Genomic DNA, 54,546 nt, shown 5'->3' on the forward strand with positions numbered 1-54,546 from the left:
GCAGATCCTGCAATGCCTGCTGGCGGGGCAATCCAACAAGGCCATCGCCCGCCGGCTCTGCATCACCGAATCCACGGTGAAGATGCATTTCAAGAACGTGATGCGGAAGATTCAGGCCCAGAACCGCACCCAGGCCGCGGTGTGGGCGATTCAGAACGGCCTGTCGCCCGACCCGCCCTGAACCGCCGCGATGGATGCCAGAAAGGCAGCCGCCGCCCGGCTGCGGGTGCGCTCGCGGTGGGTCAGCGCGTGGAACGGGCGGTCGGGAAAGGGCACCCCCACCCGCACCAGGGTTCCGGCCCCCAGATCCCGTTCCGCCACCATCGCCGACAGCACCGTCGCCCCGCCGCCGGCCACCACCGCGGCCCGCACCGCCTCGTTGGACGGCAGTTCGAACGCCACGCGCAGGGCGGCACGGTCCACCCCGAATCCGTCCAGGGCCGCTTCGAACACCGAGCGCGTGCCCGATCCCGGTTCACGCAACACCCACGGCCCATCGGCCAGAACGCCGGGGGGCAGGGCCTGTTGCCCCGCCCACGGGTGGCCGGGGGGCACCACCAGCGCCATGCGGTCCCAGCCGACCACGGTCTGGGCCAGGGCGGGATCGTCCACCGCCCCTTCCACGAATCCCAGTTCCGCCGCCCCGTCGGCCACGCCGCGGGCCACCTGTGCGGTGTTGCCCACGGCCAGATGCACGTCGATGCCGGGAAAGGCGGAACGGAAGCCCACCAGATGGCGGGGCAGCCAATAGCTGGCGATGGTCTGGCTGGCCTGCACCGCCAGGGTGCCGCGCACCAACCCGCCCATGTCGGCCAGCACCCGTTCCGCCGACGCCGCCCGGGCCAGCACGGCGCGGGCCTCGTCCAGGAACACCCCGCCCGCGGGGGTCAGTTCGATGCGCCGCCCGACCCGGTGGAACAGCGCCACCCCGTGACGGGTCTCCAGCGCGCGGATGGCCGCACTGGCCGCCGACTGGGTGATGTTCAGCGCGTCCGCCGCCCGCGTCATGTGCTCACGCTCGGCCACGGCCACGAAGATGCGAAGCTGTTCCAGGGTCATGGGCGGTGTTTTACACCACCGCCCGCACCAGCACGAGGCTGAAGCCGGCGATGAACAGCCACGCCGCCGCCGCCAGAACCAGCGGACGCAGCCCCTTGGCCTTCAGCGCCCGCAGGTCGGTTTCCAGCCCCAGCGCCCCCAGCGCCACCGTCAGCAGCGCCACCGACGCCGCACCCGCCGCCGCCGTCACCGACGCCGGCAGGGGGAACAGGCTGTTGACCAGCACCAGCGCCGCGAAACCGGCGACGAACCACGGGAACGGCGGGCGCGCCGCCCCCTCCTCACCCGCCATCCCGCCGCCGCCACGGGCCAGCCACAGACCCAGCGCCATCACCACCGGGGCCAGCATCACCACCCGCGCCAGCTTGGCGACGGTGCCGATCTCCCCCGCCTCCACGCCGCGCTGATAGGCGGCGGCCACCACCTGCGCCACCTCGTGCACCGACGCGCCGACCCACAGGCCATAGGCCGCCGGGTCCAGCCCCAGAACCGCCGCCGCCAGCGGCAGCAGCACCATGGCCAGCGTGCCGAACAGGGTGACGCAGGCCACCGCATAGGCCACGTCGGCATCGTCGGCCCGCGTGACCGACCGCACCGCCGCCACCGCCGAGGCCCCGCAGATGGAGGTTCCGGCGGCGATCAGCATCCCCACCCCCTGCCCCACCCCCAAGGCCCGGCCCAGCCACAGGGTAAAGAGGAAGGTGCCGCCCAGTGCGGCCGCCAGCACCAGCACACCCCCGCCGCCGATGGCGCCCACCTGGGCCAGCGTCACCTGCGCCCCCAGCAGCACCACCGCCAGCCGCAGCAAGGTGCGCGCCGCCAGCCCGACACCGGGCCGCAGCCGGTTCGGCATTCCCGCAGCCGCGCGCACCCCTACCCCCAGAACAATGGCGAGAATCATCGGGCTGAGAGCGGCCACCCCCAGGGCGTGGCGGGCGCCGAACGCCCCCGCCGCCACCGTTCCGGCCAGCGCCAGCCCCGGCGCCATGCGCCGTCCTGCCGTAAGCACCGTCTCCATAACCACGCTCTTTCCACAGTTTTGTTTTTGCTGGGAAAGAATGTGAAATTACGACCGATCATTCCAACGGATTGTTTTTATGGTTTCGATCATTTTTGGTGATGAAACGAGCGGTCTGGCATCCCCCTACCCCAGCTTGACGTACCCGCGCTTGACCACCCGTTCGGCGGCATCGAACACGGCGGCCATTTCCTCGTACGCCACCCGGGCCTGGGCCAGTTGCTTGATCGCCGCGGGGTCGGGGTGGCGCTGTTCGGCAACGTGGAGCCCCAGCGCGACGTAATCGGCGCGCAGCTCGGCCACCCGCACCGCGACCTTCAGAAATGTTTTTTCATCGAGATGGGGCAACTGCTTGCCGATCACCTCGCAGTTGGCTTCCATGATGGCCGCTTCCATGGTCTGGAGGAACTGCACCACCCGGCGGCGGGTGCCCTCGTCCATCATCTCCGGCGTCAGCAGGGTTTCGCTGTCCCGCGGCTTCTTCTTTCCAATGATGGTGCCACCACCGACCATAAGCGCCCCCTTCACCCGAATGACGCGAGATTTCACCGCATCCTACCACACACGCGGCGGCCATGCTCCGCCGGCCAAACAAAAAGCCGCCCGGCGTGTCCGCCGGACGGCTTTTTGGCTTCGAAACGGTGGCCCGCCTTACTTCTTGGCCTTCAGCGCCGCCAGACGCTCCGACAGGGACGAGGCCGCCGGCTTGCCCGACGCAGCGGCCATGGCGGCGGCGATGTTGGGGTCTTCCTTTTCCGGGTTGGACGGGGTGAGCAGCTTGGCCTTGGCGCTGGCCGCCTCGGCTTCGGCCAGATCCTTGGCGGAGGCGTCCTGCATGGCCTTCAGGGCCACCGACAGGCTGCTGGTGGCGCCGGTCAGGCCGGCGACGCGGCGGGCGGCCTCGGCCTGGCGTTCGGCCACCTCGCGCTGCTGTTCGGCGCGGGCCATGTCGCGGTGAGCGCGGTCGAGGTCGGAGCGGGCGCGCTTCAGCTTGGCCCCGGCCTCGGCATAGTTCTTTTCCAGCATTTCCAGGAAGCTCAGGGCGTCCTCGGCGTCCTTCACCTCCCGCTCCACCTCGGGCGTCATCTCTTCCAGCAGGCCGACGATGGTCTCCAGGCTCTTTTCCAGCGACGCCTTGCGGGCCGGGTCGGTGGCGGCGTCGAGCTGGGCCTGGAGCTGTTCGGCGGCGGCCATGCGCTGGGCCAGCAGCGCCTTGATGGCGTCGGCTTCCTTCTGCTCCTTGTCATAGGACTGACGGGCCTGCGCGACCTCGCGGCCCAGGGAATCCAGATGCTGTTCCATGGTGCGCAGTTCCGCCTCGGTCGCCGACTGGGGATCCCAGCGGACCAGGGCCTCCATGGCGCCCTGCATGGCCTGATCGGTCTTAACGCCCACCAAGTTGCGGATGAAGGTAAACATGGATGGATTTCCTTATGAACGAAGGATCGGGCGCCGGATCGGCTCGCCGCACAGATGGTGTGAGGGGCACCCCCTGTGAAGGGGGGCCGGGGGGTGAAACGTCAGCCGCGCCGCATCAGCCGGCGATGGCCGCCGCGTTGATCAGGGCAACCGCCACCTGCATGCCCGCCAGCACGGCGGCGGAGGCCACGTTGCCCTCTTCGATCTGGCGGTGCAGGCCGCGGATCAGCAGGGTGGCGGCGGCAAAGGCGATGAGCTGGAGCACCAGCGCCACCGCGCCCCACAGGATGATGTCGATCACCATGGCGTTGGTGGCCAGCGTGGCGGCCAGCGGAATGGCCAGCGCGGCGATGGACGCGCCATAGGTCAGTCCGGCGGCGGCGTTCCCCTCCGCCACCAGCCGCCGTTCGTCGAAGGGGGTGATGCGGCTGTACACCGCCACCCCGATCACCAGCAGGACCAGCGTGACCAGCAGTTGGACCAGCAGCACCGGCAGGCCGGAGCCGAGCGCCTGGACAATGGATTCAAAGGTTGTGGGCATGGCGGCGGACCGTTCGTTCGTCAAACAGGGATGTGGATCAGGACAGCGAAAGCTGCGCGGGGTTCACGTCGATGCCGGCGGCGATGTCCACCCACGCCTGCCCGTTCCGTTCCACCACGCTGACCAGGATGTATTCATAAGGCGGGGCCGGTTCGGCGGCACCCGTGGCCGCACCGTACAGCATGGCGTGGTACTGGGTGGTCTCGGTCCCGCGCAGGGTTTTGCGCTCTTCGGACAGGGGGACCGGCTGCACCCGCCGGTCGCCCGGCATCCAGGTGCGGGCATAGAGCTTGCCGTCCTTGGTCTGGAACTCCGGCCAGCCCACCATGCCCTCCGACGGGTCGAGCCAGAAGGCCCACTCGTCGCCGTCCGCCGGGGCCACCTGGTCGATGGGCACGAAATAGCGGCATTCGTCGGGCACGCTGTTGGCGTCCAGATGGATCTGGAAAAAGCCCCCGCCCGGCAGGTACAGCCGGTACAGCGCGGCGTTGCCGGCGGTCAGCGTTCCCACCGCCTCCACCGACACCAGACCGTTGCCGCCGGTGGCGGGGGCGGTCACCTTGGTCGCTCCCTGGGCCAGGATGAAGGGTGTGGGGTCGATGGTCATGGCCATCCCCACCCGGAACAGCGACGGGCGATAGGGCTGGCCGGACAATTTGGAACCGACGTAATTCCCCAGACTGCCGAGCATGGGTTCGGACTCCTGCGGGTTGGATGCGGGGGATGGGGCGGCGGACGCGGCGCGGGCACGGGCACGGATCCGGCGCAGGATGACGATGGCCGCAACGGCCAGGACGACCAGAACAAGAAACGCCACCCAGCCGGATCCGCCGCTCTTGGCCGGGGCCGTGGCGGGCGCGGTCTGACTGTCGCCCGCCTTCGCCACCTCCGCCGGAATGTCGGCGGGCACGCGGCCCGGCTGGCGGGGGGTGCCGGCCTGTTCGGCCACGCGGGCGTCGAGCAGGGCCAGATTCTCGCGCACCTGCGGGTCGCTCTGGGCCACCCGCTCGGCCTCCGTCCGCCATTGGCGGTAGCCGGGGTCGTCGGCGTTGTCGTGGAAGAAGGCGGCGTGCCCCGGCTGGGTCAGGGTGCTGAGCATGAACCACAGGAACACCCCGTCCCAGATGCCGAACCGCCGCGGCCCGTTCATGGCGTAGGCCGGCGGCGTCCAGCCGTACCCGCGGTAGACGTCGGGGTATGGCCGCGGCGCCGGGGCCGGCTGGGCGCTGGGCGTGCGGGGGGGCGACGGGTAGCGGAACCCTCCGCCCGACGAGGACGATCCCCCGAACCACCCGCCGCCCGACGAGGACGGCGCGGATGAAGACGGAGAGGCCGGGGCCGATGGCGCCGACGGGGCCGGGGCGGTGGGAGGGGGCGTGCGGTAACGGTTCAGCGCGTCCGCCGATCCCTGACGGCTGACGGCGCTGTCGCCCGCCGATGCCGGCGGCGGCGCCACGGTGGCCGAGCCGCTGGGGCGGGCATAGCCGCCGCTGGAGGTGGCGTTCCCCGCCGCCGTGCCCTTGCTGCCGTCCGACCACCCGCCGAACAGCGACCCGATGGACGGGGTGCGCGATGGGGCGGCGGACGAGTCGGACGAACCGGAGGACGAGCCGAAGAAGGACGAGGACGGGCGGCCGTACCCGCCGCTGCCGCTGCCTGTGCTGCTGCCCACCGACGGAGTACGCGAGGACGACGGGCGGGAATAGCCCCCCGACGACCGGCCCGACGACGAAGACCGTGCACGGGCCTCCGCCGGGGCGATGGTTTCGACCGCCAACACCGTGGCGGCGCCGACGGCCGCCAGCCGCAGGACCGGAGCCCCGGCCGCGGGTTGCAGCGCCACCAGGGCCGACAGAAAACCAGCCCGCAACCATTTGCCGATGCGCTTCGGCCTCATCCCGACGTCTCCCCCAAAGCCGTGCGCCATCATATTGGGGGATAATCCAAAAAGCGCAACGGCCACGCAAACGGGGCGGGGCGGGCGGACCCCATCGGCCCCGCCCGCCCCGCCCCCCGTTCCTTATATTATCGGCACCGCATCACAGCGGCAGGCCGAGCCGGCGGTCCAGCGAGAAGCGGTCCCCGCCCTTCAGCGCGATGGCCACCGCGGTCAGCCCCCACATCAGCGGGTATTCATAGCCGCCGCTGGTCCAGAAGAAGCCGTTGCCCAGGTGGACCTGGACCACCGCCACCCCCATCAGGGCCGCCACCGCCAGCGCCGCCGGGCGGGTCAGCAGCCCCAGCACCAGCGCCAGGCCGCCGAAGAATTCCACCAGACCGGCCAGCAGGGCAAAGACGATGCCGGGGTGCAGCCCAAGCTGGGTGGCGAAGAACTCGCCCGTGGCGGTCAGCCCATAGCCGCCGAACAGGCCGAACAGCTTCTGCGCCCCGTGGGGCATCAGCAGCAGCCCCGCGGTCACCCGCACCAGCGGATCGCTGAACACGGACAGGCGGTCGATCACGGCAACACGGTCACGCAGGCCGGTGGAGGAGAGGGCGGAGAAGGACATGGCGGTGTTCCTTGGTCTCGGGTTCGGTCTGGAAGTCGGTGGCGGCCGGTGCCGCCGTTGAAAGAACCATACCCGTTCTCTTTCCCCCGATAATCAGCCGCGTTTTCACATGATTGTTCCTTTTCATGAAACAATACCAGGGATGCCGCCCGGCAAACCCTGCCCGCCTGCTTTTGCCGGGGGGGCGGTCCTTGCCCACGGCAAAAAGCACCCGCCCCGTGGCACGGGGGCGGGTGCTTTTTGCCCGTCGGTATTTTTGAACAGGCCCCTTTTTACCAGGGCATGATGATGTCGAAGAGCTGCTGGCCGTAGCGCGGCTGCTGCACGTCGGTGATCTGGCCGCGGCCGCCGTAGGAGATGCGGGCCTCGGCGATCTTTTCATAGGTCACGGTGTTCTGGGCCGTGATGTCCTCGGGCCGGACCACGCCGGTGATCTGCAGGTCGCGCAGCTCGTAATTCACCCGCACCTCCTGCCGGCCCTGGATGACCAGATTGCCGTTGGGGAGCACCTGGGTCACCAGGGCCGCGACCTTCAGGTTGATCTGTTCCTTGCGGTTGACGCCGCCGTTGCCGGTGTTGCTGGTGGAGCTGGTGGCGCTGATCAGATTGGCGCCCGTGGCCTCTTCGGGGAGGATCTTGTTCAGCCCCGCCGCCCCTTCCAGCCCGAAGAAGCCGGGGATGCCGGCGTTTTCGGAGTTGTTGCGCGACCGCGTGGTGGTGTTGTTGATCTGGGCCTTGTCGTCGATGGTGATCGAGACGGTCATGATGTCGCCCACCTTGGCGGCCCGCTGGTCCTTGAAGAACGCCTTGGCCCCCGTCCGCCACAGGGAGTTGGGGTTGCGTTCCGCCGGCACCGGGGTCGGCATGGGCAGGCTGACCGGCTGGTAGTTGGGGTTGGCCTGCGGATCCTGGATGCGGGTCATTTCCGGGGCGCTGCCGATGTCGGACATGCGCGACAGGGCGTTGCAGGCCGGCAGGCCGGCGGCCACGGCGCCCAGCAGCGCCAGACGCAGGACCAGACGGGATGCGGGGGTGCGGGAAGCGGCGGTACCAGTCATGGCGGCGGTGCCCTGATGAGCGGGGATACGGCGGGTGATGGCGGTCATGGGAGCTTTCTCCTCACTGCGTCAGGGCCGGTGTCACGGGCTTTGCCACGGACACGTGATTGGGGCCGGCCACGGTGGCCTCGATGATGCGGTTCGATTGGGTGTTGACGACGCGGATCACGTCGCCGCGCCCGCCGTCCTGCAGGGCCTTGCCCTGGGCGGTGAGCTGGATGGCGTTGGACACCAGGCTGATGGTGACCAGGGCGCCCTTGTCCACCACCCGCGGGGTCTGCACGTCGCGCAGGCGGACCGGCTGGCCCACCGCGATGCCGCGGCGGGGCACCATGCCCACAAGCTGCACTTCGCTGTTGGCGGTGTCGGCGCCGGTCTGGTCGGCGCGCACGTCGGTCATGATGATGTCGTCGGGGCCGATGGTGTCGCCGGGGGCCACGCGGCGGGACAGGACCGGCACCTGCATCACCCCCCACGCCCGGCCCGACACCGGCACCCGCACCGCCGGGCTGGAGCCGGGCACCACGAATTCGGCGGCGAAACGGCCCGACACGGGGGCGAAGAACAGGTTTTCCACCTTCAGCCCCTGCACGCCCTCGCCCCAGGCGCGCACTTCCAGCGCGCGGTTGTCGAATTCCACATGCACCTGCCCGGTGCCGATCTGGGGTTCCAGCGCCCGGGCCATGGCGGCCTCGGCGTGCGCCCCGCCATAGACCACCATGTCGGCGGCGGCGGGGGCGGCCAGCGCCGGGGCCGCGGTAAACGCGCCAACCGGGGCCAGGAACAGCGCAGCGCCGAAAGCCAGGGAGGACATGAAACGGGACATGGCGGATACTCCAGAGACGATGAAAGGTAATCAGGAAGACCGGGGCGCCGTTACCGGAGCTGGGTGGCCGCCTGCATCATTTCGTCGGTGGTCTTGATGACCTTGGAATTCATTTCATAGGCACGCTGGGCGGAAATCAGGGTGGTGATTTCCTGCACGATGTTGACGTTGGAGGTTTCCAGCGCCCCCTGGACCAGCCGCCCGAAACCGGGAGCGCCGGGGTTGCCGCCCACCGCTTCGCCCGATGCCGTGCTTTGCAGGAACAGGTTGTCGCCGATGGCTTCCAGGCCGGCGGCGTTGGCGAAGGTCGAAAGCTGGATCTGGCCGACGTTCTGCTGCGCCACCTGCCCGTCCAGCTTCACCAGCACCTCGCCCGAGGAGTTGATGGCCACGTCGGTGGCTTCCGCCGGCACGGTGATGGCGGGCTGAAGCTGGTAACCGTCGGCGGTGACGATGATGCCCTCGGGCGACAGCTTGAAGTTGCCCGCACGGGTGTAGGCGGTCTCGCCGCTGGGCAGCAGCACCTGGAAATAGCCCGAGCCGTTGACGGCCACGTCCAGCTTGTTGTCGGTGACGGTCAGGTTGCCCTGTTCCAGGATGCGGCCCACGGCGGCCACGCGCACGCCCGCCCCCACCTGCACGCCGGTGGGAACCACCGTGCCGGCGTCGGACGAGGTGGAGCCGATGCGGCGGAAGTTCTGGTACAGCAGATCCTGGAATTCCGCGCGCTGCTTCTTGAAGCCCGTGGTCGTCGCGTTGGCGATGTTGTTGGAGATGGTTTCGACGTTGAGCTGCTGGGCCAGCATTCCGGTGGCGCCGATGGCGAGGCTGCGCATGGTCTTGGTTCCCTTCCTACCCGGAGTTGACGACGACGGACGGTCAGACCGCGCGGCCCATGCGCTGGATCATGGTGCGGATGCGTTCGTGTTCGGTGTCGATCATCTTCTGGGCCTGTCCGTATTGCCGCATCACCTCGATCATGGAGGTCATTTCCACGACCGGCTTGACGTTGGAATTCTCAAGCATTCCCTGTGCCACTTTGGTGTCGGGGCCGATGGGCTTGGGTTCCTCGTCGGTGACGTACAGGCCGCCGCCGGCCTCGGTCATCAACTGTTCCTTGTCGAAACGCACCAGATTGAGCCGGGCCACGTCGCCCAGCTCGGTGCGCACGGTGCCGTCGCCGCGGACCTCGATGTTCCTCACCCCCGCGGGGATGGTGATCGGCTGGCCGTTGTCGCCCAGCACCGGCAGGCCGTTGACGTCCACAAGCTGCCGGGTCTCGTTCATCGAGAAGTTGCCGTTGCGGGTGTAGCGGCGCCCGCTCATGGTATCGACGGTGAAATAGCCGGGGCCGGTCAGGCCCAGATCCAGCGGGTTGTTGGTGGACGCCAGCATGCCCGGCGTCAGATCCCGCACCACCGCCCGGTCCTGGACGAAGCTGGCCTGCTCGTGCATCCCGGGCCGTTCCAGGAATTCGGTGAACAGCATGCGCTGCTGCTTGAAGCCGGTGGTGTTCATGTTGGCGATGTTGTTGGCGATGGTGTCCATCTGCCGGCGCAGCGCGGATTGACGGGACAGGGAGATGTAGATCGAATTTTCCATCGTACGGCCTCTTCGTCCTGCTCTTCGTCCATGGTGTGCGCCGGGGTGGCGCCGGTGGAAAAGGCATTGCACAGGGCGTGCCAAATGCCGGGCGGCATCGGAAACCACCGGAACATGGGCAGGACGGGGCGGCCACCCCCACGAGACCGGGGGGTGTCGGCAGCTTTTGCCGGGCAAGGGCCGCCCTGGGGCGGGATCGGCACCGGAAAGCCGGGCCGATCTTGCCGGGTATGGCGCGGCAGCACGGGGGCGTTCCCGCCCCCGGCTGTCACCGGGTGCGGGCCTTGAGGCCCGGAAACGGGCGGCCGCGGGCAAACCGCCGGACAGCCCGGGGCCGGCAGCGGTTTTCCAGCGGTGCCCGGTTCAAGAACCGTGCCGGAAAAGGTGGCGATCGGGGGCATAAGGCTTTATTAACTATCATCTGGGTACGGTGGCCACCGTCGGTCCAAAGCCGGCCGCCGTGATGGGCATGACGGGTGCGAGGACGGGTTTTTCATGACAGCCGAAGCAGAAGGCGACGTTGGCGAGGGCCTCCCGCGGAAGAAATTCAGCGGCAAGAAGCTGGTGCTGTTCGTCGTCCTGCCGCTGGTGCTGCTGATCGGGGCCGGGGCCGGGCTTTATTTCTCCGGCATCCTCAATTCGCTGCTCGGCCACAAGGAGGAGGAGGAGGCGCCGCCCCCCAGCGAGCAGCCCCCGCCCGAGGAGCACGCCGGCCCGCCGATCTTCTACGACCTGCCCGACATGCTGGTGAACCTGAACGCCGCCGGCAAGCGCCCGGCGTTCCTGAAGATCCGCATTTCGATCCAGGTGGCCAAGCAGGAGGACATCCCGTCCATCGAGCACGTGCTGCCGCGCATCGTCGATAATTTTCAGGTTTACCTGCGCGAGCTGCGGCTGGAAGATCTGAGGGGATCGGCCGGCATGTACCGGCTGCGCCAGGAGCTGCTGCTGCGGATTTCCGCCGCCGCGTTCCCGGTCAAGGTCAAGGACGTTCTGTTCCGCGAGATGCTGGTTCAGTAACGGGGACGCGCCATGAGCAACACCGAGGAGCTGAGCGAGGACGAACGTCTTGCCGCGGAATGGGCCGCACTGGCCGAGGAAGGGGCCGGCGGCGACATGGGCGACATGGGCGGGGGCGGCGACGGCGGCTCCACCCGCGTTCTGAACCAGGACGAAATCGACAGCCTGCTGGGCTTCGACCAGGGCGGGGCCGGCGACAGCGACAATTCCGGCATCATAGCACTGGTCAATTCGGCGCTCGTCAACTACGAACGCCTGCCGATGCTGGAGGTGGTCTTCGACCGCCTCGTCCGCATGATGTCCACGTCCCTGCGCAACTTCACCTCGGACAACGTGGAAGTCTCGCTGGACCAGATCTCCTCGGTGCGTTTCGGCGACTACCTCAACTCGATCCCCCTGCCCGCCATGCTGTCGGTGTTCAAGGCGGAGGAATGGGACAACTACGGCCTGATGGTCGTGGATTCGGCGCTGATCTATTCCATCGTGGACGTGCTGCTGGGCGGGCGGCGCGGCACGGCGGCCATGCGCATCGAGGGGCGGCCCTACACCACCATCGAACGCAATCTGGTCGAACGCATGGTGCACGTGGTGCTGTCGGACCTGTCGGCGGCGTTCGACCCGCTGTCGCCCGTCACGTTCCGTTTCGACCGGCTGGAAACCAACCCGCGTTTCGCCACCATCGCCCGGCCCGCCAACGCCGCCGTGCTGGTCAAGCTGCGCATCGACATGGAGGACCGCGGCGGGCGCCTGGAGCTGATGATCCCGTACGCGACGCTGGAGCCGGTGCGCGAGCTGCTGCTCCAGATGTTCATGGGTGAAAAGTTCGGCCGCGACTCGATCTGGGAAACCCACCTCGCCTCGGAATTGCTGGTCACCGACGTGGACATATCGGCGGTGCTGGACGAGGTGACGATGACGCTGCACGATGTGCTGAACTGGCGTGTCGGCACCCGCATCCTGTTGAACGCCACGCCCGACGGTGCCATCGAGCTTCGCTGCGGCGACGTGTCGATGTTCCAGGGACGGATGGGGCGCAAGGGCGGCCACATCGCCGTCAAGATCGAAAAGGAACTGCCCAAGCAGGAGGTTATGCGGCTATGAGTCCGACGCTGACTTTGGCGCTCGACCTTCTGATGGTGATCCTGCTGGTCGCCACCATCGTCTACGCCATCATCCTCAACCGCCAGATCGTCCGCCTGCGCGAAAGCCGGGGCGAGATGATCGAGCTGGTCAAGGGCCTGAACGAGGCCATGGCCAAGGCCGACGCCAGCGTGCGCGGGCTGAAGCGCACCGCCAGCGAAAGCGGGGAATCGCTCCAGCGCACCATCGACAAGGCCGCCGGCCTGCGCGACGAATTGCAGTTCATGATCGAGGCCGCCAACACCCTGGCCGACCGGCTGAGCGGCCAGACCGATGCCGTCCGCGCCGTGTCGCGCAGCGCCGGCGAGCCCGGCCTGGGCGACCGCGGCGGGCTCGACCGCGGCGGGCTGGGTGAGCGGGGACTGGGTGAGCGGGGACTGGGCGACCGCGGTCTGGGTGACCGGAGCAGCCTGGGCGAGCGGGGGCTGGGCGAGCGGGGGCTGGGCGAGCGGGGGGGCAGCAACGGCCTGAGCACCCCGCGGTCCGTGCGTCCGTCCGGCGGCGGTGGCCTGGGCGGCGGCAGCGGCCTGGGAGGCGGCGGCACCGGCGGTGGGGGTTTGGGCGGCGGCGGCCTGGGCGGCGGCCCGCGCCCGGCGGCCATGGCGGCCCTGCGCCCCCTGCTGGACGAGGATGCGCACGGCGACGACGACGCCCTGCCCCCCCTGGTCCGGCGGACCACGGGCGGTGGCACCGAGTCGGGCTATGGCGGCGGCGAACGGGTGCGCGAGGGGGAGGAAAACCTGTCCCGCGCCGAACGCGAACTGCTGCGCGCCATCGAAAACCGGCGCTGAGACCGGATCGGAAGACGGGGAAAACGGCGACTCGGGGCACTGCGGGGCCACACTGTTGCCGTTTCGATACACCCCTAATGCCATGCATTTGAGTTAATCGGTTCTTTATGGTTCGCACGCACACTGACCGTACAGTGAGCGTCCGACCCGCGCTATCGAGGCACCCGCCATGACCTATCCCGGCACGACCAACCAGGGATCGCCCAATCCGGGACAGCCGGCGGCCACCCGCTCCACCTCGGCCAAGACCACGGCGCGCGCCGCCGGTCCGGTGACCGCCTCCCTGCCCGCTCCCCGCGCGGCGGCCCCGGCGGCGGCGCCCAAGCGTGCGGCCCCCAAGAACACCGCCAAGGAACGGGCACCCAAGAAGGAAAAGGCGCCGTCGGTGCCGCTGGGCGAGCGGCTGAAGGGCTGGTTCAACGCCCTGCGCCCGCGGGTTCTGCCGATCATGATCTTCATGGCGGTGCTGATGCTGGGGTTGCGGGTGGGCGACCTGTGGCGGCTGGTGATGCGCGATTCCCAGATGCCGGAATTCCCCACCAGCATGGCCCAATCACCCCAGAAGCCCGGCGAGGACAAAGCCGCCGCCGGGGCCAACGGCGCCAACAAGGGCGGCGCCACGGCGCCGAAGGCCGAGGCCGCCCGCGGCGAGCAGGCCCCCGCCGCCGAACGCACCGCGGGTCAGGCGGTGCCGGCCTACAACACCGCCTCCCTGGGGCCGTCGGGTGAGCGGACCGGCCCCACCGACCCGGAAATCCTTCAGCACTACGCCGAGCGCCGCGCCGAACTGGACCGCCGCGCGCGCGAGATCGACCAGCGTCAGGCGCTGCTGGAAGCGGCGGAAAAGCGCATCGACCAGAAGCTGCAGGAGCTGGACAAGGTCCGGTCCGACATCCAGAAGCTGCTGAAGACCGGCGACGAACAGCAGTCGGCCCAGGTGGAAAGCCTGGTGAAGATCTATGAGACCATGAAGCCGAAGGAAGCGGCCCGCATCTTCGAGGAAATGGACATGCCGATCCTGCTGAGCGTGATCCAGAAGATGAAGGAAACCAAAACCGCCCCGATCCTGGCGGCCATGGAGCCGGTGAAGGCCAAGGAAGTCACCGCCGCCCTGATGGAACGCAAGACCCTGCCGCAAGCGCCGCAGTAAACCGGACAGCCCCTCGCCCCACCGGGGGGAGGGGGAATACCCCCCTACACCGCCAGATAGGCCCGCCGCGTTTCCCCATCGGCCATCAGATCCGCCATCGGCCCGATGTGCCGCACATTCCCCGTTGCGATCACCACGGCGCGGTCGGCCACCAGCCCGGCAAAGGGCAGGCTCTGTTCGCACAGCAGCACCGCCAGCCCCTCGCGCTTCACGGTGGCGATGGCCTCCGCCATCATCTCCACGATGCGGGGGGCCAGCCCCTCCGACGGTTCATCCAGCAGGATCAGGCGCGGGTTGCCCATCAGGGTGCGGGCGATGGTCAGCATCTGCTGCTCGCCGCCGCTCATGCGCCCGCCGGGGCGGTGGCGCATCTCGGCCAGATTGGGGAACAGGTCGAACAGCCGCTCGGCGGTCCAGGCCGGCGCGTCCGCCCGCGGCGGGCGGCGCCCCACCTCCAGGTTTTCCAGCACGGTCAGACCGGCGAAGACACGCCGGTCTTCGGGCACATACCCCAGCCCCAGCCGGGCGATGCGGTGGGGGGGCAGGCGTGACGTATCCTGGCCGGCAAAGGTCACGCGCCCGCGGCGGTTCTCCACCAAACCCATGATGGCGCGCAGCGTCGTGGATTTGCCCGCACCGTTGCGGCCCATCAGCGCCACCACCTCCCCCGCCGCCACCGACAGGGAGACGCCGTGCAGGATGTGGGCACGGCCGTAGAAGGCGTGGAGATCCTCCACCGTCAGCAACGGCTCGGTGCTCATGGCTTACCTCCGCCGAACAGGGCACCGGAGCCGAGATAGACCGCCTGCACCTGGGGATCGGCACGCACGGCGGCGGGGGAGCCCTCGGCGATCAGCGCGCCCTGGTGCATGACGATGATGCGGTGGGCGTGGGCGAACACCGCGTCCATGTCGTGCTCGGTGAACAGCACCGCCACCCCCTGCTCCCGCGCCACGCCGGCGGTCAGGTGCATCAGCGCCTCCCGCTCCGCCGGGGCCATGCCGGCGGCGGGTTCGTCCATCAGCAGCAGTTTCGGCCCGTTGGCCAGCGCCAGCGCCAGTTCCAGCCGCTTGAGGTCGCCATAGGCCAGCACCGCCGCCGGGCGATCGGCTTGGCCCCCCATGCCCACCCGCGCCAGCAGGTCCATCGCCTCGTCCCGGTACAGCCGGGCCGCCGGGCGCCACCAGCCCAGCAGGCGGCGGTGATGGGACAGCAGCGCCGTCTGCACGTTCTCCGCCACCGTCATGCCGGCAAAGGTGGCGGTGATCTGAAAGGTGCGCCCCACCCCCAGCCGCCACACCGCCCGCGGCGGCAGCCCGGCGATCTCGCGGCCCAGGAGCCGCACCGACCCGGCGTCGGGCCGCACCTGCCCGTTCAGCATGTTGAAGCAGGTGGATTTCCCCGCCCCGTTCGGGCCGATCAGCGCCAGCATCTCCCCGGCGGCCAGCGTGAAGGACACGCCGCGCACCGCCTGCACCCCGCCGTACGCCTTGGCCAGCCCGGACACCGCCAGCACGGTCATGACTCGTGGCTCCGGCCGAAACGGCGGGTCAGGGCGCCGACGATGCCCTGGGGGAAGGCCAGCACCAGCACGATGATGATGCCCCCCAGCACCGCGCGCCAATAGGGAACGTGACGCAGCATCTCCGTCTCCAGCCCGTGGAACACCACCGCTCCCACCAGCGGCCCGGCCAGCGTCTGCACCCCGCCCAGCAGCACCATCACCAGCCCGTCCACCGAGGTCGGGATGTCGAGGTGGGTGGGAAACACGCTGCCCTTGGCAAAGGCGTCCAGGCCGCCGGCCAGCCCGGCGAAGGCCCCGGCGGCGGTGAAGGCCACCCACTGGTTCCGCCGCACGTCGATGCCCAGCGCCTCCGCCCGCAGCGGGGAATCGCGCCCGGCCCTGAGCGCCCAGCCGAACGGCGCGAACACCACCCGCCGCAGCGCCACCACCCCGGCCACCACCAGCACCAGCGTCAGTTCGTAATAGGCCCAGCGCGCCGCGAACGGTCCCGACGGCCATACCCCCAAAACGCCGTTGTCGCCGCCGGTAACCGCCGTCCACTGGAACGCCACCGACCACAGGATCTGCGCGAAGGCCAGCGTCAGCATGGCCAGATATACCCCCGACAGCCGGACGCAGAACCACCCGGCCACCAGCGCCCCCGCGGCGGCCAGCAGCGGCGCCGCCGGCAGACCGGCGCCCAGCCCCAGCCCGGCGTGCCTGACCACCAGGGCGGCGGCATAGGCCCCCAGCCCGAACCACGCCGCGTGCCCGAACGACACCATGCCCCCCGGCCCCATCAGCAGGTGCAGGCTGGCCGCGAACAGCACCAGGATCAGGGTTTCGGTCAGCACCACCAGCGCGTAATCCCCGGCCACCAGCGGCACGCACGCCAGCGCGGCCACGGCCCCCACGGCCATCCACCCGGCCCATGGGGGTGCGGGGCGCAGCACCGGTCCGGCCTCCCCCCCGCGCGCCTCCACCGGCGGGCGGCCCAGCAGGCCATAGGGGCGCAGCACCAGCACCACCGCCATCACCAGGAACACCAGAACCAGCGTGATTTCCGGGAAGATCAGGATGCCGAACGCCTGCAGCTGCCCGATCAGAAGCGCGGCGAGAAAGGCGCCGCCCACACTGCCCAAGCCGCCGACCACGACCACGACGAAGGCGTCCACCACCATGGTCATGTCCATGTGCAGGTTGACCGAGCCGCGGGGGATCTGCAGCGCCCCCCCCAGCCCGGCCAGCAGGCAGCCCAGGAACAGCACGGCGGTGAACAGGTGCGACGGGTTCACGCCCAGCGCCGCGGTCATTTCGCGGTCCTCGGTCGCCGCGCGCACCAGCACGCCCAAACGGGTCTTGTGGAACAGCAGCCACAGGCCGGCGAACACCACCGGCCCCAGCGCCATCAGGAACAGGTCGTAGAGCGGCACCGGCTGTCCCCACAGCCGCACCCGCCCGGTCAGCCCCGGTGCCCGCGGCCCCAGCAGGTCTTCCGGCCCCCAAAGCGCCAGCACCGCATCCTGCACCACCAGCACCACGCCGAAGGTGGCCAGCAACTGGAACAGTTCCGGCGAGCGGTAGAGCCGGCGCAGCAGCCCCCGCTCCATCACCGCCCCCAAGGCACCCGCGGCCACCGCCCCGGCGGCGATGCCGCCCCAGAAGCCGGCGGCACTTTCCACCGTCAGCGCCACCCAGCACGCCACATAGGCCCCGATCATGTAAAAGGAGCCGTGGGCGAAGTTCACGATGCGGGTGACGCCGAAGATGATCGACAGGCCCGACGCCACCAGAAACAGCGACGACGCCTGGGCCAGCCCGCTCAGGAACTGGGACAGGAGGAAGCCCACCCCTCCGGCCCCTTATTCCGCCGGGCGGAGCGTGGCGGCCTCGGCCTCCGGCGGCAGGAAGGCGGCGCCGTCGGCGTAGCGCCAATCGACCATGGTGCCGACCCCGTTCTTGACCGCCGTGGTGCCGACGAAGGCGCCCATGGTCGATTGATGGTCGGCGGCGCGGTAGGAGATGATCCCGAACGGGCTTTCGACGCTCAGGCCCTTCATGGCGTCCAGCAGGGCCGGCGTATCGGTCGATCCGGCCTTGGCGATGGCGGCGGCGATGGTCTTCACGGCGGTGTAGCCCACCACCGAGCCCAGCCGGGGGAAGTCGTTGTATTTGTTCCGGTAGGCGGTGAGGAAGCCCACATGCTCCGCCGTCTTCACCTGATCCCACGGATAGCCGGTGACGATCCAGCCTTCCGGCGCCTCGTCCTTCAGCGGCACCAGATATTCCGGCTCCCCGGTCAGCAGGCTGACCACGGCGCGCCCGTCGAACAGGCCGCGGGTGGTGCCCTCGCGCACGAACTTCGCCAGATCGGGGCCGAAGGTGACGTTGAAGATGGCGTCGGGCTTGGCGGCGGCCAGCGCCTGCACCGTCGCGCCGGCGTCGATCTTGCCCTGGGCCGGCCATTGCTCGGCGACGAATTCCACGTCGGGGCGCTTGGCCTTGAGCTTTTCCTTGAAGGCGGCGACGGCGGCCTGCCCGTATTCGTAATTGGGGGCGACGGTGGCCCAGCGGCGGGCTGACAGCCTGGCCGCATCCTCCACCAGCATCCCCGCCTGCATCGCCGTGCCGGGGCGCAGGCGGAAGGTGTAGGGGTTGCCCTTGGCCCAGATGATGGCGTCGGTCAGCGGCTCGGCGGCCAGGAACAGCACCTTGTTGCGCGCGGCCACATCGGCCACCGCCAGCCCGATGTGGGAGAAGTAGGTGCCGGTGAGCAGCGCCACCTTTTCATTGGCGATCAGCTCGTTGGCGGTGCGCACCGCGTCTTCGGGCTTGCCGCCGTCATCGCGGGAGACCACCTCCAGCATCCGCCCGCCCAGCAGGCCGCCGGCGGCGTTGATCTCCGCCACCGCCAGCTCCCAGCCCTGACGGTAGGGGATGGTGAAGGCCGGCAGGCCGGTGTAGCTGTTGATCTCGCCGATGCGGATGGGGTCGGCGGCCAGCGCCGGCGCGGCGGCGGCCAGCGTGACGGCCAGCGCCGCGCGGAACCCCTGGATCGACAGGCGGGACAGAATCGACATGACGGACAGATCCCCCAATGCAGGCCGGCAAACGCTTCGGCATCTCATGGGGGGAATTCTGATACCCGCCACCGAACGCGGGCGCAACAGATGGTCCGTGATGCGCCCAAGAAAAAAGCCCCGGCTTCGTCCGGGGCTTCTTCATCAATCGTCGCGCTGGGTGCGTTCCATCCGCTCGTGCCGTTCCTGGGCTTCCAGGGACAGGGTGGCGATGGGGCGGGCGTCGAGGCGGCGGACGCCGATCGGCTCCCCCGTTTCCTCGCAATAGCCGTAGACGCCATCGGCGATTCGCTGCAGCGCCTCGTCGATCTTGGCGATCAGCTTGCGCTCGCGGTCGCGGGTGCGCAGTTCCAGCGCCCGGTCGGTTTCCGCCGACGCGCGGTCGGCGATGTCCGGTTCCAGAATGCCGCCTTCGGACAGGCTTTGCAGGGTCTCGTTGGACTCGGCGAGGAGATCGGCACGCCACCGCAGCAGCTTTTGCCGGAAATACTCCCGCATCACCGGGTTCATGAACTCCTCGTCTTCCGACGGCTGGTAGTCTTTGGGCAGAAGCGACGACATCCGAGGAAATCCCGATCTTTAGGGGTCTTCGTAGCGGGGCGGAGTATAGGTATCCCAAAGCGTCGCCGCAACCCTGCGCGTCATGCTGCGGTGCCGAACAAGCCCTTGGCGGCAGACGGGAATCGGCGCTCCGGCCCGGTTCAGACGTTCTGCTGCAGCTTGGCCAGTTCCACCTGCGCGCGCAGGTCGATCTCGTCGAGCACCTCCGCCAGCTTGGGATCGTCCACCTGAACCTTGCGGGAGTTGACCACGCGGGCCAACTCGACCAGCTTTTGCGACGGCAGCGTCCCGGCCAGCAGGCCGTGCTGGATCTCCTCCAGCTTGTCGAGCATTTCCTTGGCGCGCATCTTGCCGCGCGAGGCCCGCGCGGTGGCGTCGTCCACCTCCTGCGCGGCGAGCACACTGGCGACATGGGCGACTCCGCCCAGCGGCGCCGTGGCGCCCGGCCCCTGGACCGAGGAGCCGTCACCGCTGAGCTGCTTGGCAAAACCGCTGCCGGCCGTGCCATCCGTCTTGCCGGTGCGGCGGACCGAACCGCCGCCGCGTACAGAACCGGAGCCTTCTACTTTCATGGCCTGACCAACCGTATGATGCCAAAGGAAACGCGGACGCGCCCCGGATTGCGCCGGATTTTTCTTAGATGGCGCGAGTTTACCATCCGGTCAAGGTTTGCCGCAATCGGGCAAAAATTGCCGGGCCGCCGGGGTCTCGTGCTTCGGCGATGGCGGATCGGGGGCGGGTTTCCATGGCTTCGGCCGATGGCACGCCCCCTGCATGGCCGAACCCCGGACCGCCAGAACGGCGGCCGGACATCTTCCACCGAAAGATGACGCCATGCTGTCGAAAACGACCCGCCGCCCCTTCGCCTTCCGTTCCGGCATCCGCCGTGCGTGCGCGCTGGCCCTGGCCGCCCTGCTGCTGGTTCCCGCCACCCTGCCGGCGCCCGCCCTGGCCGCATCCGCCCGTATCAAGGACGTGGTGGAGGTGGAAGGGGTGCGGGCCAACATGCTGATCGGCTATGGGCTGGTGGTGGGTCTGAACGGCACGGGCGACAGCCTCAACAACTCCCCCTTCACCGAGCAGAGCCTGACCGGCATGCTGGAGCGGATGGGGGTGAACATCCGCGGCGCCAACCTGCGCACCAAGAACGTGGCGGCGGTGATGGTCACCGCCACCCTGCCCGCCTATGCCGCCCAGGGCACCCACATCGACGTGACCGTCGGCGCCATGGGCGACGCCAAGAGCCTGCTGGGCGGCACGCTGCTGGTGACCCCGCTGCTGGGCGCGGATGGGGAGGTCTATGCGGTGGCCCAGGGCCCCATCGCCGTGTCGGGCTTCGCCGCGTCGGGCCAGGGCGCCAGCGTCACCCGCGGCGTGCCCACCGCCGGGCGGATCGCGTCGGGTGCGGTGGTGGAACGGGAGATCCAGTTCTCCCTGGCCGAGCTGCCGGTGATCCGCCTGTCGCTCCGCAACCCCGACTTCACCACCGCCCAGCGGGTGGCGGCGGCCATCAACACCCAGCTTCGCGGGCAACTGGCCCAGGCCACCGACCCGTCGTCGGTGCTGCTGCGGGTGCCGGACGGGCGGCGGGGCGACGTGGTGCGGCTGATGACCGAGATCGAACAGCTTCGCATCACCCCCGACCAGATCGCCCGCGTGGTGGTGGACGAGAAATCCGGCGTGATCGTGATGGGCGAGAACGTGCGCATCAGCACCGTCGCCATCGCCCAGGGCAACCTGACCATCCGCATCACCGAAACCCCGCAGGTCAGCCAGCCCGGCCCGTTCAGCGACGGCCAGACCGCCGTGGTGCCGCGCACCGACATCCAGGTGGACGATCAGTCCAACAACCGGCTGGCCGTGATGCCGTCGGGCGTGACGCTCCAGGAGTTGGTACAAAGTTTGAATGCGCTGGGAGTAGGCCCGCGCGACATGATCGCCATTCTGCAATCGATCAAGGCCGCCGGGGCGCTGCAAGCGGATATCGAGGTGATCTGATGGATACGGCCCTCTCTTATACCAGCAGCCTTCCCGCACCCCGTCTTCCGGCGGATGTGGAGCGGTTGCGGGCGTCGTCCGGCGGCTCCTTCCGGGCGGGCCTGGCCGACAGCTTCGCCGCCGCGTCGGCCGGGGCCAAGGTCATCGCACCGCTGGACGAGAGCAAGATCGACCCGGCAAAACGTGCCCAGCTGCGCAAATCCGCCGAGGAGTTCGAGACCCAGTTCATCGGCCAGATGTTCTCCCCCATGTTCGACACCGTGGATGTGGACGAGACCTTCGGCGGCGGCCAGGGCGAAGAGATGTTCCGGTCGTTCCTGACCACCGAATACGCCAAACAAACCCAGAAGCGCGGCGGCTTCGGCCTTGCCGACAGCGTTTACCGCGAGTTGCTGCGCGCCCAGGAGGCCAGCCATGGACAAGGTTGATATCCGCTCCACCCCCGGCAAGCCCAAGGCCACCCCCGCGAACCTGCCCAAGAACGCCCAGGAACGGGCCGCCGCCCTGACCGGGCTGATGGACCGCCTGTCCGAGCACCTGGACACGGAAGCCGCCGCCGTCGTCGCCCGCCGCCCCGCCGCGGAACTGGCCGAGCTGGCCCGCTCCAAGCAGCCCATGATCCTGGTGTGCGAGGAGCTGTCGCGCATCCTGCGGGTGGACCGCGACGGCATGGCGGCCCTGCCTGCCGAGATCAAGGCCGGGCTGAGGGAAGCGACGCGCCGCCTGACCATCGCCACCGCCGAGAACGCCGCCACGCTTCAGCGCATGTCGGGGGCGCAGCAGGTTCTGGTCAACACGCTGGTGGACGCCACCAACCGCTACCGCCGCACCCAGCCCGGCGTCGCCTACCAGCAGGCGGTCCCCCGGCCCAACGGCCCCACCACCGTGTTCGCCACCCCCAAGCACGGCCCGGCCACGGCGGCGACCCTGAACACCCGGCTGTAAGCCGCCCCCTTGTCCATGCCGAAACGAAAAAGGCCGCGCCGGTGGGTGCGGCCTTTTTCGTCCCGGCAAGAACCGCCGCCACCCGGCCAAATTTGCCGCCGGACGGGGCACGGGCGGCGGCGCGTACGGAGTCGGCGGCGGAAATCCTGCACCGGAAACTGGCCCGGCTTTTGCTTTATTCTTTCCGTGCGGCCCCCGGCCGGCACGGCAGGCTGTTCTGAAGGGATGCGATCCATGGAAATCCAGTCCTCAACCCAGGGCTTTTCGTTCGACACCCTCGGGTCCGCCGGCGGCCAGTCGGGGACCAAGGACGACATGTTCGCCCAGATGATCGCGCGCATGATGGACACCTCCTCCGCCAAGCGGCAGGAGAACACCCAGCAGGCCGACAGCCGCCGCGCCGCCCGCTCCGCCAGCCAGGACGACCAGGACGCCCGCGCCGCCGACAGGAGCCGGGCCGCCAAGACCTCCGCGGAGAAGACCGCCGCCGACAAGGCGGAGGCCGGCAAGGCCAACGCGGAACGGGCCAGCGCCGAACGGGCCGCCGACAAGGCCGACGCCCGCACCCGCCTGACCGGGCGGTCCGACGCCATCCCGGCCCAGCCGGCGGACACCCCCGCCCCGGCCCCCCGCACCGCCGAGACCGAACGCCCGGTCCCGGCCCGCACCGATGCCGGAAAACCGGCCCCGGACAAACCCGCCGCCAAGCCGGCCACCAAGGCCGACAGCGGCAAGCCAGCCGACAAGCCCAGCGCCGGTGAGGATGCGGCAGCCCCCAAGGCCGCCGCCCCCACCGACGAGACGACCCCCGACGACACCGCCGCCGACCCGGCCCTGGATGGAGAGATCCTGACCGGCGCGGCGGCGGATGACGACGCATCCAAGACCGTGGTGATCGAGGCGCAGGTCACCATCGTCGAGACCACGGTGGAGGTGATCACCCCCACCCAGCACTTTGCCATGACCATGGCCCAGGGCACCGGCACGCTGTCGGTGTCCGCCGATGACGGCGGCCAGGCCACCGACGCCGACGCCATGACGGCCAAGGCCGCCGACCCGGCCGCCGCCCAGACGGCCGCCGCCGGCACCCTGCCCGCCGGTGCCCGGCCCATGGCCGCCCCCCTGGACGGCAAGGCCCCGCACCTGCCCGCCGATGCCAAACCCCAGGATGCCGCGGCCAAGACCGACGCCCCCTCCCCGGACACCCCCGGCCTGATTCCCGCCGACGCCCTGCCCACCGACGATTCGGTGGAACTGCCGGAAAGCATCGCCGGCCTGTTCCAGAACGCGGGCCAGGGCAGCGGCGCGGTGAAGGATGCGGCGGCCAAGGGCCAGGGCGGGGCCGGCGGCAACCCCCACGGCCAGCAGCCGCAGCAGCAGCCCTTCGCCGACCCCGCGGCGCTCAATCCGCAGGGCACCGCCACGGCCCAGGCCACGGCGTCCGCCACCAGGACGGCGTTCGAAGCGGTGGCCGCCACCGTGGGGGCCGACACCGCCCAGCCGCTGGCCGCCACCCGTGACGCCGCCGCCGCCGATCCGACGCAGGCGGTGATGGCCCCCATCGACGGCGTGAAGACCACCGCCGCCGCCGAGGGCATCCGCCCCGCCGCCGCCATGCACCCGTCGCGCGGCACCGCCGCCATGCCCCAGGGCGTGCCCGACCAGATCAGCGTGAACATCCAGAAGGCGGTGAAGGACGGAAAGGATCATTTCTCCATCCGCCTGAACCCCGAGGATCTGGGCCGCATCGACATCCGCCTGGAAATCGCCCAGGACGGCCGGCTGCAGGCCAACATCTCGGTGGAAAAGGCCCAGACCCTGGAACTGCTCCAGCGTGACCAGCGCAGCCTGGAAAGCGCGCTGAACGGCGCCGGGCTGAAGGCCGACAGCGACAGCCTGAACTTCAGCCTGCACAGCGACGGCAAGCCGTTCGCCGACGAAAACAACCCACAGGACGGCGGACGCCGGGGCCGCGGGCGCGGGAGCGCGGATCCCGACGAACAGGCCGAACAGGACGCCGCCATCATCCACACCCTGACCCTGGGGCCCGGCCGCTTCGACGTCCGCGTCTGACGCGCCGCCCCACCGCCCTGTAAAGCCCGAGGATCCCGGCCATGACCACCGTCAACACCAACAACTACGGCGCCTCGACGCCGACGACGACCAAGAACAACAGCAACAAGACGGACGATACCAAGACCACGGACAACAAAACCACGTCGGGCAAGGACACCTCCTCGGCACTGTCCAACCTCAGCCAGAACTACACCAGCTTCCTGAAGATGCTGACCACGCAGCTTCAGAACCAGGATCCCACCAAGCCGATGGATGCGAACGAGATGACCTCTCAGCTCGTTCAGTATTCGATGGTGGAACAGAGCATCTCGACCAACAGCAAGCTCGACAAGCTGCTGACCCTGCAGCAGCAGAGCACGGCGTCCACCAACCTCGCCTATCTGGGCCGCACGGTCATCTACAAGGGGGACGAGTTCAACTACAACCCCGAGGGCCAGATCCCCAGCCTGTCCTACAACCTGGAAACCTCGGCCAAGAGCGTCGAGGTGAAGATCATCGACTCCAACAACAAGACCGTCCGCACCCTGAAGGGTGAGACCACCGCCGGCGTGGACCATGTGGTGACCTGGGACGGCAAGGACGATTCCGGCAATCAGGTGTCCGCCGGCAACTACACCATCAACGTCGTTCCCACCGGCCAGACCACCGACGAGTACATCAAGCGCACCACCTACACCTACGGCACCGTGTCGGGCGTGCAGTACAACACCAACGGCGAGATGGAAGTGGTCGCCAACGGTCTCGCCATCCCGGTGTCGGAGCTGAAGTCGGTCCATTGAGGACAAGGCATCATTGATATCCGCCAAGATAGCCGAAGCCCTTTCCCGGCGGCCCCCTAGCCGTCCGGGGAAGGGCATACCCATTATTTTAGTGGTAAAATATTAACCCTATCGGTTAGGTATTTTTTAAACTGCTTGGCGTAATGTCCCATCCGCAATGTCTGGAACAGCAGTGGCGGATGGAGCGTCCCCGCATGTCATCTCGCGATTTTGACCACAGCGACGATGGCTCCGTTGGAGCATCGGGCATAGGACCGGGCGGCCGCCCCATGACGGAACTGGATCTGCCTCCCCCCGATACCAAACGGTGGGTGATGCGCAGAAAGGCCGAGGTGGTGGCCGGCGTCCGGTCCGGGCTGATCAGTCTGGAAGAGGCATGCCGCCGCTACACCCTGTCGGTCGAGGAATTCCTGTCGTGGCAGCGGCTGATCGACAGCCACGGCGTGCGGGGCCTGCGCGCCACCCGCCTGCAGGACTACCGCAACGACGCGGCCCCGGTGCGGGTGCGCGGCCCCGTGATGAGCGGCCCGGCGGAATAATCCCCCTTTACGGAGCGGGTGGCGCGGCGTGGAGCAGATAGGCCAGCGCCCCCACCGCCAGCCCCAGCATGATCACCAACCCATAGGTCAGCCACGGCAGCCGGACCCGCTCGCCCCCCCGGCGCCCGTGCGCGCCCGCCGGCCCGCCGCGGACGGTGCGTGACGCGTGCCCGGCGGCACCCTTTTCCGGCTGGGGGGATGGCGTCTTTCCCGCCCCCGCCACCCGCGGCGTATGCCCCGCCTGCCGCGGGTCGTGAAGCTGAAGGAGCTTCCAGTTGAATTCCGTGCCCGGCGCGTCGGAATCGGGATTGTAGTCGAGCTGTATCAGCCGGAAGAACGCCTTGGGGTTCACCGACACCATCAGCCGGAACCGGGCCTCGGCCTGGGGCAGCGCATCGCCGACCTCCAGCGTTGACCAGCCCTTGCCGCGCGCTTTCTGGATGGCGTAGCGGGGTTGCTGGGGGTGGCTGTCGGCGGGCATGGTCGGGATTCGGGGGGTGGGTTGCGGGCGGGCCGCACTCTATCATGGCGTCCCCCGCCGTCCATGCTATCGTGCGCGCCGCCCGCTTATCCTGGATAAGGACCACCGCCCGTGCGCGTTCAGGCTGTTTTCGCCCATCCCCGGCCCGACAGCTACGCCGCCGCGGTTCACCGGACCGCCGTGGCGGCCCTGCGCCGGGCCGGGCACGAAGTGCGGGAAACCGATCTCTACGCCGAAGACTTCGATCCCCGCATGACCGCGGCGGAGCACGCCACCTTCAAGGAGCCGGTCTACGACGGGTCGGCGGTGGCCGAGCTGACGGCGCGGCTGCAATGGTCCGAAGGGCTGGTGCTGACCTATCCCCACTGGTGGTTCAACATGCCGGCAGTGATGAAGGGATGGTTCGACCGGGTGTGGGCGCCGGGGGTGGCCTATCGCCACGACCCGGCGGGGGGCAGCATCCAGCCGCTGCTGACGGGCTTGCGCAAGGTCACGGTGCTGACCAGCTTCGGCGCGCCGTGGTGGGTGGTGGAACTGGCCATGCGCAACCCGGCCCGCCGGATCGTCCGGCTGGGGCTGGTGTGGGCCTGCGCGCCGCAGGCCCGTTTCGACTATCTGGCCCATTACGACATGGACCGTTCCACCCCCCGCAGCCGGGCGCGCCATCTGGAACGGGTGGACAAGCGGCTCGGCGGGTTCTGAGCCCCGCCGTCACACCGCGACCGCGTTGCGCCGCACGGTATCGGCGTACCAATAATAGCTGGCCTTGGGCCGGCGGGCCAAGGTTTCGCGGTCCACCGCCACCAGCCCGAAATGACGGGCGTAGCCCTCCGCCCATTCGAAATTGTCCAGCAGGGTCCAGGCGAAGAAGCCCTTGAGGTTGGCCCCCTGGGCGATGGCCTGATGGGCGGCGGCCAGATGGGCGCGCAGGAAGGCGATGCGCTCCCCGTCCTCCACCTTCCCTTCCGGTCCGACCCAATCGTAATAGTCGGCGCCGTTCTCGGTGACGTAGACCGGCGGGTTGCCGTAGCGGTCGCGCAGTTCCAGCAACTGTTCCAGCAGCCCGTCGGGTTCCACCGGCCATCCCATGCCGGTGCGCCTGGTTCCCTCCGGCGGGCCGTCGAAACCGGTGCCGAACAGGCCGTCGGTGGTCAGCCGCTGATAAAGCCGGCTGTAATAGTTGAGGCCGAGGAAATCCACCGGCTGGCGGATGGTTTCCATATCCCCCGCCTTGGTCAGGGGGGCGAAGTCCGCCTCCAGCGGTTCGGGGTAGCGGCCCAGGAACAGCGGGTCGGTGCAGGACCGGTTCCACACCGCATCCCACAGCACCGCCGCCGGGCGGTTGGCCTCCAGCCCGCCCGCGGCCTTGATCGGCTGCACGGTCAGCACGGTGCCGAGCGACCAGTCCGTGCGCCCCGTCTGGCGGAGCGCGGCCAGCGCCTGACCCTGGGCGCGGTTCTGGTTGTGGATGGCGGCGAAGTAATTGGCGGTGCCCCGAAGCCCCGGCGCATGGTCACCCGTGCCGTGGCCGAAGATGGCGACCACCGACGGCTCGTTCAGCATGGCCCAGCGCTTCACCCGGTCGCCCAGCCGCCCGGCCACGGCCAGGGCGTAATCGGTGAACCACCCGGCGCTGTCGCGGTTGGTCCAGCCGCCGCGGTCCTGCAGCGCCTGGGGCAGATCCCAGTGGTAGAGGCAGGCCCACGGCTCGATCCCCCGCGCCAGCAGCGCATCCGTCAGCCGGTCGTAGAAATCCAGCCCCTTCGCGTTCACGGCCCCTGTGCCCGTGGGCATCACCCGCGGCCACGCGATGGAAAAACGATAGGCGTTCAGTCCCATCCCCGCCATCAGGCCCACATCCTCCAGATAGCGGTGATAGTGGTCGCAGGCGACGTCGCCGTTCTCCCCCGTCACGATGCGGCCCGGCGTGTGGCTGAAGGTGTCCCAGACCGACGGCCCGCGCCCGTCCGCCGTCACCGCCCCTTCCACCTGATAGGCGGAGGTGGACACGCCCCAGACGAAGCCGGGGGGAAAGGCCAGGGCCTGTCCGCCCGCCTGCGCCAGGGCCGGGGCGGCGGTGCGGCCGCCGGCCAGCGGCCCCGCTCCCAGAGCAGCCCCGAGCGTGGCCAGGGAGGCTTTCAGCAACGAACGGCGGTGCATCATGCGATCCTTACCTCTGTGCGGCGCCACCGGCCCATGGGCTGGCCGGGGTGTCTTGCGGTGCCCGCTTATGTGGCACGCTTTGCCCGCCGGTAACAGGGGGTGGTTGACAGAAGCCCCGATATAGGATATTTATCCTATTTATCACGCCCCTTCCCATGCCCGCGTTTCCCGCCCGGAACGCGGGCTTTTCTTTTTGCGGAGCCAGCGCCCATGTCCACCCTGATGCCGCGGGACGACAACGACCACGCCATTCCCGCCCTGCGCCTGAAACCCGGCGGCGCCCACACGCTGCCCCTGGATGCCGCGCCGCAGACCGCGGCACTCGACGCGGCCACCCGCGTGATCGGCGTCTATGCCACCGCCCCCGCCCGCATCCGCACCGGCCCGGCGGGCACCACGGCGGCGGCCGGCGACCATTACCTGCCGGCGGGCGTCTATCTTTACCTGTCGCTGGGCGACGGACGGAAGGGGCGGCACACCCACCTGTCGGCCCTGTCCGCCGGCACGGACGCCGGCACCCTGCACCTGTCGGAGATGGAGTGACGGGGATGCTGCCGTCCCTGGGCCGCGGCCTGATGCCGGCGATGGCCGCCGGCCTGATGCTGCTGACGGGGGATGGGCTGCTGACCGAAAGCGGCCATCGGATCGTCACCCAAGCGAACGCCCCCCTGATCCCGGAAACCACCCCCGCCACGCCGGCGCCGGAGGCCGCGGATCTGGGCCTGCTGGCCGAAGACGGGCGGCTTCTGCTCACCGAACGCCCCGTGCCGGTCCTTCTGGCGGCGGAAGCCGGCCTGGACATGGCCTGCGAAGACCTCACCCTTTTGATTCTGGAGACAGCATGACCTCGGTAAAGATCAGCGAACTGCCCGCGGCGGCGGACCTGACCGGCGCGGAACTGGTGCCGGCGGTGCAGAGCGGCACCACGGTGCGCACCGCCGTATCCTCTCTCCGCGCCGGGCTGGCGGCGGCGGACCTGTCGAACGTGACCGCCGCCACCTTCGCCGCCCGCGCCCAGTCCGCCGGCATCACTCCGGTCCCCCCCACCCCGCTGTCCACCGCGCTGCCGGCGGCGCTGGGCACCGCGGCGGCGGGCACGGCGGCGGACGCGGCGCGCGGCGATCATGTGCACCCCCTGCCCACCCCGGCCACACTGGGGGCTGCGGCGGCAACCCACGCCCATGCGGTGACCGACACGGCCGGGCTGCAGGCGGCGCTGGACGCCAAGCTGGCGCAGGGCCGGCACACGCTGTGGCTGCCCGCCGCCGCCTTCCTGCCCCGCACCACCAGCGGGGCGGGCTGGGGTATGGCCGAGACATCCACCGCCCGCATCGTCCGCCGTACGCTGGATTTCGATCCCGCCACCCAGGAGCATGCCCAGACCACCGTCGCCATGCCCAAGAGCTGGGACCGCGGCACGGTTGCCTTTCAGGTTCTGTGGCTGGCCGCCGCCGGGTTGGGCGGGGTGGTCTGGGGAATGCAGGCGATGGCGGTGGGCGATGGCGATGCGCTGGACGCCGCGTTCGGCACCGCGGTCACCGTCACCGACGCCGTGAACGCCGCCAACGCCGTGAACGCCGCGGCGGAAAGCGGGGCGCTGACCGTGGCGGGGCCGCCGCTGGCGGGGGATCTGGTGGTGTTCCAGCTTTACCGCGCGGCATCCGACGCCGCCGACACGCTGGCAACCGACGCGCTGTTGCTGGGGGTGCGGCTGTTCATCACCCTGTCGGCCGCCACCGACGCATAAGGACTGCCTCCATGCTGATCCTGAACGCCCTGACCGGATTTGGTGCCACCGCCCCCACCGGCACCGATCCTTATTTCACCAGCACCGTCCTGCTGATCCAGCCGTCCGTCACCGACACGGTCATCGCCGACCTGTCGCCGGCCCGCCGCACGGTCACGGTGAACGGCGCTCCCAGCCTGTCATCCTCGGCGCCGTGGAGCGGCGGACGCTCCATCGCGTTCGACGGAAATAACTGGCTGTCCTGTGCAGATTCCGACGATTTTCACATGCCGGGTGATTATGTGATCGAGTCGGTCTTTCTGCCCAGTTCCCTGCCCAGCTACCTGCCGATCGTGACCCAGGATGCCGCCGGTTCCGATCTGGGGTTCAGCATCTATACCTACCCCGAAGACGGGCATCGGCTCTATTACACGCAATATCATTCCTCCGGCTTCAACCGGGTGACCACCACGACGCCGGCGGCGGTCGGCACATGGATGCACCTGACCATCGTCAAAAGCGGTTCGCTGCTCAGCATCTACTGCAACGGTACCAGGGAAGCCGAAATCACCACTGCCAGCGCCATGAGAAACGGGGCCGGCGTGGTGCTGATTGGCGCCTCCACCTCCGGCGGAACCTATCGGTTCTACGGGGCCATCGCCGGCATCCGCATCACCAAGGGCACCAGCCGCGGTCTGAGCGGGGCCACCATTCCGGTGCCGGCCGCCCCCTGGCCCACCACGGCATGACGGAAGTGCCGAAGCTCCCCTGCCCGCGTGGCATCCGGGGCAATCCCCTGTCCCCGTCACCGCTGGCGCGCTATATTCCCCTCGATGAATGGAATTCTCCTCGTTCTTCTGGGGGTGGCGCTGCTGGCGGTGCTGGGCTCCCTTCTGGCCGGCGTGTTCGTCATGGCCCGCGGCGGGGAGACGGACCGGCACTGGTCAAACCGGCTGATGCGCCTGCGCGTGGGTTTGCAGGGGCTGGCGCTGGTGCTCTTTCTTCTGGCTTTGATGACGCAGGCATGACGGAATGGTGACTCTCACCCGCATCTACACCCGCGGCGGCGACCGGGGTGAAACCTCGTTGGGCAACGGTGCACGGGTGCCCAAGCACCATCTGCGGGTCGAAGCCTACGGCACGGTGGACGAGGCCAACGCCGCCGTCGGGCTGGCCCGCCTGCACACGTCCGGCGACCCCGAGTCGGACGCCATGCTCGCGCGCATCCAGAACGACCTGTTCGATCTGGGCGCCGATCTGTGCACGCCGGAGCAGGCGGACCCGCCCTACCCCCCCCTGCGCATCACCGACGGGCAGGTGGACCGGCTGGAAGCGGAAATCGACGCCATGAACGCCGGGCTTTCGCCGCTGAAATCCTTCATCCTGCCCGGCGGCACCCCGGCGGCGGCGCATCTTCACATGGCGCGCACCGTGGTCCGGCGGGCCGAGCGGCTGATGACCCATCTGGCGGAGCACGAGGCGGTCACCCCCGCCGCCATCCGCTACGCCAACCGCCTGTCCGACCATCTGTTCGTGCTGGGGCGGCGGCTGAACGGCAACGGGGCCGGCGATGTCCTGTGGGTTCCCGGCGGAACGCGCCGATGAAAACCGATCGGGAAATGATTTTTTTATACGGAACCGTATGGAATCGGCTTGGGCGGCGTTGACACGTACCGCACGGCAACCTATCGTCCCCTCGCTGCAAAGCCACCGTTTTTGCGCCCCATAAGGGGCCGCTGGACGCCACTGCAAGAGACGGATGATGAAGATCCTCGTTCCCGTGAAGCGCGTGGTCGATTACAACGTCAAGGTCCGCGTGAAGGCGGACGGGTCGGGCGTTGAAACGGCCAACGTGAAGATGTCGATGAACCCCTTCGACGAAATCGCCGTCGAAGAGGCGGTTCGCCTGAAGGAAGCCGGCACGGCCACCGAGGTGATCGCGGTGTCGGTCGGCCCGGCCCAGGCCCAGGAAACGCTGCGCACGGCGCTGGCCATGGGTGCGGACCGCGCGGTTCTGGTGCAGACCGATGCGGAGACCCAGCCGCTGGCCGTGGCGAAGGTGCTGAAGGCGCTGGTGGACCGGGAAGGTCCGGCGCTGGTGGTTTTGGGCAAGCAGGCGATCGACGACGATTGCAACCAGACGGGCCAGATGCTGGCCGCGCTGCTGGGCTGGCCGCAGGGGACGTTCGCGTCGAAGGTGACGGTGGCGGACGGTGCGGTCACCGTGGTCCGGGAGATCGACGGCGGTCTGGAGACGGTGAACCTGACGCTGCCGGCGGTGGTGACCGCCGACCTGCGCCTGAACGAGCCGCGCTACGCCAGCCTTCCCAACATCATGAAGGCGAAGAAGAAGCCGCTGGAAACCGTCACGCCCGACGCGCTCGGCGTCGATGTGGCGCCGCGGCTGACGACGCTGAAGGTGGCCGAGCCGCCCAAGCGCAAGGCCGGGGTGAAGGTGGCCGACGTGGCCGCCCTGGTGGACAAGCTGAAGAACGACGCCCGCGTTCTGTGATTTGAGGTGATCGGACCATGACCATTCTCGTTGTTGCGGAACACGACGGCGCCTCGCTGAAGCCGGCGACGCTGAACGCGGTGTCCGCCGCCGCCAAGATCGGTGGCGACATCCATGTGCTGGTGGCCGGCCAGGGCGTCGGCCCGGCGGCGGCCGCCGCCGCCACGGTGGCCGGCGTCGCCAAGGTGCTGAAGGCGGACTCCGCCGACCTCGCCCACCAGCTCCCCGAAGCGGTGGCCCCGCTGGTGGTGGCTCTGGCCTCCGGCTATGGCCACATCCTGGCCCCGGCGACCTCGGCGGGCAAGAACCTGCTCCCCCGCGTGGCGGCCCTGCTGGACGTGGCGGCGGTGTCGGACATCACCGCGGTGGTGTCGGACGATACCTTCGAGCGCCCGGTCTACGCCGGCAACGCCATTGCCACCGTGCGCTCGGCGGACGCGGTGAAGGTGATCACCGTGCGCACCACCGCCTTCGACCCCGTGGCCGCCGAGGGCGGTTCGGCGGCGGTCGAGGACGTGGCCTCGCCCGGGGCCGCGGCCACCGCCCGCTTCGTCGGCCAGGAACTCACCAAGTCCGAACGCCCCGAACTGACCCAGGCCCGCATCGTCGTGTCCGGCGGGCGCGGCATGCAGTCGGGCGACAATTTCAAGCTCCTCGAAGCCCTGGCCGACAAGCTCGGCGCCGCCGTCGGCGCCTCCCGCGCCGCGGTGGACGCCGGCTTCGTGCCCAACGATTACCAGGTCGGACAAACCGGCAAGATCGTGGCGCCCGAGCTGTACATCGCCGTCGGCATCTCCGGTGCCATCCAGCACCTCGCCGGCATGAAGGACAGCAAGGTCATCGTCGCGATCAACAAGGACGAGGAAGCGCCCATCTTCCAGGTGGCCGATTACGGTCTCGTCGCCGACCTCTTCAAGGCGGTGCCGGAGCTGACGGAAGCCCTTGGCTGAAGTGCGAGAGTAACGCCCCCTTAAACTTTCCGATCCACGGGGAAGCTCCATGCCGACGATCAAGAAGATTGGTGTGATTGGTGCGGGCCAGATGGGCAGCGGTATCGCCCATGTCTGTGCCCTGTCCGGCTATGACGTCATCATTTCGGACATCAAGGAAGACGTTCTTCAAAAAGCCCTGGCGGGCATCGCCCGCAACATGGATCGCCAGATCCAGAAAGGGAAATTGAGCGAAGACGCCAAGCAGGCCGCCCTGGCCCGCATTTCCACCGGGACCGATCTCTCCGTCTTCGCCGATGCCGATCTGGTCATCGAAGCCGCGACCGAGAACGAAGCGCTCAAACGCGACATTCTCAAGAAGCTGGTTCCGAACCTGAAGGCGGATGCCCTGATCGCGACCAACACGTCGTCGATCTCCATCACCCGCCTGGCCGCCAGCACCGACCGCCCGTCCAAGTTCCTGGGCATGCACTTCATGAATCCGGTGCCGGTCATGCAGTTGGTCGAACTCATCCGCGGCATCGCCACGGACGAGGAAACCTTCAGCACCATCAAGGAGCTGACGGCGGCCATCGGCAAGACCGCGGCGGTGTCGGAAGACTTCCCCGCCTTCATCGTCAACCGCATCCTGCTGCCGATGATCAACGAGGCCGTCTATACCCTGTACGAGGGCGTGGGCGGGGTCGAGGCCATCGACACGGCGCTCAAGCTGGGTGCCAACCACCCGATGGGGCCGCTGGAGCTGGCCGACTTCATCGGGCTGGACACCTGTCTGGCCGTGATGCAGGTGCTGTACGAGGGTCTGGCCGATTCCAAGTACCGCCCCTGCCCGCTGCTGGTGAAGTACGTCGAGGCCGGCTGGATCGGCCGCAAGGTGGGCCGGGGCTTCTACGACTATTCCAAGAACCCGCCGGTCCCGACCCGCTGACCGGCGCCTGTTTCGTCCCTGCGAGATACCCCCACCGGTTTCAACACGGGTGGGGGTATTTTGTTGTCTCAGAACGCCCAGCACGGGATCTTCCGATGCCTTGGATCGTCGCTTTTGTTTTCGGCGTCTTTCTGGTTTCGACCTATATCCAACAGCAGAATGCGGGCAAGACGCTTGAGGACACAGCCTATTGCCGGATGACGGCATCCGAAATCGCCAACCCGGCCGAGAAAGCCATGGCCATGGCCGATTGCCAGAAGGCTCTCGGCGCCAAGCGGCAGCAGGTCAAAAGCCACCCCTGAGCGCCCGTCCTTATGGTCACCCGCCCGTCCTGACCAGCCCTGCCGGGGGCTGAGGGGCCGCCCCGTCCGCCGCCCCGGCCATCGTGCGCAGGAAGGCCGTCATTTCCGGCGAGTCCCACTCCACCCCGCCTTCCAGCCGCGCCGCCTCCCGCCCCTCGGGGTCGATCAGCAGAGTGGTGGGCAGGCCGCGGGGGCCGAGCGCGGTCATGCTCTCCCCCTTGGGGTCGAGATAGACGCCGAGTTTTGCGATTCCCAGCTTGGCATAGAACGGCACCACCGCCGCCCCGCCGCCGCGGTCGGTGGACAGGGCCACCACCTGGAACCGGTCGCCGCCCAACGCGCCCTGCAGCCGGTCCAGCGACGGCATTTCCTTCACGCACGGGCCGCACCACGTGGCCCACAGGTTCAGCAGAACCACCTTCCCCTTGAACTCCGCCATGGTGCGGGGGCGCCCCTCGCCGTCGGTGAAGGTGAAGGCGGGCAAGGGTTTGGGCGGCACCGTGGGGCGGAAACGGTCCACGCCCGCCCCTTGCGCCGCGGCGGCCTGATGGCCCGTGGGGGCGCCGGTCCCGTCCAGCCATGCGCCGGCCCACACCCAGACGGCAGCCACGGCGCTCACACAAAAGATTGCAGCCACGACCAATCTGCGGATACTCATTTGACCTCGCCTTTCCCGTGCCACAAAAGCCGTGACCGTCGTTCCATGAGCGCCGACCAGACCCCGACGACCCAGCCCGCCAGCAGCCAGATGTGGGGGGGCCGCTTCGCCCGCGGCCCTGCCGCCATCATGGAGAAGATCAACGTCTCCATCGGCTTTGACAAGCGCCTTGCCGATCAGGACATCGCCGGATCGAAGGCCCACGCCGCCATGCTGGCCGCCCAGGGCATCATCACCGCCGACGACGCTCTGGCCATCCGCGATGGCCTGGACCGCGTGAAGCAGGAGATCGACGCCGGCACCTTCCAGTTCAAGACCGAGCTGGAGGACATCCACATGAACGTGGAGGCCCGCCTGACCGAGCTGGTGGGCGATCCCGCCAAGCGGCTGCACACCGCCCGCTCGCGCAACGATCAGGTGGCCACCGATTTCCGCCTGTGGGTGCGCGACGCCGCCGACCGCATGGACGCCGGGCTGACGGCGCTGCAGGCAGCCCTGATCACCCTGGCCGAAGCCCACACCGACACCGTGATGCCGGGCTTCACCCACCTTCAGGCGGCCCAGCCGGTGACCTTCGGCCACCACCTGCTGGCCTATGTGGAGATGTTCGGGCGCGACCGCGGGCGGTTCCGCGATGCCCGCGCCCGGATGAACGAATGCCCGCTGGGGTCCGCCGCCCTGGCCGGCACGCCGTTCCCCATCGACCGCCACGCCACGGCGGCGGCCCTGGGCTTCGACCGCCCGACGGCCAATTCGCTGGACGCGGTGTCCGACCGCGACTTCGCGCTGGAATATCTGGCCGCGGCGGCGATCTGCGCCACCCACCTGTCGCGCTTCGCCGAAGAGATCGTGCTGTGGTGTTCGGACCAGTTCCGCTTCATCCGGCTGTCGGATGCCTTCACCACCGGCAGCTCGATCATGCCGCAGAAGAAGAACCCCGACGCCGCCGAGCTGGTGCGCGCCAAGTCGGGCCGCGTCATCGGCGCGCTGTCCGGTCTTCTGGTGGTGATGAAGGGTCTGCCGCTGGCCTATTCCAAGGACATGCAGGAAGACAAGGAGCCGGTGTTCGAAACCGACGACACCCTGGCCCTGTGCGTGGCGGCCATGGAGGGCATGGTGCGCGACATGACGCCGAACCCGGCGTCCATGCGCGCGGCGGCGGAGCGCGGGTTCCTGACCGCCACCGATCTGGCCGACTGGCTGGTGCGGGTGCTGAAGATGCCGTTCCGCGATGCGCACCACGTGACGGGCCGGGCGGTGAAGGCGGCGGAGGAGCGCGGCACCGGCCTGTCGGACCTGCCGCTCGACGTGCTCCAGGCCATCGAGCCGCGCATCACCGCCGACATCTTCGGCGTGCTGACCGTGGAATCGTCGGTGGCCAGCCGGCTGAGCTTCGGCGGCACGGCACCGGAGCGGGTGCGCGGCGCGGTCCAGGCAGCGAAGGAACGGTTCCTGTGACGATCATCTCCCACCTGACCCACCGCCGCACCATCAGTCTGGCCACGGGCGTTCTTCTGATCGCCTTCGTGCTGGCGCTGGGCGGCTGCGGGAAGAAGCCGCGGACGGTGGACCCGCCCCAGGGCAGCGAGGCCGACCGCTTCCCCCAGACCTACCCCAACCCGGCCACCGACCCCGCGCCGGGGAAGACCGGATCAGGACTGTCGTTCCCATGACCGTGTTCGCATACCGCAACGGCATCCTCCACGCCGAGGATGCCGCCCTGACCGCCATCGCCGACGCGGTGGGCACGCCGTTCTACTGCTACTCCACCGCAGCGCTGCGGGCCAACTGGGCCGCCTTCGCCGGGGCCTTCGCCGGCCAGGACGTGGGCGTGTGCTACGCGGTCAAGGCCAACTCCAACCTGGCCGTCATCCGCACCTTCGCCGAGCAGGGGGCCGGTGCCGACGTGGTGTCGGAGGGGGAAATGCGCCGGGCGCTGGCCGCCGGCGTGCCGCCCGAACGCATCGTGTTCTCCGGTGTGGGCAAGACCCGGGACGAGATGCGCGCGGCGCTCAGCGCCGGCATCTTCCAGTTGAACGTGGAATCCATCCCCGAACTGGAAGCGCTGAGCGAGGTCGCGTCGGGCATGGGGGTGACCGCGGACATCGCGTTCCGCGTCAACCCCGACGTGGACGCCAAGACCCACGCCAAGATCGCCACCGGCAAGAAAGAGAACAAGTTCGGCATCGACTATGACCACGCCCGCGATGTCTACGCGCGGGCGGCGGCGCTGCCGGGTGTGCGCCCGGTGGCGATCGCGGTCCACATCGGGTCGCAGCTGACCGATCTGGCGCCGTTCCGCGCCGCGTTCCTGCGGGTGGCCGACCTGCTGCACGTTCTGCGCACCGACGGGCACGACATCCGCCGGCTGGACCTGGGCGGGGGTCTCGGCATCCGCTACAAGGACGAGGCGCTGCCGTCGCCCGCCGACTATGCCGCCATGGTCACGTCCATCACCGGCAACCTGGGCTGCCATGTGACGCTGGAGCCGGGGCGCACGCTGGTGGGCAATGCCGGGGTGCTGGTGGCCCGCACCATCTATGTGAAGCAGGGGCTGCACCGCCAGTTCCTGATCGTCGATGCGGCGATGAACGACCTGATCCGCCCGGCGCTCTATGATTCCTACCACGGCATCCGCCCGGTGGTGGAGGCGGCATCCGACGCCACCACCGTGCCCATGGACGTGGTGGGGCCGGTGTGCGAAAGCGGCGACACCTTTGCCCTTCAGCGCCCGCTGCCGCCCATGGCGGCGGGGGATCTGGTGGCGTTCGATTCCGCCGGGGCCTATGGCGCCGTCATGTCGTCCGGCTACAACACCCGCCCCCTGATCCCGGAGGTGATGGTCAACGGCGCCGATTTCGCCGTCATCCGCCCCCGCCCGCGGATCGAGGACATCCTGGCCGCCGAACGGATGCCCGGCTGGCTGTGACACCGTGCCCCTGTGAGAAGCCGGTGAGAAGGGCGGTTCCCCGCGGAACCGCCCTTCAATTCTTAGGGAAGCTATGGTTTCCTGAGTGGTAATACCCAAAAACGCGAAGGGAGCCGAACACCATGGAATGGAACGAGGCCTACGCCATCGGGCCGGGTCCGGTGGATCAGGATCACCAGAAACTGTTCCATCTGTTCAACCAGTTTTCCGACGCCCTGGCCACGGGCGACGGCATCGGCGGCGCCCGCCGTTTCCTGGACGAGCTGATGGACTATTCCCGGTATCATTTCCAGCGGGAAGAGGCGCTGATGCGCGGGCTGGATTACCCGGATTACGCCAAGCACAAGCGCATGCACGACGGCTTCGCCGATTTCGTGCGCAAGACCGCCGAAAGCATGGGGGAGACGCCGGATGACGCCGCCTTCCTGCAGAACTATGTAGAGATGTGGCTCTGCGGCCATATTTTGGTCATGGACAAGTGGTTCGGTGAATGGCTGGCCGCCCGCGGGCAGGCCGGCACCGACACGGGCGCCACAGCCTGATCCGCACCGGCTCCCCCGCCGCCGGTCCGGTGGTCGATCAAGTCTGACGCGCGGATGGGAGACGTGGTCATGACGAAGACGCCAGCCCCCCCCACCCCGCCTGCCGAACCGCGCGGCGCGCTGGCCCGCGCCCGCGCGGCGCTGGTGTGGGAGGCGCTGTGGCCCGGCCTGTGGGCCGCGGCGGCGGTCGGCGTGCTGTTCACCGCCGCCGCCCTGTCCGACGTGTTGCCGCGGCTGCCCGGCTGGCTGCATCTGGCCGTGCTGATCCTGTTCGCCGTGGGTTTCGTGGCGGCCCTGGCGCTGGGGCTGCGCCGGGTGCGGCTGCCGGGCCGGGACGAGGCCCGCCGCCGGCTGGAGCGCGACAGCGGCCTGCCCCACCGCCCGCTCAACACCCTGCGCGACCGGCCCAGCGGCGGCGACCCCATGGCCGCCGCCCTGTGGGCGCTGCACCAGGAACGGGTGCGCGCCCGCGTCACCCGCCTGCGCGTGGCCCTGCCCCACCCCAACGTGGCGGCGCGCGACCCGCTGGGGCTGCGCATGGCCGCCTTGCTGCTGCTGTTCGCCGCCGGGGCCGGCACCTGGGGCGGTTGGGAACCGAGGCTGCGGGCCGCGGTGTCGCCACGGCTGGACGGCGGGGCGGTGATCCGCGCCGCGGTGCTGGACCTGTGGATCACCCCGCCGGCCTACACCGGGCAGGCGCCGGTGTTCCTGAAGCCCGACACCCCCGGCCCGGTGACGGTGCCGGCCGGGTCCAAGCTGCTCGCACGGGTCGCCGGGGGGCTGGGCACCCCGTCCCTGACCATCGACGGGGCGGCGGACGGCGGCAGCCGGCCCTTTGCCGCCGTGGACGGCGACACCCACCAGATCGAACGGGAACTGGCCGCCGGCACCCGCCTGACGGTCACCCAGGGCGGGCGCACGCTGGGAAGCTGGCCGCTGGCCGTGGTGCCCGACGCGGCCCCCATCATCGCCTTCGTCACCCCGCCCGCGGCCACCGAACGGGGCATGATGCGGGTGGAGTTCGCCGCCCGCGACGATCACGGGCTGGCCAAGGCCGGCGTTCTGGTGACGCTGCAGGACCGTGCCGGCGAACCGGCGGTGGAACTGCCCCTGCCGCTGGGCGGATCGGCGCCCAAGGAGGCCCACGCGGCCAGCACCCACGACCTGACCGCCCACCCGTGGGCCGGGCTGCCGGTGTGGGTGCAGTTGGTGGCGACCGACGGGGCGGGCCAGATCGGCCTGTCCGACACCATGGATTTCGTCTTGCCCGAGCGGGAATTCCGTCATCCCGTGGCCCGCGCCATCATCGAGCAGCGCCGCATCCTGACCCGCAGCCCCGCCACCCAGCGGGAGCCGGTGGCCAACGCCCTGTCGGAGATCTCGGCCACCCCCGGCACCTACAACGGCGACATCGTGGTGTTCCTGTCCCTGCGGGCGGCGGTGGCGCGGCTGGTGTTCGACGACACGGCGGACGCCATCCCGGCGTTGCAGACGCTGTTGTGGGAAATCGCGGTGCGCATCGAGGACGGCGGGCTGTCGCTGGCCCAGCGCGACGTGCGCGATGCCCAGAACCGGCTGGCCGAGGCGCTGGACCGCAACGCGTCCGATGCCGAGCTGCGGCAGTTGATGGACGAGTTGCAGCAGGCCATGGACCGGCTGATGCAGGCCATGGAACAGAACCTGCGCCAGGCGCTGGAGCGCGGCGAAAAGATCCCCGAGGTGCCGCCGGAACTGGCGCAGCAGATGATGGATGCCGGCGACCTGCAGCGCATGATGGACCAGATGCGGTCCCTGGCCGAGACCGGGGCGCGGGACGCGGCGCGGCAGATGCTGTCCCAGCTTCAGCAGATGATGGAGTCCATGCAGATGGGCGCCATGCAGCCGCCATCGGGCCAGAACGAGGCGCTGAACGCCATGCGCCAGCTTCAGGATCTGGCCAAGCAGCAGCAGGGCCTGCTGGACCAGACCTTCCGCCAGTCGCAGGAGGGGATGGACGGCGGCGCCAACCCGTCGGCGTCGGGCATGCCCGCACCGGGCGGCCAGAGCCAGGGCGGCCAATCCCCCCGCACCCGCGGTGCCGGGCGCCAGGGCAACAGCGCCAGCCCCCTGATGCAGAAGCAGGCCGAACAGCAGGAACAGCTCCGCCGCCAGTTGGGCGAGGTGATGCGCCAGTTGGGCGAGCAGGCGGGCGACATCCCCGCCCCCCTTGGCCGCGCCGAACGCGCCATGCGCGATGCCCGCGAGGCGCTGCAGCGCGGCCAGCCCGGCGGCGCCGTGCAGCCCCAGACCGAGGCCATGGACAACATTCAGCAGGGGCTTCAGACGCTGGCCGAGCAGATGATGCAGCAGATGATGGCGTCCCCCGGCATGGGGATGGCCCGCCAGCCGATGAACCGCATGGGCCAGGGCCGCGACCCGCTGGGCCGCCGCTCCAACAGCATGGGCCAGGGCCTGGGCGAGGATGTGAAGGTGCCGACCGAGGCCGAGGTCCAGCGCGCCCGCGAGATCCTGGACGAGTTGCGCCGCCGCTCCGGCCAGTTCAGCCGCCCGCAGCCGGAACGCGAGTACATCGACCGGCTGTTGCGGCCGTTTTAAGACGTTCCTTTGCGGAATGCCGGCACGGATGCTTGAACCCGTCCGCGCGCGGCGTCACTTATCCCAGACGCACACCCGCACGAGACGAGAGACGACCCCGATGGACCACGGCAGCCCCCGCGCGATTCTGCTGAAGGATTACACCCCGCCCGCCTACCGCATCGACACGGTGGACCTGCGCTTCGATCTGCGGGACGACGCGGCGGAAGTGCGGGCGGTTCTGGTCATGCACCGCAACCCGGACCATCCCGGCGGTCCCCAGCCGCTGGTGCTGGACGGGCAGCGGATGGAGTTGGTGTCGGTGGCCCTGGACGGCACTCCGCTGGGGCCGGACGCCTATGTGCTGACCGCCAACGACCTGACCATCGCCCAGGTGCCGGACCGCTTCACCCTGGAAACCGTGGTGCGGATCAAGCCGCAGGAGAACACGGCGCTGGAGGGGCTCTACATGTCCTCCGGCACCTACTGCACCCAGTGCGAGGCGGAGGGGTTCCGCCGCATCACCTATTTCATCGACCGTCCCGACGTGATGGCCCGCTACACCACCACCATCGAGGCCGACGCCCAGCGCTTCCCCGTGCTGCTGTCCAACGGCAATCTGGTGGACCGGGGCACAGCGGACAGCGGGCGCCACTGGGCGCGGTGGGAGGATCCCTTCCCCAAGCCCTGCTATCTGTTCGCGCTGGTGGCCGGGGCGCTGGTGTGCGTGGAGGACAGCTTCCGCACCGCCTCGGGCCGTGACGTTGCACTGAAGATCTATGTGGAGCCGGGGAACGAGGACAAGGTGGGGCACGCCATGACCTCGCTCAAGAAATCCATGGCGTGGGACGAGGCGGTGTTTGGTCTGGAATACGACCTGGACATCTTCAACATCGTCGCCGTCGGCGATTTCAACATGGGGGCGATGGAAAACAAGTCGCTCAACGTCTTCAACACCAAATACGTGCTGGCGAAGCCGGAAACCGCCACCGACGGTGATTTCCTCGGCATCGAATCGGTGGTGGCGCACGAGTATTTCCACAACTGGACCGGCAACCGCGTCACCTGCCGCGACTGGTTCCAGCTTTCCCTGAAGGAAGGGTTGACCGTCTTCCGCGACCAGGAATTCAGCGCCGACATGAATTCCCGCGGCGTGAAGCGCATCGGCGACGTGCAGGGGCTGCGCACCGTGCAGTTCACCGAGGACGCGGGCGCCATGGCCCACCCGGTGCGCCCGGATTCGTACGTGGAGATCAACAACTTCTACACCCCCACCGTCTACAGCAAGGGGGCCGAGGTCATCCGCATGATGCACACCCTTCTGGGCAAGGAGGGGTTCCGCCGCGGCATGGATCTGTATTTCCAGCGCCACGACGGGCAGGCGGTGACCTGCGACGATTTCGCCGCCGCCATGGCCGACGCCGGTGGCATCGACCTGACCCGGTTCAAGCTGTGGTATTCCCAGGCCGGCACGCCGGTTGTGGACGCAACCGGCAGTTATGATGCCGCCGCCGGCACCTACCGCCTGACCCTGCGCCAGACGGTGCCGCCCACCCCGCGCCAGCCCACCAAGGAGCCGATGGTGATCCCGGTGGTGACAGCGCTGCTGGGGCCGGACGGCGCCGCCCTGCCCCTGCGGCTGGAGGGCGAGGCTGAGGCCGCGGGCACCGAGCGGGTGCTGGTGCTGGACCGGGCGGAGCAGGTCTTCACCTTCACCGGCATCACGGCCCGCCCGGTGCCGTCGCTGCTGCGCGGCTTCTCCGCCCCCGTCACCCTGCGCACCGACCTGACCAGCGCCGACCTGACGTTCCTGATGGCTCACGACAGCGACCCGTTCAACCGGTGGGAGGCGGGCCAGACGCTGGCGACGCAACTGCTGCTGCGGCTGGTGGAGGATGTGCAGGCGGGCCGCCCGCTGTCGCTGCCGCAGAGCTTCATCGACGCGGTGGCGGCGGTGCTGGCCGATGCGCCCAGCGACCCGGCGTTCGGGGCGCAGGCGCTGGTGCTGCCCAGCGAATCCTATCTCGGCACCCGCATGGCGGTGATCGACCCCGACGCCATCCACACCGCCCGCGAGTTCGCCCGGCGGACGCTGGCCCGCGCGCTGAAGAACCGCTGGCTCGCCACCTACCGCGCCCACAGCGTGGATGACGGGGCGTTCTCGGTGGACGCCGCCGCCATCGGGCGGCGGGCGCTGAAGAACATCTGCCTGGCTTACCTGATGGCCGACCCGGACGACGGGGAGGCGCTGGGGCTGTGTCTGGGGCAGTTCCACGGCGCCCGCGCCATGACCGACGTGATCGCCGCGCTGCAGTTCCTGGCCGCCAGCCCGGCGCCCGAGCGGGCCGACGCCATCGCCGCCTTTTACGAGCGGTGGAAGGACGAGCCGCTGGTGGTGGACAAGTGGTTCATGGTCCAGGCCACCGCCCCCCGCGGGGACGCGCTGGCGGTGGTGCGCGGGCTGCTGGACCACCCGGCCTTTTCCATCCGCAACCCCAACAAGGTCTATGCCCTGATCGGCGCGTTCCCCGGCGGCAACCCGGTGGCGTTCCACGACCGCGGCGGGGCGGGCTATGCCTTCCTGGCCGACCAGATCCTGCGCATCGACCCGATGAACCCGCAGGTGGCGGCCCGGCTGATGGGGCCGTTCTCGCGGCTGAAGCGGTACGACGCCGAACGTCAGGCGCAGATGATCGCCCAGCTCGAACGCATCATCGCCACCCCCGGCCTGTCCCCCGACGTGTTCGAGGTGGCGTCCAAGAGCCTGGAAGCCGCCCAGAAGGGCTGACCCCGAAACAAGACGGGCCGGAGGGTTTCCCCTCCGGCCCGGTCACCGGACAACCTTGCGGTTGCCGAGGCTCACTTGTTCGACGCGAGGAAGGCGATGAGGTCGGCGACCTTGGCTTCGTCCTTCAGACCGGCAAAGGCCATGGTGCCGCCGGGAACGACCGCCTTGGGGTTGATGATGTAGGCCTTCAGGTTGTCTTCGGTCCAGGCATAGCCGGCGGCCTGCTTTTCCATCATCGGCTTGGAATACTTGAAGCCGTCGATCGTGCCGGCGGTGCGGCCGACGACGCCGAACAGCGACGGGCCGACCTTGTTCTTGCCCTGCTCAACGGTGTGGCAGGCGGCGCAAACCTTGAAGACTTCCTTGCCGGCCGCGGCATCGCCAGCCTGCGCACCCATGGCGGTCAGGGCCAGGCCGGCGACGATGGTGGCGCCCATCAGCAGCTTCTTGCTCATCGATCCATTTCCCCTTTTGGAATCTTGCATTATTGCGGACAGCCGACCCGAAAGAAGCCGGCTCGAACGAGGCGCAGAATACACAGTTTCAACGCCCCGCCAACCCCAACAAACGCACGACGGGGGTTTTCTCATCCCATCGTTTAATGCCCGAACGTCAAAATTCCCGCCAACACCGCGACGACCGCCAACGCCACCCACGGCACATAGAACCCGCCGCGTCCACGGGTCGCAGGGATGGGAATGGGCACTTCGGGCGGGGCCGGGATACCCGGCACCGGCATGATCGGAACGGTGGTGTTTGGCGGCACCGACTCGGACCCTGCAGCTTCCGCGGGCGGCGGCGGCAGGGCCACGGCGTTGGACAGCCGGGCGAAGAAATCGTCGGCCATCTTGCGCGCCGCGGCATCAACCAGCCGCGATCCGATCTGGGCCAGCTTGCCGCCCACCTGGGCGTGCGCCTCGTAATGCAGCACCGTTCCCGTGGCGTCGGGGACCAGGGTGACACGCGCGCCCCCCTTGCCGAAGCCGGCGGCCCCGCCGGTGCCCTCCCCGGTGATGGTCATGGCGTTGGGTGGGTCGATGTCGGACAGGGTGACCTTGCCGGAAAACTTGGCGCTCACCGGCCCGACCTTGGCCACCACGCGGGTGGTGTAATCGGTGTCCGACAGCCGCACCACCTCGTCGCAGCCGGGGATGCACTGGCGCAGGATCTCGGGGTCGTTCAGCGCCGCCCACACCCGGTCCCGCGGTGCGTCCACCCGATGGCTCCCGGTCATGTCCATGGTCTTCCCCTCCCTCGTGTTCGTGCGTTCGGGCCGGCCGGCACAGCCGGCGTTAGGGAGAAAGTGCGTTCCCGGTCCCGCCGTTGCCAGCATCCCCAACCATTTTCCGGCTCTTGCCGTTCCGTTCCCGGCCCGGCATGCTGATGGCCGGACACGCAGGACGGATGCCCCCATGACCATGGCCACCCCCGCCCCCAACTGGTTCGACCGCGGCGGGGCCGCCTATGCCCTCCACCGCCCCGATTACCCCGACGCGCTGGCGGATGCCCTGGCGGAACGGGCACCGCGGCGGGATTGCGCCCTGGACGTGGGGTGCGGGTCGGGGCAGTTCGCCCGGCTGCTGGCGAACCGCTTCGCCCATGTGACCGCGCTCGACCCCAGCGCCGACCAGTTGGCCCACGCCACGCCCCACCCCCGCATCCGCTATGTCCAGGCCCCGGCGGAACGGCTGGAGGTGGCGGACGGCAGCGCCGCCCTGGTCGCCGCGGCCCAGGCCGCCCATTGGTTCGACCTGCCGGCCTTTTACGCCGAGGTGCGCCGGGTGGCGGCACCGGGGGCGGTGGTGGCCCTGGTCAGCTATGGCGTGCTGCGGCTGGATGGTGGCGAGGGGGAGGCAGACGCCCGCTTCCGCCGCTTCTACGCCGGCGAGATCGGCCCCTATTGGCCGCCGGAACGCCGGCTGGTGGACGAGGGCTATGCCTCCATCCCCTTCCCCTTCGCCGAAATCCCGCTGCCGCCGCTGGTCATCCGCCGGGATTGGACCCTGACGGAGCTGTTGGGCTACATCGGCACATGGTCGGCCACCCGCCGCGCCCGCGAGGCCGGGGCCGGCGCGCTGCTGGACCGCTTCGCCGCCGATATGGCGGCCCTGTGGGGCGATCCGGCCACGGCCCGGCCCGTCACCTGGCCGGTCAACGGGCGCATCGGGACGGTGTGATCCGTCACTCGGGCCTGATGGTCACCGTGGCGGTCATGCCCAGACGCAGGCGGGCCGCTTGCGCGTCGGTCAGGGGCGGAAGGTCGATGCGGATGGGAAAGCTGGCAACCCCGCCGGCCCCGTTCTCGCTGGATGCCTGCCGGGCGATCCAGGCCACCGTGCCCGTCACCGGACCGCCGGCGAAGGCATCGCCGCCGACCTCCGCCCCCTGGCCGATGCGCAGGGCGCCCACGTCCATCTCGTCCACCCGCGCGGCGATGGAAACGGTGGCGGTGTCGGCGATCACCGCCATGATCTGGTTCGCGGCCAAGGTCGCCCCCGCCTCTATGGCCGTGGGGGCGGAGGCTCCGGCGGCCACCCCACCCCCGCCCCCCGGCGGCGGTTTCAGCACCAGCCCGCCCACGGGCGCGGTGACGGTGGCACGGGCAAGCTGGCCCTTCAATTCATCCAGGCGGGCGGCCGCGTTGGCGTGCTCCAGCGCGGCGACCCGGCGGGCATCGGGACCGCCGCGGGCGATGACGGCGGCCAGATCCTCCCGCCCTGCGGCCAGGGCGGCGGCCTGCACCTCGGCCTGGCGGCGCAGATCCTCGTATTCCTGCCGCGGAATGATGCCCTGGTCCAACAGGGGCTTGGCGTCGGCCAGCCGGCGGCGGGCCTGGGCCGCGTCCTGTTCCGCCGCCACGGCCTGACGGCGGGCGCGCAACACCTCGGGCCCGGTGTCCCAGCCGTTGAGTTCGTTCACCCGCTGGGTGGCCTTCAGCAGCGCGCTTTCCGCTTCGCGCATCCGCATGTCCAACTCCAGCCGGTCCATCACCGCCAGCACGGCGCCGGCGGCCACGGGGGCGCCATAGTCGAAGCGCCGCTCCCGCACCACCCCGGCAAAGGGGGCGATGACGTTGACCGTGCGCCCCGGTTCAATCACCCCGATCACCGACAGCGGCACCGCCGCCGGTGCGGCCGGGGACGGTTCCGCGGTCGGGGCCGCCGCGGCGGGCGCCTCGCCACCCCCCGCCATTCCACCGGACCGGGCCGGCAACCAGCCGGCAGCGGCCCATCCCGCCGCCACCCCGGCCACCACCAGCGCGCCCAGCGCCCAGCGCCCCGCCCCGCCCCACCGGGACCGGGGCGTCAGCAGCACCACCCCGCCGCCATCGGAGCGCGCCGGGTCCAGCGGCAGAACGGTGGCCGTGACCGTCACGGCGCGCCCACGGCGGCGCACGCGCAGGGTGCGGGTGCTCAGAGCAGGACCACGGGCCAGACCGGCCAGAGCCTCCCCCAACAGTCCTTCCCCGCCCAACCGCTCCAGCGGCTCGCCCACCCCATGGCCGGGGCGCAGCCCCAGCAGCGCCCGCGCGGCGCCGTTGACCGCCGTGACCGTGCCGCCATCGTCAAACCCAACCGCCGCCACGGCCAACGCCGCCAGCCCGTCCACCGGCCGGCTCCCCACACCCGTCATCCCCGCCCCCGTGTCACCGGGGACCACAGTGACGGCATTCACGCGGAGATGTCCACAGCCCGCGCATCCTTGGCAACGGTGGCGAAATCCTTCCGAGCACCACTGTCCGGCAGGGTTGCCGTGGCGGCGGACGACAGGCTGACGATCGACGCCGGGGCCAATGAAACCGCGCCACCTCCCGACGGAGACACCGTGCCAGCCGGCTTCGCACCCGCGCTGCGGGGGGCCGCCGTCACGGTGGGAAGGGTGCTGCCGATGACCGTCATGCCGGAACTCCCATAGCCTTGGCTGCCGTCAGGCGGTGATGTCCACGGCGCGGGCGCTGCCGCCCTTGTCCTTCGCCTTCAACCCGGCCTTCAATTGCTCGGACAATTGAACCGCCTGCTTGTATTCCGGCGTATCCTCAAGCTGGTTCGCCGGGTTGCCTCCGCGCCTCAGGTTCTCGAGACCGCCTTTAATCAGCTTCACCAAAGGGCTGTCGCTCTCGACATTCTCAGGCTCCGTGCCCTCCTGGCGAGAGAAAAGATCATAGTTGAGTTCAAGATTTGCCCGCTGATTGGCCCAGGTCATACTGGTTTTTTCCTCGTCACTCACCGTGTCGAGGAACTGAATGCCGGCTTTCTGCATGGCGGCAGTGGGCTTTCCGGGCGCATTTACGTCAACGCCCATTGCCTTGTAACGTTGAGCATCCATAACGTTCTGGGCGCCAACCTGCTCCGCTTCATTGAACTGGCCGCCCTCATTGCTGGCAATGGCATAAAGCGAACGGCGATCCATGCCACCAAGCATCGTTTGCCAGTCCGAGAAGCTCGTATAGATATCTCCCGCCTTCCCACTGGCTTTGTAATCGGCATCCAGCGCCGCCCGCGCATCCTTAGCGACCGTGGAAAAATCCTTCTTCCCCCCCATAGATGGTTGAACCGATGGTGCGGAGGAAGTTTCGCTGGTAGGCACCGCTCCTGATGACATCCCTTTCCCACCTGTCGACTTCACAGTGGTGTGCGTCGAAAAAGAAGATAAAGTGATGGATACAGCAGAACTAATGCTTACCATATCACATACTCCGTTTCTTGTGCTATTTGCACAAATTATAATATTTATGTAAAGAGCGGATTAATTCTCAAAATCCGCTCTTACATGCACAATGCCAAATTATTATGGAGCAATTTTCAAGGTAACGCTCCAGTTACCATCTGTCGTCACAGATGTAATCGTGCTGGTGCACGTGACACCCGAGGAACTTTTCGTTGTCGTAATCGTGGGATAGTTCCAAGGGCCAGTCAAAGAACTGCGGGTACGAGAAAGCACCCAATTGCAATAACGGGAATTGTCTGAACGAGTATACCGAACAGAACATCCATTAGAAGTTGAGTAAGGGCTATAAATAGAGGAATACCCGATACCCCCTCCCCCCAGACTCCCCAAGGTCGTGGTTCCCTGGCACCCTGACGGCGAAGAGAAATTTGTCAGAACGGTCGTGCCGTTGTTCACGGTCACAGTCACGGCGCTCTGCGCCGACGCCGTGCCGGCGAAACCGAACAGGGCACCGGCGCATAAAATGCCAAGAAGCTTCGTATTCATAACGATTGATACTCCGTCTCTGGAGGAAAATGATTGTTATCGAACGGTGGGAAGAGACAGCACCCTTGACGGACTCATCACCGCCGCAAGGAACGATGCCGAAACAAGACGGTGCCTCATGATTCCATCTCTCCCGGATGGGGGAACGGGGTCCGCCGTTCCATCCTTCGTCGTCCGTGGCCTGGCCGCTGGTTTTTCGATGCGCATACTTGGGCATACACCTAAGAATGCGATCTAATTATTTGTACGCGGCATAGTTGATAATGGCCCAGCCACGGCAAAAAAGCAAACGCCTGCGTGCAAAAGACCCGTGACAATTCGTGCTATAGGTTGGTTACTCGCCCCGCAGCGACGCGATGGGATCGAGACGGGAGGCGGACACCGCCGGATAGAGGCCGGACAGCAGCCCCACGGCAACCGACATGCCAAGCCCCAGCGGAACGGCAACCGCCGGCAGCGCCACGTCCCACCCGGCGGTGCGGGCATAGACGGCGGCGGCGGCCACGCCCACGGCGGTGCCGATGCCGCCGCCGGTCAGCGACAGAGCGGCCGATTCCACCAGCACCATGGCGCGGATATCGCGCGGGCGGGCACCCAGCGCCAGGCGCAGGCCGATTTCGCGGCGGCGCTCCACCACGTTCATCAGCATGACGTTCATCACCCCCACCCCGCCGACGATCAGCGAGATGCCGCCGATGGCCGACAGCAGGGCGGTGTAGACGGTCATCTGCTCCGCCTGGGCGGCGATGAGTTGGCGGGCGGTCTGGGTGTGGACCGGGCGCGGGCGTGGGGAGGCGGCGAAATGGGCGGCGACGGCGGCAACGGCGGCGGAATCCTCCGCCCCCGGCGCCTTGCGCAGGATGATGGTGGCGATCTCCCCATCCGTGCCCAGCCCTGCGGCCAGCCGCTTCATGCCCGGCTGGGGGATCAGCACGGCGCCGTTCAGATCCACCGGCAGCAGCGGGTTGGGCACCACCGGGGCCAGGATGCCGACCACCGTGTAGCGGTAACGGCCCAGCGCCACCGTGCCCCCCGGTGCGGTGCCCAGCAGCCGGGCGGCCTCCGCCCCCAGCACCGCGACGGTCAGGGCGGCGTCGGCGGCCCCCAGCGGGCGCCCGGCGGCGGCGGTCAGGCGGGCCAGCCGGAACATGTCGGGGGTCACCCCGGCGATGGGCAGCATCAGCCGGGTGCCGGCGCGGGGGATCTCCACCCCCGCCACCGCCAGCGGGGCGGCGTCGGTGATGGACGGCAGGCGGGCCAGCGCCGCCACATCCTCCGCCGTCAGGGCGAACACCGCGCCGGAGGGGGCGAAATCCTTGCGCACCGCCAGGATGTCGATGCCCATGGCCATGAACTGCCGCACCGATTGCTGCTGGGCGTTGTGGCCGATGGCGATCATGGCGATGACGGCGGCGGTGCCGATGACGATGCCCAGCAGCGCCAGCAGCGACCGTTGCCCCGCCGCCCGCAGGTTGCGGAAGGCGTCGGCCACCAGTTCGCGCCACACGCCGGGCGCCCAGCGCCCCCACCCGCTCATTCGCCGCCCCCTCCCCCGGCTCCTGCCCCGTCCGGCGGCAGCAGCCGCCCGTCCTGCATGACCAGCCGGCGGGGGCAGCGGGCGGCGATGGCCGGGTCGTGGGTGACCATGACGATGGTCAGCCCGGTTTCGGCGTTCAGCGCAAAGAACAGGTCGATGATGGTGCGGGCGGTGGCGCTGTCCAGATTGCCGGTGGGTTCGTCGGCCAGCAGCAGCGCCGGCCCGCCGACGATGGCGCGGGCCACCGCCACCCGCTGGCGCTGGCCGCCCGACAGGGCGTCGGGCCGGTGGTGCAGCCGCCCGCCCAGCCCCACCCGCTCCAGCGCCGCTGCCGCCCGGTCGCGGCAGGCGGCGGGCGACAGGCCGCGGTAGAGGAAGGGCAGCGCCACATTGTCCAGCGCGCTCAGCCGCGGCAGCAGGTGGAACGCCTGGAACACGAAACCCAGACGCCGGTTGCGCAGATGGGCCAGACGGTCGGGGTGGGCCGCCCCCACATCCTCCCCATCCAGCAGGATGCGCCCGGCATCGGGGCGGTCCAGCAGCCCGATCAGGGTCAGCAGCGTGGATTTGCCGGAGCCGGAGGCGCCGGTCACCGCGCACACCTCCCCCCGCGCCACGGTGAACGACACCCCGCGCAGCACCGGCACCCGCGCCGCGCCGTCACCCAGGCTCTTGTTAACGCCGTCCAGGGACAGGATGGGGGCGGTCATGGCGGGGCGCCGGGATCGTCCCGGGTGATCGACGCCGCCGGCTCCCCCGCCGGCCGGGCATAGGCCGGCAGCGGCAGGTCCGGGCCGGCGGGCGGCGCCATGACCGGAGCCGGCAGCGGGTCGGGGATGATGTCCGCCGGGGCGGCACACCCCGCCGCCGCCAGCACGGCCAGGGCGGTGCCGAGCAGCCGGCGGGCCGCTGCGGGCCTCATGGCCGCCCCTCCGGCACCGCCGCGTCGTCGTTCAATTGAATGCCCCAGGTGTCGAGGGTGGCGCCCGCGGTCTGGTCCAGGGCGATCAGCGCGTCGAGATAGGCCACCAGCGCCGTCAGCTCTCCGTTCTCCGCCGCGCGCAACTGGTCCTGGAAGGTCACCACCTGGAAATTGCTGGACCGACCGGCGCGCAGCTTGACGGTTTCGCTGTCCAGCGTCTTCTGCGCCAGTTCGCGCACCTGCCGGCTCAGCGTGTACTGCCGCCACGCGGTGTCCAGGGTGCGGGCGGCGTCGCGCACCTGCTGGTCCACCTGGGTGCGCAGTTGCTCCAACTGCACCTCGCTCTGGCGCAGGCCGACGGCGGCCTGCACCTCCTGCTGCCTGATGGCGGGGTTGTTGAGGGGGATGCTGAGCTGAAGGCCGGCGCGCAGGTCGGTCTTGGTGTCCGGCAACGCCGTGGTGGCCCCCCACGCGGTGCGCCCCGCCCCCGGCGCGTTGACGCCCACCACCAGCGACAGATCCCACAGTTGCTGATTGCGCGCCACGTCCAGCCCGATGCGGGCACTGTCGATGGCGACCATCTGCGCCAGATAGTCGGGGCGGTTTTCGAAGGCCAGCGCCCGCACGGTCTCCACCTCCACCCGCACGGGCCGGGCGGTCAGGGTGTCGGCGGGAACGATGCGGGTGTGCAGGTCCAGCGCCAGCAGGCTGAGCAGGGCCAGACGCGCGGAATCGAAGGCGTTTTCCGCCTGCAGCACCCCCAGCTCCTGCACCGACACGCTGGATTGCGCCTGGGCCAGGTCGATGTCGGCCATGCGCCCGGCGGCGATCAGGGCGCGGTTGGTCGCCTCAAGCTCGCGGGCACGCTTCAGGGCGGCCTTGGCCAGCACGATCTGCTGGCGGGCCTGGATGAAGCGGTGATAGGCCCCGGCGATGGCGGTCACGGTGTCGGCCACCGCCGCCTTCAGCCGAAGCTGGTTGTAGCGTTCGCGCAGCCGCGCCTCGCGCACCGGGGCCAGGGTGACGTCGGGGCCGGCGCCGCGCAGCAGCGGCTGGATCACCGTCAGCGACAGCGACGATTGCCCGGTCAGGCTGTTGCCCCCCTTCTGCCGCCGCCCGGTCTGCACCGCATCCCACGCGAAGCTGATGGAGGTGCCGAGCGGTGTCAGCATCTGCACCACCGGCGTCACGGTGGCGTCCGCCGTGCGCGCGGCCCCGGTGCGGTCGGCGGTGATGCCGGCAATCAGCACGCCCTTGGGCGACAGCAGGGATTCCGCCACCGTCAGGTCGTATTTGTCGAGCACCCGCTGGAGGTAGGCGCTCTTGACCGCCCGGTTGCGGCGCAGGCCGAGATAGACCGCCTCCGGCAACGTCAGGCGGATCTCCGGCCCGGCGGGAGGCACCGGCGCCGTGGCCCCCGCCGGCTGGGCATAGCGCGGCAGCGGCCCCACCTGCCCCGCCGCCGGGACGGCCACGAGCAGCACGGCGGCGAACCACGCCGCCGCCCCGAACGGGGGTGTGCCCCCGGCCCTCGATCGTCCCCACATGCGCGTTCCGGCCACCCATACGGCCCAGGAGGCATTGTCCGGGGGGACGATGCAACCCTGCGGCGGTTCTGCCGCCAATGCAGCCCAACCGGCAGGCGTGTGTCAAACCGAAAGTGGCCGCACCGCCAAAGCCGCGTCAGGCCGCCGGCTCCGGCACGCCGGCGGCGGGCGCATAGGCCGTGCCGTACAGCACCAGCGTGGTCTGGCCCGTGACGGAAACCGGGCCGGACGGGCCGGTCTGGGTGGTTTCGTAAAAGACCGAGGCGCCATGGCCCGTGGGCACGCCGCCGGGCACCGATGCCGCGGTGATGGTCAGGGTGCCGCCGCCGGTGACCGTCAGCGACCCCGGCCCACAGATGTTCACCGGCACCGTGGCATCCTGCCCGCCGGTGTCGATGGTCAGGCCGGACGTCACGCCATTGTCCATGGTGCCCTGAATCACCAGCCCGGTCAGGCCGGTCAACTGATCCGTGTTCAGAACCGTGCCCGCCTTGACGATCATCACGGTGTCGATCACCGACCAGACGGCCCCGCCGGCCTTTTTCTCGGCATTGCCGGGATCTTGGGAGCCGTAGAAGGCCAGCGTCAGTGTCTGCTCGGTGACGAGGGCACACTGGAAGCCGTAGAAGCCCGTTGCCCGGATCTGGCTTCCCGGCATCACCCCCATCGACTGGGGCGACGGCGCCGGGGTGTCGTAGAACGGCGCGAAGCTTTCCAGCGTGCCGCCGGCCCCGTTGACGATGTAGGTGGTCGGGTCGGTCCTGCCCCCCACCATCTGCAGCCTTTCATAGCTGTGGACGTGCCCGGCCAGCACCAGATCGACGGTTTGCCCGGCCTTGGCCGCCACCTGATCCACAAGCTGGAAATAGGCTGTCGGCCCATGGTCCTGCGACGACGAATACGGCGGCTGGTGCATGAACACGATGTTCCACACCGCCGTGGAGGCTTTCAGCGCGTTCTGAAACCACATGATTTGCGGCGCGTCCAGGTTGCCGGAAGAACTCGCCGTGGTGGACAGCGTTCCCAGCAGCACCTCGTTCTTATCGTTGCTGAGCGCGAAAAGCTGGACGAGGGGGGTATCGGCAGCGGGCACGGTGCCCTGGGACACGGAGTAATAACGGATGCAGGGGCCATCCTTGTCCACCGGACTCAATGGC

59 protein-coding genes (2 of these 59 running past the window's edge) are annotated in these 54,546 nt (G+C 69.3%); 29 read left to right on the plus strand and 30 right to left on the minus strand.

Features of this window, described 5'->3' with window-relative positions; all coding sequences use genetic code 11:
* Nucleotides 1–181, plus strand: partial view of a LuxR C-terminal-related transcriptional regulator gene (locus M2352_RS13530; RefSeq protein ID WP_264665000.1) — the 3' portion only. It extends 473 nt beyond the left edge of the window; 181 of the gene's 654 nt are visible here — the last part of the coding sequence; its start codon lies off the left edge, out of view; its stop codon occupies nucleotides 179–181.
* On the opposite strand, the gene M2352_RS13535 is transcribed toward M2352_RS13530, so the two are convergent.
* The 11 genes from M2352_RS13535 to flgF all read right to left on the minus strand — a co-directional run bounded on the left by M2352_RS13535 (nucleotide 151) and on the right by flgF (nucleotide 10,033).
* The gene (locus M2352_RS13535) at nucleotides 151–1,059 is read right to left on the minus strand and encodes a LysR family transcriptional regulator (protein WP_264665001.1); all 909 of its coding nucleotides are present in this window, start codon (nucleotides 1,057–1,059) and stop codon (nucleotides 151–153) included. The two genes, M2352_RS13530 and M2352_RS13535, sit on opposite strands and share 31 nt — an antisense overlap.
* Before the next feature lie 10 nt (nucleotides 1,060–1,069).
* Entirely contained in the window at nucleotides 1,070–2,077 is a 1,008-nt protein-coding gene (locus tag M2352_RS13540; RefSeq protein ID WP_264665002.1) for a YeiH family protein, read from the minus strand.
* Between the two features lie 126 nt (nucleotides 2,078–2,203).
* On the minus strand, nucleotides 2,204–2,590 hold the full coding sequence (locus M2352_RS13545; RefSeq protein WP_264665003.1) for a hypothetical protein: 387 nt from the start codon (nucleotides 2,588–2,590) through the stop codon (nucleotides 2,204–2,206).
* 138 nt (nucleotides 2,591–2,728) lie between these two features.
* Nucleotides 2,729–3,496, minus strand: coding sequence for a hypothetical protein (locus M2352_RS13550; RefSeq protein WP_264665004.1), 768 nt, complete (start codon nucleotides 3,494–3,496; stop codon nucleotides 2,729–2,731).
* Nucleotides 3,497–3,611: 115 nt separating this feature from the next.
* Nucleotides 3,612–4,037: a DUF350 domain-containing protein gene (locus M2352_RS13555; RefSeq protein ID WP_264665005.1), complete on the minus strand. Its 426-nt coding sequence runs from the start codon at nucleotides 4,035–4,037 to the stop codon at nucleotides 3,612–3,614.
* Nucleotides 4,038–4,074: 37 nt separating this feature from the next.
* Nucleotides 4,075–5,934, minus strand: a complete 1,860-nt coding sequence (locus tag M2352_RS13560) for a YjfK family protein (RefSeq protein ID WP_264665006.1) — start codon at nucleotides 5,932–5,934, stop codon at nucleotides 4,075–4,077.
* A gap of 142 nt (nucleotides 5,935–6,076) precedes the next feature.
* A complete protein-coding gene (locus M2352_RS13565) occupies nucleotides 6,077–6,547 on the minus strand; it encodes a DoxX family protein (RefSeq protein WP_264665007.1) in 471 nt (156 codons plus the stop codon).
* A gap of 272 nt (nucleotides 6,548–6,819) precedes the next feature.
* Complete coding sequence (gene flgH / locus M2352_RS13570; RefSeq protein ID WP_264665366.1) at nucleotides 6,820–7,605, minus strand: flagellar basal body L-ring protein FlgH; 786 nt, start codon at nucleotides 7,603–7,605, stop codon at nucleotides 6,820–6,822.
* A gap of 61 nt (nucleotides 7,606–7,666) precedes the next feature.
* Complete coding sequence (flgA, locus tag M2352_RS13575; RefSeq protein WP_264665008.1) at nucleotides 7,667–8,431, minus strand: flagellar basal body P-ring formation chaperone FlgA; 765 nt, start codon at nucleotides 8,429–8,431, stop codon at nucleotides 7,667–7,669.
* A 50-nt stretch (nucleotides 8,432–8,481) separates the two neighbouring features.
* A complete protein-coding gene (flgG, locus tag M2352_RS13580) occupies nucleotides 8,482–9,267 on the minus strand; it encodes a flagellar basal-body rod protein FlgG (RefSeq protein WP_264665009.1) in 786 nt (261 codons plus the stop codon).
* Between the two features lie 43 nt (nucleotides 9,268–9,310).
* Entirely contained in the window at nucleotides 9,311–10,033 is a 723-nt protein-coding gene (gene flgF, locus M2352_RS13585) for a flagellar basal-body rod protein FlgF (RefSeq protein ID WP_264665010.1), read from the minus strand.
* Between the two features lie 495 nt (nucleotides 10,034–10,528).
* Between flgF and M2352_RS13590 the strand changes: the two genes are divergently transcribed.
* The 4 genes from M2352_RS13590 (at nucleotide 10,529) to M2352_RS13605 (ending at nucleotide 14,134) form a co-directional block, all read left to right on the plus strand.
* Entirely contained in the window at nucleotides 10,529–11,053 is a 525-nt protein-coding gene (locus M2352_RS13590; protein ID WP_264665011.1) for a flagellar basal body-associated FliL family protein, read from the plus strand.
* Nucleotides 11,054–11,065: 12 nt separating this feature from the next.
* Complete coding sequence (gene fliM / locus M2352_RS13595; protein ID WP_264665012.1) at nucleotides 11,066–12,154, plus strand: flagellar motor switch protein FliM; 1,089 nt, start codon at nucleotides 11,066–11,068, stop codon at nucleotides 12,152–12,154.
* Nucleotides 12,151–12,984, plus strand: coding sequence for a DUF6468 domain-containing protein (locus tag M2352_RS13600; RefSeq protein ID WP_264665013.1), 834 nt, complete (start codon nucleotides 12,151–12,153; stop codon nucleotides 12,982–12,984). The genes fliM and M2352_RS13600 overlap by 4 nt, the downstream gene beginning before the upstream one ends.
* 169 nt (nucleotides 12,985–13,153) lie before the next feature.
* Nucleotides 13,154–14,134 carry a MotE family protein gene (locus tag M2352_RS13605; RefSeq protein WP_264665014.1) on the plus strand — a complete coding sequence of 327 codons (981 nt, stop codon included), beginning with the start codon at nucleotides 13,154–13,156 and terminating at the stop codon, nucleotides 14,132–14,134.
* 44 nt (nucleotides 14,135–14,178) lie between these two features.
* On the opposite strand, the gene M2352_RS13610 is transcribed toward M2352_RS13605, so the two are convergent.
* The 6 genes from M2352_RS13610 to M2352_RS13635 form a co-directional block, all read right to left on the minus strand.
* Nucleotides 14,179–14,895, minus strand: a complete 717-nt coding sequence (locus M2352_RS13610; RefSeq protein ID WP_264665015.1) for an ABC transporter ATP-binding protein — start codon at nucleotides 14,893–14,895, stop codon at nucleotides 14,179–14,181.
* Nucleotides 14,892–15,656, minus strand: a complete 765-nt coding sequence (locus M2352_RS13615) for an ABC transporter ATP-binding protein (protein WP_264665016.1) — start codon at nucleotides 15,654–15,656, stop codon at nucleotides 14,892–14,894. The genes M2352_RS13610 and M2352_RS13615 overlap by 4 nt, the downstream gene beginning before the upstream one ends.
* A complete protein-coding gene (locus tag M2352_RS13620; RefSeq protein WP_264665017.1) occupies nucleotides 15,653–17,488 on the minus strand; it encodes an ABC transporter permease in 1,836 nt (611 codons plus the stop codon). The genes M2352_RS13615 and M2352_RS13620 overlap by 4 nt, the downstream gene beginning before the upstream one ends.
* A 12-nt stretch (nucleotides 17,489–17,500) precedes the next feature.
* Entirely contained in the window at nucleotides 17,501–18,718 is a 1,218-nt protein-coding gene (locus M2352_RS13625) for an ABC transporter substrate-binding protein (RefSeq protein ID WP_264665018.1), read from the minus strand.
* Nucleotides 18,719–18,862: 144 nt separating this feature from the next.
* A complete protein-coding gene (gene dksA, locus M2352_RS13630) occupies nucleotides 18,863–19,279 on the minus strand; it encodes an RNA polymerase-binding protein DksA (RefSeq protein WP_264665019.1) in 417 nt (138 codons plus the stop codon).
* Nucleotides 19,280–19,419: 140 nt separating this feature from the next.
* Nucleotides 19,420–19,851, minus strand: a complete 432-nt coding sequence (locus tag M2352_RS13635) for a flagellar assembly protein FliX (protein WP_264665020.1) — start codon at nucleotides 19,849–19,851, stop codon at nucleotides 19,420–19,422.
* Between the two features lie 262 nt (nucleotides 19,852–20,113).
* On the opposite strand from M2352_RS13635, the gene M2352_RS13640 reads away from it, so the two are divergent.
* The 6 genes from M2352_RS13640 to sciP all read left to right on the plus strand — a co-directional run bounded on the left by M2352_RS13640 (nucleotide 20,114) and on the right by sciP (nucleotide 25,616).
* Nucleotides 20,114–21,277 carry a flagellar basal body P-ring protein FlgI gene (locus tag M2352_RS13640; protein WP_264665021.1) on the plus strand — a complete coding sequence of 388 codons (1,164 nt, stop codon included), beginning with the start codon at nucleotides 20,114–20,116 and terminating at the stop codon, nucleotides 21,275–21,277.
* The gene (locus M2352_RS13645; protein WP_264665022.1) at nucleotides 21,277–21,705 is read left to right on the plus strand and encodes a rod-binding protein; all 429 of its coding nucleotides are present in this window, start codon (nucleotides 21,277–21,279) and stop codon (nucleotides 21,703–21,705) included. The genes M2352_RS13640 and M2352_RS13645 overlap by 1 nt, the downstream gene beginning before the upstream one ends.
* Complete coding sequence (locus M2352_RS13650) at nucleotides 21,692–22,222, plus strand: flagellar basal-body protein (RefSeq protein ID WP_264665023.1); 531 nt, start codon at nucleotides 21,692–21,694, stop codon at nucleotides 22,220–22,222. The genes M2352_RS13645 and M2352_RS13650 overlap by 14 nt, the downstream gene beginning before the upstream one ends.
* Nucleotides 22,223–22,456: 234 nt before the next feature.
* On the plus strand, nucleotides 22,457–24,295 hold the full coding sequence (locus M2352_RS13655) for a flagellar hook-length control protein FliK (RefSeq protein WP_264665024.1): 1,839 nt from the start codon (nucleotides 22,457–22,459) through the stop codon (nucleotides 24,293–24,295).
* A 41-nt stretch (nucleotides 24,296–24,336) separates the two neighbouring features.
* Nucleotides 24,337–25,077, plus strand: a complete 741-nt coding sequence (locus tag M2352_RS13660) for a flagellar hook assembly protein FlgD (protein ID WP_264665025.1) — start codon at nucleotides 24,337–24,339, stop codon at nucleotides 25,075–25,077.
* A 194-nt stretch (nucleotides 25,078–25,271) separates the two neighbouring features.
* Nucleotides 25,272–25,616, plus strand: coding sequence for a CtrA inhibitor SciP (gene sciP / locus M2352_RS13665; protein ID WP_264665026.1), 345 nt, complete (start codon nucleotides 25,272–25,274; stop codon nucleotides 25,614–25,616).
* A 7-nt stretch (nucleotides 25,617–25,623) separates the two neighbouring features.
* Here the strand turns inward: sciP and M2352_RS13670 are convergent, their stop codons facing one another.
* Entirely contained in the window at nucleotides 25,624–26,097 is a 474-nt protein-coding gene (locus tag M2352_RS13670) for a hypothetical protein (protein ID WP_264665027.1), read from the minus strand.
* A 111-nt stretch (nucleotides 26,098–26,208) separates the two neighbouring features.
* Here M2352_RS13670 and M2352_RS13675 point away from each other — a divergent pair, with 111 nt between their 5' ends.
* The gene (locus tag M2352_RS13675; protein ID WP_264665028.1) at nucleotides 26,209–26,799 is read left to right on the plus strand and encodes an NAD(P)H-dependent oxidoreductase; all 591 of its coding nucleotides are present in this window, start codon (nucleotides 26,209–26,211) and stop codon (nucleotides 26,797–26,799) included.
* A 9-nt stretch (nucleotides 26,800–26,808) separates the two neighbouring features.
* Here M2352_RS13675 and M2352_RS13680 read toward each other — a convergent pair whose 3' ends face one another.
* Nucleotides 26,809–28,260, minus strand: a complete 1,452-nt coding sequence (locus M2352_RS13680; RefSeq protein ID WP_319802038.1) for a GH1 family beta-glucosidase — start codon at nucleotides 28,258–28,260, stop codon at nucleotides 26,809–26,811.
* A gap of 210 nt (nucleotides 28,261–28,470) precedes the next feature.
* Between M2352_RS13680 and M2352_RS13685 the strand changes: the two genes are divergently transcribed.
* The 10 genes from M2352_RS13685 to M2352_RS13730 all read left to right on the plus strand — a co-directional run bounded on the left by M2352_RS13685 (nucleotide 28,471) and on the right by M2352_RS13730 (nucleotide 34,678).
* Entirely contained in the window at nucleotides 28,471–28,803 is a 333-nt protein-coding gene (locus tag M2352_RS13685) for a hypothetical protein (protein ID WP_264665029.1), read from the plus strand.
* A 5-nt stretch (nucleotides 28,804–28,808) separates the two neighbouring features.
* Nucleotides 28,809–29,105 carry a hypothetical protein gene (locus tag M2352_RS13690; RefSeq protein WP_264665030.1) on the plus strand — a complete coding sequence of 99 codons (297 nt, stop codon included), beginning with the start codon at nucleotides 28,809–28,811 and terminating at the stop codon, nucleotides 29,103–29,105.
* Nucleotides 29,102–30,007 carry a hypothetical protein gene (locus tag M2352_RS13695; protein ID WP_264665031.1) on the plus strand — a complete coding sequence of 302 codons (906 nt, stop codon included), beginning with the start codon at nucleotides 29,102–29,104 and terminating at the stop codon, nucleotides 30,005–30,007. The genes M2352_RS13690 and M2352_RS13695 overlap by 4 nt, the downstream gene beginning before the upstream one ends.
* 11 nt (nucleotides 30,008–30,018) lie before the next feature.
* A complete protein-coding gene (locus M2352_RS13700; RefSeq protein WP_264665032.1) occupies nucleotides 30,019–30,735 on the plus strand; it encodes a LamG domain-containing protein in 717 nt (238 codons plus the stop codon).
* Between the two features lie 84 nt (nucleotides 30,736–30,819).
* The gene (locus tag M2352_RS13705) at nucleotides 30,820–31,014 is read left to right on the plus strand and encodes a twin transmembrane helix small protein (RefSeq protein ID WP_264665033.1); all 195 of its coding nucleotides are present in this window, start codon (nucleotides 30,820–30,822) and stop codon (nucleotides 31,012–31,014) included.
* Between the two features lie 4 nt (nucleotides 31,015–31,018).
* Nucleotides 31,019–31,591, plus strand: coding sequence for a cob(I)yrinic acid a,c-diamide adenosyltransferase (locus M2352_RS13710; RefSeq protein WP_264665034.1), 573 nt, complete (start codon nucleotides 31,019–31,021; stop codon nucleotides 31,589–31,591).
* 157 nt (nucleotides 31,592–31,748) lie between these two features.
* A complete protein-coding gene (locus M2352_RS13715) occupies nucleotides 31,749–32,498 on the plus strand; it encodes an electron transfer flavoprotein subunit beta/FixA family protein (RefSeq protein WP_264664111.1) in 750 nt (249 codons plus the stop codon).
* A gap of 17 nt (nucleotides 32,499–32,515) precedes the next feature.
* Nucleotides 32,516–33,448 (plus strand): electron transfer flavoprotein subunit alpha/FixB family protein, encoded by a 933-nt coding sequence (locus M2352_RS13720; RefSeq protein WP_264665035.1) that lies wholly within the window; start codon nucleotides 32,516–32,518, stop codon nucleotides 33,446–33,448.
* 49 nt (nucleotides 33,449–33,497) lie between these two features.
* Nucleotides 33,498–34,376, plus strand: coding sequence for a 3-hydroxybutyryl-CoA dehydrogenase (locus tag M2352_RS13725; protein ID WP_264665036.1), 879 nt, complete (start codon nucleotides 33,498–33,500; stop codon nucleotides 34,374–34,376).
* A 95-nt stretch (nucleotides 34,377–34,471) separates the two neighbouring features.
* The gene (locus tag M2352_RS13730) at nucleotides 34,472–34,678 is read left to right on the plus strand and encodes a hypothetical protein (protein WP_264665037.1); all 207 of its coding nucleotides are present in this window, start codon (nucleotides 34,472–34,474) and stop codon (nucleotides 34,676–34,678) included.
* Nucleotides 34,679–34,694: 16 nt separating this feature from the next.
* On the opposite strand, the gene M2352_RS13735 is transcribed toward M2352_RS13730, so the two are convergent.
* Entirely contained in the window at nucleotides 34,695–35,297 is a 603-nt protein-coding gene (locus M2352_RS13735) for a TlpA family protein disulfide reductase (RefSeq protein WP_264665038.1), read from the minus strand.
* 84 nt (nucleotides 35,298–35,381) lie between these two features.
* On the opposite strand from M2352_RS13735, the gene argH reads away from it, so the two are divergent.
* The 6 genes from argH to pepN all read left to right on the plus strand — a co-directional run bounded on the left by argH (nucleotide 35,382) and on the right by pepN (nucleotide 44,169).
* Nucleotides 35,382–36,794: an argininosuccinate lyase gene (argH, locus tag M2352_RS13740; RefSeq protein ID WP_264665039.1), complete on the plus strand. Its 1,413-nt coding sequence runs from the start codon at nucleotides 35,382–35,384 to the stop codon at nucleotides 36,792–36,794.
* A complete protein-coding gene (locus tag M2352_RS13745) occupies nucleotides 36,791–37,009 on the plus strand; it encodes a hypothetical protein (RefSeq protein WP_264665040.1) in 219 nt (72 codons plus the stop codon). Before argH ends, M2352_RS13745 begins: the two co-directional genes overlap by 4 nt.
* Nucleotides 37,006–38,265: a diaminopimelate decarboxylase gene (gene lysA / locus M2352_RS13750; RefSeq protein WP_264665041.1), complete on the plus strand. Its 1,260-nt coding sequence runs from the start codon at nucleotides 37,006–37,008 to the stop codon at nucleotides 38,263–38,265. Before M2352_RS13745 ends, lysA begins: the two co-directional genes overlap by 4 nt.
* 122 nt (nucleotides 38,266–38,387) lie before the next feature.
* On the plus strand, nucleotides 38,388–38,807 hold the full coding sequence (locus M2352_RS13755) for a bacteriohemerythrin (RefSeq protein ID WP_264665042.1): 420 nt from the start codon (nucleotides 38,388–38,390) through the stop codon (nucleotides 38,805–38,807).
* A gap of 69 nt (nucleotides 38,808–38,876) precedes the next feature.
* A complete protein-coding gene (locus tag M2352_RS13760; protein WP_264665043.1) occupies nucleotides 38,877–41,402 on the plus strand; it encodes a TIGR02302 family protein in 2,526 nt (841 codons plus the stop codon).
* 100 nt (nucleotides 41,403–41,502) lie between these two features.
* A complete protein-coding gene (pepN, locus tag M2352_RS13765) occupies nucleotides 41,503–44,169 on the plus strand; it encodes an aminopeptidase N (RefSeq protein WP_264665044.1) in 2,667 nt (888 codons plus the stop codon).
* A gap of 71 nt (nucleotides 44,170–44,240) precedes the next feature.
* Here pepN and M2352_RS13770 read toward each other — a convergent pair whose 3' ends face one another.
* Together M2352_RS13770 and M2352_RS13775 are read right to left on the minus strand one after the other, a co-directional pair.
* The gene (locus M2352_RS13770) at nucleotides 44,241–44,624 is read right to left on the minus strand and encodes a c-type cytochrome (protein WP_264665045.1); all 384 of its coding nucleotides are present in this window, start codon (nucleotides 44,622–44,624) and stop codon (nucleotides 44,241–44,243) included.
* Between the two features lie 143 nt (nucleotides 44,625–44,767).
* The gene (locus M2352_RS13775; RefSeq protein WP_264665046.1) at nucleotides 44,768–45,409 is read right to left on the minus strand and encodes an SRPBCC family protein; all 642 of its coding nucleotides are present in this window, start codon (nucleotides 45,407–45,409) and stop codon (nucleotides 44,768–44,770) included.
* Nucleotides 45,410–45,581: 172 nt separating this feature from the next.
* Between M2352_RS13775 and M2352_RS13780 the strand changes: the two genes are divergently transcribed.
* Nucleotides 45,582–46,346, plus strand: a complete 765-nt coding sequence (locus M2352_RS13780) for a class I SAM-dependent methyltransferase (RefSeq protein WP_264665047.1) — start codon at nucleotides 45,582–45,584, stop codon at nucleotides 46,344–46,346.
* A gap of 4 nt (nucleotides 46,347–46,350) precedes the next feature.
* Here the strand turns inward: M2352_RS13780 and M2352_RS13785 are convergent, their stop codons facing one another.
* The 8 genes from M2352_RS13785 to M2352_RS13820 form a co-directional block, all read right to left on the minus strand.
* Entirely contained in the window at nucleotides 46,351–47,802 is a 1,452-nt protein-coding gene (locus M2352_RS13785) for an HlyD family secretion protein (RefSeq protein ID WP_264665048.1), read from the minus strand.
* Nucleotides 47,803–47,840: 38 nt separating this feature from the next.
* Nucleotides 47,841–48,068: a hypothetical protein gene (locus tag M2352_RS13790; RefSeq protein ID WP_264665049.1), complete on the minus strand. Its 228-nt coding sequence runs from the start codon at nucleotides 48,066–48,068 to the stop codon at nucleotides 47,841–47,843.
* Between the two features lie 28 nt (nucleotides 48,069–48,096).
* Nucleotides 48,097–48,771 carry a hypothetical protein gene (locus tag M2352_RS13795; RefSeq protein WP_264665050.1) on the minus strand — a complete coding sequence of 225 codons (675 nt, stop codon included), beginning with the start codon at nucleotides 48,769–48,771 and terminating at the stop codon, nucleotides 48,097–48,099.
* 946 nt (nucleotides 48,772–49,717) lie between these two features.
* Nucleotides 49,718–50,920 (minus strand): ABC transporter permease, encoded by a 1,203-nt coding sequence (locus M2352_RS13800; protein ID WP_264665051.1) that lies wholly within the window; start codon nucleotides 50,918–50,920, stop codon nucleotides 49,718–49,720.
* On the minus strand, nucleotides 50,917–51,630 hold the full coding sequence (locus tag M2352_RS13805; RefSeq protein ID WP_264665052.1) for an ABC transporter ATP-binding protein: 714 nt from the start codon (nucleotides 51,628–51,630) through the stop codon (nucleotides 50,917–50,919). The genes M2352_RS13800 and M2352_RS13805 overlap by 4 nt, the downstream gene beginning before the upstream one ends.
* Nucleotides 51,627–51,842 (minus strand): hypothetical protein, encoded by a 216-nt coding sequence (locus M2352_RS13810; protein WP_264665053.1) that lies wholly within the window; start codon nucleotides 51,840–51,842, stop codon nucleotides 51,627–51,629. The genes M2352_RS13805 and M2352_RS13810 overlap by 4 nt, the downstream gene beginning before the upstream one ends.
* A complete protein-coding gene (locus M2352_RS13815) occupies nucleotides 51,839–53,389 on the minus strand; it encodes a TolC family protein (RefSeq protein WP_264665054.1) in 1,551 nt (516 codons plus the stop codon). Before M2352_RS13815 ends, M2352_RS13810 begins: the two co-directional genes overlap by 4 nt.
* Before the next feature lie 136 nt (nucleotides 53,390–53,525).
* Nucleotides 53,526–54,546: the 3' portion of a metallophosphoesterase gene (locus M2352_RS13820; RefSeq protein ID WP_264665055.1), read on the minus strand. Its footprint extends 542 nt past the window's final position; the window shows 1,021 of its 1,563 coding nt (coding positions 543–1,563); its start codon lies beyond the right edge, outside the window; the stop codon is at nucleotides 53,526–53,528.

It is taken from the genome of Azospirillum fermentarium, from assembly GCF_025961205.1.
Lineage (GTDB): Bacteria > Pseudomonadota > Alphaproteobacteria > Azospirillales > Azospirillaceae > Azospirillum > Azospirillum fermentarium.

Excerpts from the sequence above, each read along its gene's own strand:
- M2352_RS13680 (WP_319802038.1), bottom strand. The coding sequence starts at position 28,260 with ATGATGCACCGCCGTTCGTTGCTGAAAGCCTCCCTGGCCACGCTCGGG.
- argH (WP_264665039.1), top strand. The coding sequence starts at position 35,382 with ATGAGCGCCGACCAGACCCCGACGACCCAGCCCGCCAGCAGCCAGATG.
- M2352_RS13660 (WP_264665025.1), top strand. The coding sequence starts at position 24,337 with ATGACCACCGTCAACACCAACAACTACGGCGCCTCGACGCCGACGACG.
- M2352_RS13600 (WP_264665013.1), top strand. The coding sequence starts at position 12,151 with ATGAGTCCGACGCTGACTTTGGCGCTCGACCTTCTGATGGTGATCCTG.
- M2352_RS13690 (WP_264665030.1), top strand. The coding sequence starts at position 28,809 with ATGCTGCCGTCCCTGGGCCGCGGCCTGATGCCGGCGATGGCCGCCGGC.
- M2352_RS13795 (WP_264665050.1), bottom strand. The coding sequence starts at position 48,771 with ATGTCATCAGGAGCGGTGCCTACCAGCGAAACTTCCTCCGCACCATCG.
- M2352_RS13715 (WP_264664111.1), top strand. The coding sequence starts at position 31,749 with ATGAAGATCCTCGTTCCCGTGAAGCGCGTGGTCGATTACAACGTCAAG.
- M2352_RS13775 (WP_264665046.1), bottom strand. The coding sequence starts at position 45,409 with ATGGACATGACCGGGAGCCATCGGGTGGACGCACCGCGGGACCGGGTG.
- M2352_RS13670 (WP_264665027.1), bottom strand. The coding sequence starts at position 26,097 with ATGCCCGCCGACAGCCACCCCCAGCAACCCCGCTACGCCATCCAGAAA.
- M2352_RS13760 (WP_264665043.1), top strand. The coding sequence starts at position 38,877 with ATGACGAAGACGCCAGCCCCCCCCACCCCGCCTGCCGAACCGCGCGGC.
- M2352_RS13770 (WP_264665045.1), bottom strand. The coding sequence starts at position 44,624 with ATGAGCAAGAAGCTGCTGATGGGCGCCACCATCGTCGCCGGCCTGGCC.
- M2352_RS13725 (WP_264665036.1), top strand. The coding sequence starts at position 33,498 with ATGCCGACGATCAAGAAGATTGGTGTGATTGGTGCGGGCCAGATGGGC.
- M2352_RS13720 (WP_264665035.1), top strand. The coding sequence starts at position 32,516 with ATGACCATTCTCGTTGTTGCGGAACACGACGGCGCCTCGCTGAAGCCG.
- M2352_RS13550 (WP_264665004.1), bottom strand. The coding sequence starts at position 3,496 with ATGTTTACCTTCATCCGCAACTTGGTGGGCGTTAAGACCGATCAGGCC.
- M2352_RS13645 (WP_264665022.1), top strand. The coding sequence starts at position 21,277 with ATGGATACGGCCCTCTCTTATACCAGCAGCCTTCCCGCACCCCGTCTT.
- flgF (WP_264665010.1), bottom strand. The coding sequence starts at position 10,033 with ATGGAAAATTCGATCTACATCTCCCTGTCCCGTCAATCCGCGCTGCGC.
- M2352_RS13785 (WP_264665048.1), bottom strand. The coding sequence starts at position 47,802 with ATGACGGGTGTGGGGAGCCGGCCGGTGGACGGGCTGGCGGCGTTGGCC.
- M2352_RS13695 (WP_264665031.1), top strand. The coding sequence starts at position 29,102 with ATGACCTCGGTAAAGATCAGCGAACTGCCCGCGGCGGCGGACCTGACC.
- M2352_RS13755 (WP_264665042.1), top strand. The coding sequence starts at position 38,388 with ATGGAATGGAACGAGGCCTACGCCATCGGGCCGGGTCCGGTGGATCAG.
- M2352_RS13685 (WP_264665029.1), top strand. The coding sequence starts at position 28,471 with ATGTCCACCCTGATGCCGCGGGACGACAACGACCACGCCATTCCCGCC.
- M2352_RS13610 (WP_264665015.1), bottom strand. The coding sequence starts at position 14,895 with ATGAGCACCGAGCCGTTGCTGACGGTGGAGGATCTCCACGCCTTCTAC.
- M2352_RS13640 (WP_264665021.1), top strand. The coding sequence starts at position 20,114 with ATGCTGTCGAAAACGACCCGCCGCCCCTTCGCCTTCCGTTCCGGCATC.
- M2352_RS13730 (WP_264665037.1), top strand. The coding sequence starts at position 34,472 with ATGCCTTGGATCGTCGCTTTTGTTTTCGGCGTCTTTCTGGTTTCGACC.
- M2352_RS13815 (WP_264665054.1), bottom strand. The coding sequence starts at position 53,389 with ATGTGGGGACGATCGAGGGCCGGGGGCACACCCCCGTTCGGGGCGGCG.
- M2352_RS13705 (WP_264665033.1), top strand. The coding sequence starts at position 30,820 with ATGAATGGAATTCTCCTCGTTCTTCTGGGGGTGGCGCTGCTGGCGGTG.
- M2352_RS13590 (WP_264665011.1), top strand. The coding sequence starts at position 10,529 with ATGACAGCCGAAGCAGAAGGCGACGTTGGCGAGGGCCTCCCGCGGAAG.
- M2352_RS13790 (WP_264665049.1), bottom strand. The coding sequence starts at position 48,068 with ATGACGGTCATCGGCAGCACCCTTCCCACCGTGACGGCGGCCCCCCGC.
- M2352_RS13800 (WP_264665051.1), bottom strand. The coding sequence starts at position 50,920 with ATGAGCGGGTGGGGGCGCTGGGCGCCCGGCGTGTGGCGCGAACTGGTG.
- M2352_RS13545 (WP_264665003.1), bottom strand. The coding sequence starts at position 2,590 with ATGGTCGGTGGTGGCACCATCATTGGAAAGAAGAAGCCGCGGGACAGC.
- M2352_RS13655 (WP_264665024.1), top strand. The coding sequence starts at position 22,457 with ATGGAAATCCAGTCCTCAACCCAGGGCTTTTCGTTCGACACCCTCGGG.
- flgH (WP_264665366.1), bottom strand. The coding sequence starts at position 7,605 with ATGACTGGTACCGCCGCTTCCCGCACCCCCGCATCCCGTCTGGTCCTG.
- M2352_RS13605 (WP_264665014.1), top strand. The coding sequence starts at position 13,154 with ATGACCTATCCCGGCACGACCAACCAGGGATCGCCCAATCCGGGACAG.
- M2352_RS13710 (WP_264665034.1), top strand. The coding sequence starts at position 31,019 with ATGGTGACTCTCACCCGCATCTACACCCGCGGCGGCGACCGGGGTGAA.
- pepN (WP_264665044.1), top strand. The coding sequence starts at position 41,503 with ATGGACCACGGCAGCCCCCGCGCGATTCTGCTGAAGGATTACACCCCG.
- M2352_RS13555 (WP_264665005.1), bottom strand. The coding sequence starts at position 4,037 with ATGCCCACAACCTTTGAATCCATTGTCCAGGCGCTCGGCTCCGGCCTG.
- fliM (WP_264665012.1), top strand. The coding sequence starts at position 11,066 with ATGAGCAACACCGAGGAGCTGAGCGAGGACGAACGTCTTGCCGCGGAA.
- lysA (WP_264665041.1), top strand. The coding sequence starts at position 37,006 with ATGACCGTGTTCGCATACCGCAACGGCATCCTCCACGCCGAGGATGCC.
- M2352_RS13650 (WP_264665023.1), top strand. The coding sequence starts at position 21,692 with ATGGACAAGGTTGATATCCGCTCCACCCCCGGCAAGCCCAAGGCCACC.
- sciP (WP_264665026.1), top strand. The coding sequence starts at position 25,272 with ATGTCATCTCGCGATTTTGACCACAGCGACGATGGCTCCGTTGGAGCA.
- M2352_RS13700 (WP_264665032.1), top strand. The coding sequence starts at position 30,019 with ATGCTGATCCTGAACGCCCTGACCGGATTTGGTGCCACCGCCCCCACC.
- flgA (WP_264665008.1), bottom strand. The coding sequence starts at position 8,431 with ATGTCCCGTTTCATGTCCTCCCTGGCTTTCGGCGCTGCGCTGTTCCTG.
- M2352_RS13560 (WP_264665006.1), bottom strand. The coding sequence starts at position 5,934 with ATGAGGCCGAAGCGCATCGGCAAATGGTTGCGGGCTGGTTTTCTGTCG.
- M2352_RS13535 (WP_264665001.1), bottom strand. The coding sequence starts at position 1,059 with ATGACCCTGGAACAGCTTCGCATCTTCGTGGCCGTGGCCGAGCGTGAG.
- M2352_RS13780 (WP_264665047.1), top strand. The coding sequence starts at position 45,582 with ATGACCATGGCCACCCCCGCCCCCAACTGGTTCGACCGCGGCGGGGCC.
- flgG (WP_264665009.1), bottom strand. The coding sequence starts at position 9,267 with ATGCGCAGCCTCGCCATCGGCGCCACCGGAATGCTGGCCCAGCAGCTC.
- M2352_RS13540 (WP_264665002.1), bottom strand. The coding sequence starts at position 2,077 with ATGGAGACGGTGCTTACGGCAGGACGGCGCATGGCGCCGGGGCTGGCG.
- dksA (WP_264665019.1), bottom strand. The coding sequence starts at position 19,279 with ATGTCGTCGCTTCTGCCCAAAGACTACCAGCCGTCGGAAGACGAGGAG.
- M2352_RS13635 (WP_264665020.1), bottom strand. The coding sequence starts at position 19,851 with ATGAAAGTAGAAGGCTCCGGTTCTGTACGCGGCGGCGGTTCGGTCCGC.
- M2352_RS13615 (WP_264665016.1), bottom strand. The coding sequence starts at position 15,656 with ATGACCGTGCTGGCGGTGTCCGGGCTGGCCAAGGCGTACGGCGGGGTG.
- M2352_RS13625 (WP_264665018.1), bottom strand. The coding sequence starts at position 18,718 with ATGTCGATTCTGTCCCGCCTGTCGATCCAGGGGTTCCGCGCGGCGCTG.
- M2352_RS13810 (WP_264665053.1), bottom strand. The coding sequence starts at position 51,842 with ATGAGGCCCGCAGCGGCCCGCCGGCTGCTCGGCACCGCCCTGGCCGTG.
- M2352_RS13805 (WP_264665052.1), bottom strand. The coding sequence starts at position 51,630 with ATGACCGCCCCCATCCTGTCCCTGGACGGCGTTAACAAGAGCCTGGGT.
- M2352_RS13565 (WP_264665007.1), bottom strand. The coding sequence starts at position 6,547 with ATGTCCTTCTCCGCCCTCTCCTCCACCGGCCTGCGTGACCGTGTTGCC.